The sequence below is a fragment of the Streptomyces sp. NRRL F-6676 genome (assembly GCF_000725625.1).
Classification (GTDB): Bacteria; Actinomycetota; Actinomycetes; order Streptomycetales; family Streptomycetaceae; genus Streptomyces.
This window is the reverse complement of the sequence record NZ_JOHS01000032.1, coordinates 1-57,149: the sequence shown is the minus strand read 5'-3', so window position 1 is coordinate 57,149 and position 57,149 is coordinate 1. Positions and strand designations below refer to the sequence as shown.

The window sequence follows — 57,149 nt, the reverse complement described above, 5'->3', positions numbered from 1 at the left end:
CGGACCCGGCGGCGCGCATCCCGCGCTGCTGACCGACTTCGGTGTGGCCAAACTCATCGACACCCCGCGCCGGACCCGCGCCACGAAGATCATCGGCACGCCGGACTACCTCGCCCCCGAGATCGTCGAGGGGCTGCCGCCCCGCGCGGCCGTCGACATCTACGCGCTGGCCACGGTCCTGTACGAGCTGCTCGCCGGGTTCACGCCGTTCGGCGGCGGGCATCCGGGCGCCGTGCTGCGGCGGCACGTCACGGAGACGGTGGCGCCGCTGCCCGGCATCCCCGACGAGCTGTGGCAGCTCCTGGTGCAGTGCCTGGCCAAGGCGCCGGCCTCCCGGCTGCGCGCCTCCGAGCTGGCGGCGCGGTTGCGGGAGCAGTTGCCGTCGCTGGAGGGGATGGGGCCGCTGGACGTCGACGAGCCGGGGGTGGGGCCGGAGGAGGACGACGAGGCCGGGGCCGCCACGCCGGGCGAGTCCGCAGGCGGGGAGCCGGGGGAGGCGCCGTCGGGTGAGCGGCGGGTGCGGCGGGGAGCCGTGCCGCTGGTACCCGGCGCGAAGCCGGACTCCAACCGGGACACGCACACGTCGATGCGGGTGCCGGGGCCGGAGGAGCTGGCGGGGGGTGCGCGGGGGACGGCACGGGTGCCGCGGGCGGCCGGGGCGCCGCGGCCGGGTTCGGCGCGGAACCGTGCGGTTGCGCGGCGGCGGCGGTTGACGCTGGGGGCGGTCGCGCTGGTGCTGGTCGCCGCGGCGGGCTTCGGGGCGTGGGCGGCCCTGTCGGACGACGACTCCGACGTCCACCCCCAGGACTCCAACAACTCGGCACCGGCGGTTCCGTAGTTTTCTCCGCCCCCGCCGCCCCTACCCTTCCCGTCCCCGGGGGCTGCGCCCCGGACCCCCAAAAGATTGCGCAGTTCCCCGCGCCCCTAAAAGCAGGGGGTGCCCCCTGGCTTTTAGGGGCGCGGGGAACTGCGCGACAGGCCACGACGCACCCGCAGCCGCCACCCGACCGAACCCCCCGAGCTCTCCCGCGCCTCACCGGGGGCTTCGGGGGCCGACCCCGCCCCTGCCCTCCCCGTCCGGCGGAGCCGTTACGCTGGGGAGCGTGGCAGTCGTCGATGTATCCGAAGAGCTCAAGTCCCTCTCCTCGACCATGGAGTCGATCGAGGCCGTCCTGGACCTCGACAAGTTGAGGGCAGACATCGCCGTGCTCGAGGAGCAGGCGGCCGCGCCGTCCCTCTGGGACAACCCGGACGAGGCGCAGAAGATCACCAGCAAGCTGTCCCACCTCCAGGCCGAGGTCCGCAAGGCCGAGGCCCTGCGCGGCCGGATCGACGACCTCGGCGTCCTCTTCCAGATGGCCGAGGAGGAGGACGACCCGGACACCCGCGCCGAGGCAGAGTCCGAGCTCACGGCAGTGAAGAAGGCGCTGGACGAGATGGAGGTCCGCACCCTCCTCTCCGGCGAGTACGACTCCCGCGAGGCCCTCGTCAACATCCGCGCCGAGGCCGGCGGCGTCGACGCCGCCGACTTCGCCGAGAAGCTCCAGCGCATGTACCTGCGCTGGGCCGAGCAGCGCGGCTACAAGACCGAGGTCTACGAGACGTCGTACGCGGAGGAGGCCGGCATCAAGTCGACCACCTTCGCCGTCCAGGCCCCGTACGCCTACGGCACCCTCTCCGTCGAGCAGGGCACCCACCGCCTCGTGCGCATCTCGCCCTACGACAACCAGGGCCGGCGCCAGACCAGCTTCGCGGGCGTGGAGATCCTCCCTGTCGTCGAGCAGACCGACCACGTCGAGATCGACGAGTCCGAGCTGCGCGTCGACGTCTACCGGTCCTCCGGCCCCGGCGGCCAGGGCGTCAACACGACCGACTCCGCGGTGCGCCTGACCCACCTCCCCACCGGGATCGTCGTCTCCTGCCAGAACGAGCGGTCGCAGATCCAGAACAAGGCGACCGCGATGAACGTCCTCCAGGCCAAGCTGCTCGAGCGGCGCCGCCAGGAGGAGCAGGCCAAGATGGACGCGCTCAAGGGCGACGGCGGCAACTCCTGGGGCAACCAGATGCGCTCGTACGTCCTGCACCCGTACCAGATGGTCAAGGACCTGCGCACCGAGTTCGAGGTCGGCAACCCCGAGTCCGTCTTCAATGGCGAGATCGACGGCTTCTTGGAGGCCGGAATTCGCTGGCGCAAGCAGCAGGAGAAGTAACGGGACGGGTTTCCGTCGCGGCCCGGCCGCCCCGGAAACGCCGTTTTGTCGACAAGGCAACTGCCGCCCCTGTGGCGACAGTTGCTTTTTGTCTGTGATCTCTTCGCGTGCTCTCCTGGCGAAAGCGGAGGTATGGGACATCGCGTGCGCAACGGCCTTGACGTTGCTTAAAAAAATCGGAAAGGTGTCGGGTGGCATGCGCATTATCGGGGCGCATGTGAACCGGGGGAGTTCCACATTCATGACCTGCCCCCGTCGATCACGGCCCCGTGGCGCTGTTCCACTGACGATCGGCTACTGGGGGTAGCAGTCATATGACGAAGAAGACACGGGTCCGCGTGGCGCGCATCGCCGCGGGTGCCGTGATTGCCGCGGGTGCGTCGCTGACGGCCGCGGGTGCGGCCTCCGCGCTCGAACTCACCGCGAGCGCGGACAGCAGCGGGATCAAGGCCCAGGTGAAGACGGGCGGTGAGGACGAGGGCACTTCCCTCGGCCTGACCGAGGGCACGAGCGCCGGCACGGAGGGCACCTCGACCGGTACTTCCACCGGCACTTCGGAGGGTTCCTCCGAGGGGACGTCCGAGGGCACCTCCGTCGGTACCTCTGAGGGCACCTCCGAGGGAACCTCGACCGGTACGTCCGAGGGCACCTCGACCGGCACTTCGGAGGGCACGTCCACCGGCACCTCGGAGGGCACGTCCACCGGTACGTCCGAGGGCACCTCGACCGGCACGTCCGAGGGCACGTCCACGGGCTCCTCCGAGGGCACCTCGACCGGCTCCTCCGAGGGCAATGGCAACGGCGGCAACGGCAACGGTGGCAACGGCAACGCCGGCGGTAACGGCAACGGCGGTAACGGCAACGGCGGTGGCTCCGGCAACGCCGGTGGCTCCGGCAACGCCGGTGGCTCCGGCAACGCCGGTGGCTCCGGCAACGGCGGTACCGAGGTCGACGGCGGCGGCAACAACCCCGTCGAGCAGAGCAAGGGTTCCTCCGCTCTGACCGACACCGGCACGGAGGCGTCGGACACCACTGCCCAGGGCGGCGACGACGGCGAGCTGGCCGAGACCGGTGCCGGTCAGACCGCGTTCCTGCTGATCGGCGCGGCCACGATGATCGCCGGCGGCATCGGCTTCCGGTTCCTGCCCCGCCTGGTCAACGGCCGGGGCGGCGCCGCGGCCTGACCGCCGTAGCCACGACAGGCACAGCGCGACCGCACGCAGATAGGCCCGGAGCAGCCGGCTCCGGGCCTTTCGCGTACCCCTGGGACAGGGAAAAAACCGTGGGACTACACCGTCTGGTGCGCCACCAGCGCCAGCGCCCCGATCAGCACGACGAGCAGGGCGATCAGCGTCATCGGGTTCAGATGGGCGAACGGGCTCTGCTGCTGGAGCCGCTCCCTGCTGGCCCGGCAGACGGGGCAGCGACCCTCGCTCACGGGCGCAGCGCAGTTCGCGCACACCAATCGGTCGTACGTCATGCGCCTCGGCCTCCTCGCACCGCCTTCACCCCGTACAACGTGCCGGACGCCCATTACGTTCCCGTCCCCGTTCCGTCCCCGCTCCGGTCCGGCGTCCGTCACCACTTCCCACTGTGCCAGGTTCCGCGGCGCCGCGCGGCGCCGCGGGGAAGCCGAGCGCCCCGCGGCTCCGCGGGCCCCGACAAAACGCACAACATTCGCGCATGCCCACCGACGACTGCACGCACACATCCGGTTCGCGTATGGTCACGCTCACCAACCCCGGCGACTTGTGGTGCATCCCGTGATCCGATTCGACAACGTCTCCAAGGTCTACCCCAAGCAGACCCGCCCCGCGCTCAGGGATGTCTCCCTGGAGGTGGAGAAGGGCGAGTTCGTGTTCCTCGTGGGATCGTCCGGCTCCGGAAAGTCCACGTTCCTGCGCCTCATCCTGCGCGAGGAGCGGTGCAGCCACGGCCAGGTGCACGTCCTGGGCAAGGACCTCGCCCGCGTCTCCAACTGGAAGGTGCCGGGGATCCGGCGCCAGTTGGGAACGGTGTTCCAGGACTTCCGGCTGCTGCCCAACAAGACCGTCGCCGAGAACGTCGCCTTCGCGCAGGAGGTGATCGGCAAGTCGAAGGGCGAGATCCGCAAGTCCGTGCCGCAGGTGCTCGACCTCGTCGGGCTCGGCGGCAAGGAGGACCGCAGACCGGGCGAGCTGTCCGGTGGTGAGCAGCAGCGCGTCGCCATCGCACGCGCCTTCGTCAACCGGCCCAAGCTGCTGATCTGCGACGAGCCCACGGGCAACCTCGACCCGCAGACCTCCGTCGGCATCATGAAGCTGCTCGACCGCATCAACCGGACGGGCACCACCGTGCTGATGGCGACCCACGACCAGAACATCGTGGACCAGATGCGCAAGCGCGTCATCGAGCTGGAGAAGGGCCGCCTCGTCCGTGACCAGGTGCGCGGCGTCTACGGCTACCAGCACTGACGACGAGGAACGAAAGGCTTAACCAGACGCCATGCGCGCCCAGTTCGTGCTCTCGGAGATCGGCGTCGGTCTCCGCCGCAACCTGACGATGACCTTCGCGGTCATCGTCTCGGTCGCCCTGTCCCTGGCCCTGTTCGGCGCGTCCCTCGTGCTGAGCGACCAGGTGTCCCAGATGAAGGGCTACTGGTACGACAAGGTCAACGTCTCGATCTTCCTCTGCAACAAGAGCGACGCCGACTCCGACCCCAACTGCGCCAAGGGCGCGGTGACATCGGAGCAGAAGGAACAGATCAAGACCGACCTGAACAAGATGTCGGTGGTCGAGAAGGTCACCTACGAGTCGCAGGACGAGGCGTACAAGCACTACAAGGAGCAGTTCAAGGACTCCCCGCTGATCAGCTCCCTCACCCCGGACCAGATGCAGGAGTCGTACCGCATCAAGCTGAAGGACCCGCAGAAGTACCAGGTGATCGCGACCGCCTTCGACGGGCGGGACGGCGTGCAGTCGGTGCAGGACCAGAAGGACACCCTGGACAACCTGTTCCAGCTGCTGAACCTGATGAACCGGGCGGCGCTCGGCGTGATGACGCTCATGCTGGTCGTCGCGCTGCTGCTGATCGTCAACACCGTGCGCGTCTCGGCGTTCAGCCGCCGCCGCGAGACCGGCATCATGCGGCTCGTGGGCGCCTCCGGCTTCTACATCCAGGCCCCGTTCATCATGGAGGCGGCCGTCGCCGGTCTCATCGGCGGTGGCGTGGCGTGTGTCTTCCTGGTCCTCGGCCGCTACTTCACCGTCGACCACGGCATGGCCCTGTCCGGCAAGCTGACGCTCATCAACTTCGTCGGCTGGGACTCGGTGCTGACGAAGCTTCCGCTCATCCTCGCGGCGAGCATCCTGATGCCGTCCCTGGCCGCGTTCTTCGCGTTGCGCAAGTATCTGAAGGTGTGACACACGCCAATGGGGCGGGCGGGTCAACCGCCCGCCCTGTCACATCGTGTCCCCTAGACTCACCGCCATGTCCGGCCGAGATCCGCTCTTCCCACCGTCCCGCCGCCGCACCGGCCGCGGGGCAGCGCTGACGCTGGTCTTCGCGAGCGTGGTGGTGGCCGGCGCAGTGACCGGCTCGTTCAACGAGAGCGCGGTCGCGAGCCGGGCCGCCGCCCGCCAGACATCCGTGGACGACTCCACCGGCTCGGCCGCCGCGACCCGGCAGCGGGAGGTCGCCCGGGCCGCCGCCCGCGCGATGGCCGACGGCACGTCCCCCATGGAGGCCGCCGAGCGGGCCGTCAGCCGCAGCGGCGACCGCTGGGGCGCCGTCTACTCGCAGGACGAGTACGAGGAGTTCCAGGAGGCCCTGGACGGCGAGTACACCGGCGTCGGGCTCTCCGCCGGGCGCGCGAGCGACGGCCGGATCGAGGTGACCCGGGTCCGCCCCGGCTCACCCGCGGCCGCCGCCGGGATCCGCGCCGGGGACCGGCTGCGCAGCGTCGACGGCGAGAAGGCCGACGACCGCCCCGTCACCGAGGTCGTCGCCCTGCTGCGCGGGGACGCCGAGGACGGCGACGGAGCGGACGCCGGCGCCGGCACCCGCGTCTCCGTCGGCCTCCAGCGCGGCACGCGCGCGTGGACGACGACGCTGCGCCGGGCCCGGCTGTCCACCGAGGACGTCACCTCCCGCCGGATCGCCGGCCGGACCACTCTCGTCCGGGTGACCGCCTTCACCAAGGGCTCCGGCGACCTGGTCCGCGCCGCCGTCGAGGGGGCGCCCAAGGGTGACGGGATCGTCCTGGACCTGCGCGGCAACTCCGGCGGCCTGGTCACCGAGGCCGTCTCCGCCGCCTCCGCGTTCCTCGACGGCGGCCTCGTCGCCACGTACGACGTCGAGGGCGAGCAGCGGGCGCTGCACGCCGCGCGCGGCGGCGACACCGGCAGACCCGTGGTCGTGCTCGTCGACGGCGGCACGATGAGCGCGGCCGAACTCCTCACCGGCGCCCTCCAGGACCGCGGCCGCGCGATCGTCGTCGGCACCCGCACCTTCGGCAAGGGCTCGGTGCAGATGCCGAGCCGGCTGCCCGACGGCTCCGTCGCCGAGCTGACCGTCGGCCACTACCGCACCCCGTCCGGCCGCGGTGTCGACGGCCACGGCATCACCCCGGACCTGGAGACGGACGGGGACGCCGCCCTGACCCGCGCGGAGCACGTCCTGTCCGGCCTGGGCAGCTCATGACCCGGCGTGAGCCGACCCCTTGGGGAACTCGGTAAACGACTTTCCCCCCACCCCCTCCGAGGTGCGAAAATGGCCAGCACTATGGCCAAGGGAATGTACGTACCGAAAGAGGCCCAGCCGAAGCAGGGCAAGGCGACCGCGAAGGCGCGGGACGGCGAGAAGGGCGGCAAGCGGCGGATCGTCGCGCAGAACAAGAAGGCACGCCACGACTACGCGATCATCGACGTCTTTGAGGCCGGCCTCGTGCTGAGCGGCACGGAGGTGAAGTCGCTGCGCCAGGGACGGGCCTCGCTGACCGACGGCTTCGTACAGATCGACGGGGACGAGGCGTGGCTGCACAACGCGCACATCCCCGAGTACAGCCAGGGGACGTGGACCAACCACTCCGTGCGCCGCAAGCGCAAGCTGCTGCTGCACCGCGAGGAGATCGACCGGCTGGAGGCGAAGTCCCAGGAGACGGGACACACGATCGTCCCGCTGGCCCTCTACTTCAAGGACGGCCGGGCGAAGGCGGAGATCGCGCTGGCGCGCGGCAAGAAGGAGTACGACAAGCGGCAGACCCTGCGCGAGCGCCAGGACCGCCGCGAGTCCGACCGCGCGATCGCGGCGGCGAAGCGGCGCGAGCGGGCACCGCAGGGCTGAGCGGCGACCCGTGTGCCCCTGGGGCACCCGGAATAAGCTGGCACTGGACCGCGTTGGTCACGTACGATGGGATCGCACCGCACAGCCGGTGCACGCGATTGAAAAATCAACATGGGGATGATCGGTTTCGACAGCGGCTGTCGAAGCAGGGGAAGCGTGTCGAGGAAGCGGCCATGATCTCGTAAACCACAGGCCGAAAAAAATAATCGCCAATACCAAGCGCGATTCCTCCCAGCAGGCCTTCGCCCTCGCTGCCTGATCTCAGGTAGCGATCGCGAGCCTCCTACACAGGGAGTGTCAGCCCGGGGCTGTTCCCGACCCGGATCCTGGCATCAGCTAGGGGACTAAACCTTGATCCCGGTCACGGGGTGAAGAGGGAAATCTAACAGTGACTGGGCCCGTCGGAGACTTGTTCGCGTGATCTCCGGGGCCGAGAAAATCGCAGCGAACTGCACACGGAGAAGCCCTGATTCCGCACCGTTGGACGCGGGTTCGATTCCCGCCATCTCCACCACCGAAGCCCGGGGGCACACCCCCGGCTCCCGGTACCCCATGTGGGCAAAGGCCCCGCCGCGTGAAGCGACGGGGCCTTCGCCATGCCTCCGCACGTCACGGCCGCGCCGGCCCCTTGTCCGCACGATGCGCCCGCTCGGCCTCCGTCTCGACCGCGCGCAGTTCGTTCATCGCGGCGCGGAACTCCGGGTCGGTCCGGTCGGCTGGCTGAGCGGGTTGCCGCGCGACTCAAACGTCAAGAGAAGCTCGACAGCAAGCCACTGGCGCTGTTCAGCTTCGTAGTTCATGGGGCTGCGCTACGTGCGGTCGTCGGCGACGAAGGGTTGATGCGGAGGCAGCTTGACCACCTTTTGGCTGTGAGCCGGCGGCGCGATGTCTCGCTTCAGGTACTGCTGTTCAAAGGGGCGCCGGCGGCAGCGCTCAGCGGACCCGTCGTGCTTGTGGAGACGGCTGACCACGAGCGGTATGCCTTCGCCGATGGACAGGAGACGGGAGCGCTGTACGGCAGCGGAGACAAACTCAGTACGCTCACGCAGCGGCATGGCATGATCCGCACGCAGGCGCTTGGCGTTGAGGAGTCTGCTCGGTTCATCGAGAAGTTGGCGGAGGAGCTATGAGCGCCGAACTGGCTCGGTTCAAGTCGAGTTACGGCGATTCGTCGGACAGCGCCTGCCTCGAAGTCGCCTACCCTTGGCGCGAGTCGAGTGGACGTGGATGGTGTGGGGGCAGGCGGTGGCCTCAAGGCATGCCCCTTGGGAGTCGCTGTTCGCGACTCCAAACTCGGGGCCCACAGCCCCCGCTTCGGCGTGCCGGCGGGTGCCTGGACCGCGTTCCTCAAGCACCTCTGACACGCGGACAGGGCCTTCGCCTCTTCTCGGAAGATAAGGGAAGGCCCTGCCCGGCCCGGCGAAGATGTCGGGGTGCGGATCCGGTGGCTACTCACATGATCGCGTCGACTGGAGCCAGGAACACGGAGGCGCCGAGCGGCAGGGCCATACCCTGAAGCAACCGAAGCAGGCGAAGCAGGCACCGCCGGAGCGTCGCAGCCGTTGCGGCAACCGGGTGCCGTCCACCCAGAAAACGATCGGGAGTTGGCCAGTGATCAGCCTGGCAGCAGCGGGGGGAGTGGCCCTGGTGGAACTGGGCATGGCTCTGACTCCGGGACCGAACATGATCCACCTCGCCTCTCGCGCGATCACCCAAGGCCGCAGGGCGGGCTTGGTCAGCCTCAGCGGGACCGCCGTGGGGTTCCTGTGCTACCTGCTGGCCGCTGCCGCGGGACTGTCCGCGTTGTTCGCGGCCGTGCCGCTGGCGTACACGGTGGTCAAGCTCGCCGGGGCCGCCTACCTGGCCTACTTGGCCTGGGGCATGCTCAGGCCCGGTGGCCGCTCGCCCTTCGCCCCGGCCCGGGACCTGCCTCCCGTGTCTGACGCCCGCCTGTTCTCGATGGGGCTTCTGACCAACCTGCTCAACCCCAAGATCGCTCTCCTGTACGCCGCTCTCCTGCCCCAGTTCATGGATTCGCAGGCGGGCCCGGGCTGGGCGCAGCTGCTCCAGCTCGGTGCGGTGCAGATCGTCGTGGGGGTCTCCGTGAATGCCGCGGTCATGCTGGCCGCAGTACGGATATCCGGGTTCCTGGCCGCTCGGCCACGTGTGATGGCGGCCCAGCGGTTCGCGTCGGGCGGCCTGCTCGGCGTCTTCGCACTGCGTACCGCCCTGTCCCGTACGCCTGCCTCGGCCTGAGCCATGCCGCCCGCGCGCCGGTAACCCCACTGGATCACCGAATCCGCCTCGCCGCGCGCCCACGGGTTCCTCAACCGCGTCACGGGCTCCGTACGGACGTGGACCGTCTGTCGGCGGTGCCGGGGTAGGGCGTGCGCATGCACTCGGGCAACGCGTGCACGACGGGCCTGCGCGGAAAACACCGATCCGGCCAGTTCGCGGCTTGTTCCAGTCTGAGTACGTCTACTCAGACTCCTTGATGCCGGATACGGGTGGGGACGGTGGTGACGGCACGCTAGCGTTCACTTCGTCCACACAACATCGCTGGAGAACAGGCATGTTCGGCCGGTGGTGGGTCCAGGAAGTCGGGGAGGGACCACACGCATGGCGTGGGAGGAGTGGGAGCAGCTCAAGGCTGCGGCGGCTGAACGGCAGTCCGCACACATGCAGCTCAATCAGTTGCCGGCCGACCGGGGTGCTACGAGCACGGGTCCGGCCTATGGGCCCCCGTCGGGCAGGTTGAGGTCGGACAAGGCTGCGTGGTCCAAGGCCGGGGAGGGGCTCGACGAGCTGCGGACCGACATGGGAAAGGCGTTGACGAAGCTAGAGGACGCCCAGACCGGCCTCGACAAGGGGCCCGCGTTTCTGACCGCCGCGGCGCAGCAGGGTGTGTACGACTCGTGGACGCGTCGAGTGAAGGACATCGACGCGTGGTGTGACGGGCTCGCCGGTGTGCTGGAGAAGACGGGCAACGACCAGCTGAGGACCGATGAGGCGATCAAGGCAGAGATTGCCGCGCTGAGTGTCGGCTCCCAGGCGGCGACTGCCGCTCAGGGCAACGGTCGGTGATCCGGCTTGGACCTGAAGGCGCTCAAGACGCTCAAGCCGGCCGAGTACGCGGAGGCCGCAGACGGATACCGTGCGGTGAGCGATGCAGCCGATGCAGCCGCGGAGCGCATTGGCAAGCAGATCACCAAAGCCATGGACGCGGCCAATGAAGGGAAGGCCGCTGATGCGGCGCAGAAGCAGCTGAAGAAGCTCGCGGAGAACTTCCACTACACCCAGGTCGAGTGCGGCCTGGTCAGCGGGTCACTCAATGGCTTCTCCGCCGAGATCGCCTCACCTCGGCGCCGGCTGATCGAAGCGTTGGACGATGCGGCGGCTCTGGGATACCCGGTCAGCCCGGCAGGAGACGTCACCTTTCCTGCAGGCGGCGAGAACAAAGCGACCGGAGACGAGATCCCCGGCGGCACGGCCGTCGGCAACAACGGCATGCTGGGCCCCGGCAACAGAGCCCTGTACGGCCCTGGCCCCAACGCACTGTACTCACCGGGCGCAGAAGCCGACGGCATCGACATCCACTACGGCAACCCGCACCACGCCAAGGCCCAGGACATCGCCGACCGCATCGCCCACGCCCTGCGCGAGGCCACGGACATCGACGAGCGGTACAGCGAGGCACTCGGCAAACTCAAGGCGGCGCCAGGGCTGAGCGTCAGCACGAAGACGTGGGCGGACGTGGCCTCCGACGTGGACGCTGTCAGCTCGGCCGCGCGCGAATACCTCCAGGACAGCGTCCCCTTCGACAAGTCCCCTGCCGACCGAAAAGAGTGGTGGGACACCCTCACCGACGAACAGCGCGAAGAATACAAGATCGCATTCCCTGAGACCATAGGAAGCCTGGACGGAATTCCGGCCGCAGTGCGCGATGAAGTGAACCGCGAGAATCTGCATGTACTCATCGCCAAACTCGAAGGGCAGCACGACGAAATTTCCAAGGCGCAACTGGAGGGCATGAAAGGAATTCAGGAGAAGCTGGCCGATCCCAGTCAACCACCCATGTTGCTGCTTGGCATCGGGGACGAAGGAAATGGTCGAGCAATCGTAAGCTACGGAAACCCGGACACTTCAAGGAACGTCTCCGCTTACGCTCCAGGACTAGGGATAGCGCTTGACGGCGACTTCGCGGACGACACGGTCCGGCGAGCATTTCAGACCGCAAAAGGTGCATACAAGTACGACCACTCCACCGCTTCCATAGTCTGGTTGGGTTATGACGCTCCCGGTTTCACCGAAGTGACGTCAACAACTCTCGCCGACAGGGGCGCTCCCGCATACCGAAGCTTCATGGAAGGCATACAGGCCACTAACGAGAACGCCGATCCGCACGTCACAGCCATTGGCCATTCCTATGGCTCCCTCTTGGTGGGAACGGCGGCGAGAGAGCAGGGCGGTATACCCGGAGTCGACGACATCGTACTCCTGGGCAGCCCCGGCACCGGTGCGCAGACCGCCGACGAACTCAACGTCGGGAAAGGTCATGTATTCGCCGCATCAGCCGGAAATGATCCAGTTTCCTGGCTCCCGGCCCCCAGCAGCCTTATCGGCCCCGCTCCTGCCATTGTCAACGCACTGGACGACGAACGATGGTTCGGCAGGGACCCCGTCAGCGACAGTTTTGGCGCCACGCGCATACAATCGGGCGACGGCCCACTGCCTCTTTGGCTCTCCGGTGAGGGCCCGACCCCGGCCCACTCGGGATACTTCGATTCCGACAGAAACCCGTCCGCTGCCAACAATATCGCCAAGATTGTCTCCGGCAGAGCAGATCTAGTCACGACAGAAGAGTCACGATGAAAAGGTTTCCCATCGGAGTGATCGGGATCTCACTCGCACTCCTCGCCGCCGCCGTCGGTTGCGGTGGTGGCCATGGGCGTTCGGAAGGCGCACGGAAGGATCCGAATGTGAACATGCAGGAGGCAGCGGACAAGGCTGACGCGCTTGTTTACGAAACCTTCTCGACGGTGAAGCCTCCCGTCGAGTGGACTCACGACGTGTCGGATCACGGCAGCTGTGGTGGAGAATCGACCGGGCTGGGGGACGTTACGCGCCGCGCGGTTGTCATGACAAAGGTTTCGAAGGAGAGGAGGGGCGCCCTGCTCGGCATCATCGAGCGTCATTGGAAGAAGAACGGACACAAGATTACCGACGTCAGCCCGAATATCGATTTCCCGGAAATCTACGCCGAGAGCGGTGACGGACTGCTCCGCATGAGCTTGGTGGTCGGCGGGGAGGGCCAGTTCTTCCTGGACGTCCAAACCTCCTGCGTCAAGGAGTCGAGCGTGGCCCCACCGGCGACGAAAGTGAACGGCCGCAGTTACTACGGTGAGGCGATTCCGAGGCCCAACATGGAAGACGCCTTCTGGTCGTCCAGTGAACCCCTCTCATCGACGTCTGCGAGTGGAGACCAGGCCGCCTTCTGAATGCCGACCTGCGCGCTCGGACCGACGACGAGCGGAAGTTCCCGTACTGCGCTGCGCGCCGAGTACGACCCAGGTGTGATGTGCGCTCATCCGGTGATACCGAGCTCGCGTAGGGCGTCGGTGGTGACGATCGCGCCGGTGATGTCGGCGATCAGGTCGAGGGCTGTGGTGAAGTGCACTGTCTCGTGCGGTTTGTGGCGTATCTCCCGCTGGGTGAGCATGACGTCCGGGTCGACCTGGTAGCCGCCGGGCAGGTGCAGTTGGAGGCCTTCGCTGTCGCGGGCGCCGCGCACGGTCTTGCCGTCAGCGGCCGGCTGTAGCACGGGCGGATCTCCGGCGATACCGGCCAGCGGGTCGCTGGTGTGGGCCTGGACGAAGACGCCGGCGGCGGCGTTCAGCCGGGCGAGCGCGCGGGTGAGGGTGGTGGTCACCGGCAGTTGGTCCGGGGTGCCGTCGGGGACTTCGAGGGCGGCGAGAGTGCCGGCGTCCTGGCCGCTTGCCCAGCGGATTACGCCGCGTACCGAGCGCGCCCCGCACAGCAGGGCACAGGCGACCAGGCCGAGCAGCATCGGCCAGGGATGGGTGACCAGGTGCGGCGTGCGTGGGTCGGGGACGGCACGGACCGCGTCCAGCGGTGAGGGGAGCATCTCAGGCGTGCACAACTCCTCAGCCTTGGGGCCGTTGCCCGACGAGTCGGCGCGATGTGGACAGGGTCGGGCAGGATGGCATACGGGCGCGGCCTTCACCATCATGCTGAGTGGTATCGACGTGATCATGGACGGTCGCGCCCTTCGACGTTCACCCGGCTCCCCAGTCCAAGATCGGAGCACGCATCGCACCTGGTCCCGGACGAGACAGAACGGGTGTCCTGCCGTATCTGCGAAGATTCGCCAACTTCCGGTTCGGGACCCCTCGTTGAGCAGCGTGGCGCCCAGAGCGAGAACGTCTTCCTGAGCCTGGTCCAGATCCTCGACCGCCAGGTCGAGGTGAAACTGTTGAGGGTGAGCGGAGTCCGGCCACTGTGGCGGCTGATAATCCTCCACGCGTTGGAAGGCCAGTACGAATGCGTTGTCGGCGTGCAGCGTCGCCCAGCCGTCGCCGAGCGACCACCGTGGATCCGGCCGGTTCACCACGCCGCCCAGAAGCGACTGGTAGAACCGGGACAGCACATCCACGTCGGCGCAGTCCAGCACTACGCACTGCAACTTGGCGACGACCATGCGAGGCAGCGTCTCACGACCTCGGGTCGCGATCTCCTGGCGGACCACACTGGTGGCGAACTCACTTCAGCTGATGTGGCGGCTGGCGCGGTCCTGGTGTGGTGCGGAGTTCGCACCAGACGGTTTTGCCGATGCCGCAGGGGCGGGGTTCTGTGCCCCAGTCGTCGGCGAGGGCGGCGACGAGGGGGAGGCCGCGGCCGGATTCGTCGTCCGGGGCGGGCTCCCGGAGGACTGGCAGTGTGTCGCTCGCGTCTGTCACGGAGAGGCGCAGCCGGTCCTCCGTCTCCACGCACCGGGCCCGGATTTCCCGGCCGGCCGGGGCCTTGGCGTGCCGGTAGGCGTTCGTCATTAGCTCGCTGAGCAGGAGTACGGCCGTCTCGGCGATGTCGTCGGGGATCTTCCAAAGCCTGGCCTGCTCGCGGAACAGTGTCCGGGCGCGGCCGACGCTGCGGGGGTGGCGGGGGAGTCGCCACTCGATGTCGTGGGGAAGTGCGGTGCTGCTGGGGGATTGAGGTGGGGTCGTCGCCACGGGGGTGGGTTCCTTGCGTGTGGTTTCCCGTCGTTCGGTGGGATCAGCGTGGCGGCCTGTGTTTACGCTCACGAGTAGCGATTCGGGTACGCAGCGTGGCTGTACCCGGGGTGGCGTGAGGGAGCGGGTGGTACGGGTGGCGACGGGGGAGTCTCAGCAGGCGCAGCAGAACTGGCGTTACTGCGGCGGTCAGATCAAGCTGTGGCGCGAGAGCGCGGGCGTGACGCGGCAGGGTCTGGCGGACGAGGCGGGCTAAGACTATGAGTACGTGAAGTCGATGAAGTGCGGCCGACGTCGGCCGCCGCTGCGGTTGCTGCAGATCGCGGGCCAGATGTGCCGGGCGGGCGGCAAGCTGACGGCCGCGCACGAGTTCATGAAGCCGGAACGGTTCCCGGAGCGTACGCAGCAGTACGTGCTGGTGGAGGCCGAGGCCATCACTCTGCATTCGTACGCGACCATGTTCATCCCTGGGCTGATGCAGACCAAGGAGTACGCCCACGAGCTGATCAGCAACAGTTGTCCTCCGTTGGACGGGAAGACGATCGAGGAGCGTGGCGAGGCCCGCCTGAAGCGGCAGGAAGCCTCGGTCAGGAAGCCCTTGGCGCACTTCAACTTTGTGATCCATGAGGCCGCTCTGCGATCGGTGGTCGGCGAACGTGCGCTCATGCGCAGGCAGCTGAGCCATCTGCTGGAGGTCGGAATGGCGCGCAACGTGTCCATCCAGGCGTTGCCGTTCGTCTGTGCTCCGCCTGTGGCACTGGGCGGCCCGCTCGTACTCATCGAGACCAAGGAGCATGAGCACTACGCCTACATTGAGGGGCAGGAAACGGGAGCTCTCTACGCGGATCCGGACAAGCTCAACGCCCTGACGCAACGCCATGGCATGATCCGTATGCAGGTGCTTAACCTCGAAGAGTCTGATCGGTTCATCAGGAAGGTGGCGGAGGAACTATGAGCCCCGAGCTCTCGTGGTTCAAGTCCAGCTACAGCGACGATCAGGGCGGCGAATGCCTCGAAGTCGCCTACCCCTGGCGCAAGTCGAGCCACAGCGACTCGTCTGGCAGCGCATGCCTCGAAGTCACCGCCTGCCCCCACACCGTTCAGGTCCGCGATTCCAAACTCGGGGCCCACAGCCCCCGCTTCGGCGTGCTCGAGAGCGCCTGGACCGCGTTCCTCGGGTATGTCTTGCACGACGGGGCTTGAGCCTCAACTCCCGCCGGTCCGTCCGGCTCTTGCTCAAGGCAATGCCGGGGCAGCCATCGTGGCCGGCACCTCCGGGCCAGGTCAACGAGGGACGTTGGCAGCGATGAAGCCGCAACTAGCCTGGCAGGCCTCGCTGGTTGTGGTGTTGCGAACGAGGAGGGCGACGCGCTCGCCCCCTGGGATGTTCTTTCCCATCCTTGTGGAAAGAGAAGAGAAGCGCGCGTTCAAGGCGGCGTTTATCTACGGGGGGCGGAATGTTCCGAAGTCGTTGGAGATTCCTGTTGGGGACCGCTGTGGTCGTCGGATTCTTTGCCGCATGTCGCGTCCTCCCTGGTCCGTTCAATATCGTTATACCTGTGTTGGTTGCTGTCAGGGTAGGTGGCGTCATCGGGGGCAGGCAGCGGAAAGGGTGAATCAGGGCGTTTTCGGTGACGGCGGCCCGCCAGGTCGGTTACAAAGCCGCAGGATCTCGGGGTGGTGCTGACCGTCGGGGCGGGCTCTTGCGCGTGACAGGTGTTGCTGTTCAAGGGAGCTTCGGCAGCAGCACTCAGTGGACCGAATGTGCTGGTGGAGACAGTCGATCACGAGTTGTACGCCATCGCCGATGGGCAGGAGGCGGGAACGCTGTACGGCAGTGGGAACAAACTCAGTACGCTCACGCAACACCATGGCATGATCCGTATGCAGGCGCTTAGTTAGTTAACGTTGAGGAATCGGCCCGGTTGGCCCGTCTGACGTTCGTGATTGGCTGGCGATCGCCGCATTTGGGGCGAAGGTGTTCCATGTGCTCAAAGGAGCCCTTCGATGCCTCTGGTCTCGCAGTGGGACGGTCTGACTCCCGTGTGAAAAGAGTGGATCAGTGAATGTCACGAGAACTGTCAAGCTCGGCAAATGGAGAGACCCTGCTGAGGAGGAAGGTGTCTATGGAGAAGCCGCCACGCCACTGGGGAATGTTGTACTGGTTCGGTCCGCGGCTGTGCGTTCCGACCCTGTCTCGGCAGCGGAACGGCACGAGCGCTGGACGCTCACGACTCCTGCCGGCCACATCATGGATATGCCTGATTTCGGAGCGCCGGGGGTTGTTTCTCGGAGGATTCTCAAGCGGGGCACCTTCGGATCGTTCAATGGCGGTCACTTCGAGATCGAGGTGACCTCTGCTCTGATCCGCTCGAGCAGGAATGTGGCAATGAAAGGGTTGAGTGTCGACTTCACCCCACACGGGCTCGGTGTGGAACTCTGTGAGGACGGAAGAAGGGTGGGGCTGAGGCGGTCAGGGATCTGGAGGCTGGAAGGTGCTTCCGTAGGTGCCACTCTCAGTGTTTGCCTTTTTGAATGGGCGGAGATGAGCTATTTTCTGCGCACTCCGCTCATCAGGGCGCTTTGAGGTGGCGTGTGGCGTGGAGGCTGCCGAGGAGGGTGAGCGCCTGGGCGCTGGGGGTGCCCGGGGCGGCGTGGTAGATCACCAGTTGCTGGCCCGGCGCACCGCGGACGTCGAAGGTCTGGTAGGTGAGGTCGAGGGGGCCGACGTCGGGGTGGAGAAGCTCCTTGCCGGCACGGGTCTTTCCGTGCACGGTGTGCGAGGACCACAGGGCGGCGAACTCCTCGCTCGCCTCGGTCAGGGAGCCGACGACGTCGTGCAGGCGCCGGTAGTCGGGGTCCAGGCCCGTGGCGTGGCGCAATCCGGCGACGACCGCCTCGGCGGCCCGTTGCCACTGGGTGAAGAAGCCGCGGGCGGCCGGGTCGACGAATGTCATGCGGGCCATGTTGTCCATGGCCTCGTACGGTGAGAACAGCGCGTCGGCCAGTGCGTTCGAGGCGAGGAAGTCGGTGGCCGGGTTCAGGACGAAGGCCGCGGCGTTCGAATGTGCGTCCAGTAGTTGGCGCAGCGCGGTACTCACCGTTTCCCTCGGCTGCGGCCGCTCACCGTCCGGGGCGGTGCCGGCCAGCCGGAACAGGTGCTCCCGCGCTTCGTCGTCCATCCGCAGCGCGCTGCTGATGGACTCGAGGATCTGCGGGGACGGGCTGCGCTCGCGGCCCTGTTCGAGGCGGGCGTAGTAGTCGCTGTTCATGCCGGCCAGGACGGCGACCTCCTCCCGCCGCAGCCCCGCCACCCGGCGGGCGCCGTAGGAGACGAGCCCGACGTCGTCGGGGCGCAGGCGGGCGCGGTGGGCGCGCAGGAAATCTCCGAGGTCGTTGCTGGTCATCCCTTCAGGCTAAGCCGCTCCCCCTCCGGGTGCCTGGGGGTGCCGTACCCAGGCACGACTCGTCCTGGCTCCCTTCCCCCGGGACGCCCAGGCTGGTGATCGGCAACCGGACACGAGAAGGAGCGCAAGCGCATGGTGAGGAATGAGCCGGGCCCGCCCGAAGAGGCCACCGAACGAAGGACCGGTGGCGTGGACGTGGACGTGGACGCGGTCGGGATGTGGGTGACGGCGGACGGACACATCCGGCAGGAGCTGCTGCCCGACGGTCGCTACGACGAGGCCCGCGGCAGCCGTCGCAGCGCCTACACCGGCCGCTACACGGTCACCGGCCACCACCTCGAGTACGTCGACGACACCGGGTTCACCGCCACAGGCGACATCCGCGACGGCGTGCTCTTCCACGAGCATCTCGTCCTGTACCGGGAGAGGGAGAGGGAGACCGAGACGGAGACCGGGACCGGGACTGAGAACGAAAGGGAGAACCACAAGGAGGAGCAGGCCTGATGCCCACCGCCAAGGTCTTCTTCATCACCGGCGTCAGCAGCGGTCTCGGCCGCGCCTTCGCCACGGGCGCCCTGGACGCCGGACACACCGTCGTCGGCACCGTCCGCAAGGACGCCGACGCGCGAGCGTTCACCGCTCTGCACCCCGAGCGTGCCCACGCCCGCCTTCTCGACGTCACCGACGACGAAGCGGTCCTCGCCGTGATCGGCGAGGTGGAGCAGTACGTGGGCCCCGTCGACGTGCTGATCGCGAACGCCGGGTACGGCCTGGAAGGCACCTTCGAGGAAACGTCCCTGGCCGATCTGCGCACTCAGTTCGACGTCAATGTCTTCGGCGCCGCCGCCACCGCGCACGCCGTTCTGCCGTTCATGCGCGCACGGCGCCGCGGACACATCCTGGCCGTCACCTCCATGGGCGGCCTGGCCTCCTTCCCCGGCGTCTCCGCCTACTGCGGCAGCAAGTACGCCCTGGAGGGCATCCTCGAAGCCATCGGCAAGGAGGTCTCCGGCTTCGGTATCCACGTCACCGCCGTCGAGCCGGGCTCCTTCCGCACCGACTGGGCGGGCCGCTCCATGGTCCGTGTGCCGCGTTCCATCCCCGACTACGACGAACTGTTCGAACCCATCCGCACCGCCCGGCGGACCGCCAGCGGCCGGCAGCTCGGCGACCCGGCCAAGGCGGCCGCCGCCCTCCTGCGCATCCTCGACGAACCGGACCCGCCGGCCCATCTCGTCCTCGGATCCGACGCCCTGCGCCTGGTACGGGCCGCACGCAAGGCGGTCGACCACGACCTCGACACCTGGGAAGACCTCACCCTCTCCACCGACCACACCTCCTGATCGTGACAAGCGGCCGATCGGTGCCGGGATGCCGGCCATTGCGAGCCGGCTATTGCAAGCAGTGCTGGACCTGGCTCAGCCGCGTACGGCGAGCACGAACATGTGCAACGTGAGCCACAGCCCGGCGCAGAGCATGCCCAGGCCGATGAGCGTCACCACGGCCATCACCGTCTGCTCGTAGCGGGACTGGTGGGCGACGGCGCGGCCGGGGTTGTTCGGGTCGTAGCTCAGTTCCAGTCGCTGTTCGCCCGGCGTGCCCCGGTAGTGGTGGGTTCCGCCGTCCAGGTCCGCGTAGCGGTAGATCCCCGCCTTGTCGGTGTAGTGGCTGAACTCGGCCAGCACCGTGATGCCGTGCCGGGGGAGGCGTAGCCCGTCGTACAGGCCGCGGCCCAGTAGCCCCACGATGAGCGTCCCCGTCACGACGAGAAGCTGTACGCACGGCATCAGGACGAGGTAGCCGGCGCCGCCGAGGGCTCCCGCCGTCACGTCGATCGCGGCGAAGAGGGCGATCGCGGCGTAGATGGCCAGGCGGGTGCGTGACCGGTGGCCGCCCGCGGCGGTGGCCGTCGTGACCAGGTCCGCGCCCTCGGGGCGGGGATCGTCCGGGCCACGCTCGGGCAGCCGGGCCCGGACAGCGGCGCGGAACGCGGCCACCGCGGCGGTCCCGGCGCCGTGCACCGTGTAGACCGTGGCGGGGCGGTCGGACCGCGCGGTGGTCAGGACGACCTCGACGGCGCGTTCCGTACCGCGCACGTCCTCGACGGCGTCGAGTGGGATCCGGACCACCCGCCCGCCGCCCTCCCACCGCACGTGATCCGAACCGCTCTCGAAACGGGCGGTGGCATCCCGCCCGCGCAGGACCAGCGAGGGCGCGGCTGAAGGTGTCGTCGTCACGCCCCCAAGACGGCCCCGCCGACCGAACGGTTGTAGCCCACAGTCGATTTCCGTCGCGGAGGTTGTACATTCCCGCGCCTCCGCGCACGCGTGGTCGGTGCCCGCATCGCACCACCCGCACGGGTGAGGGCCGCGGCCCTCAGCCCACCGCCGGCGCCGACGACCGGGCACCCGGCTCCGCCGACGGTCACTCCAGCTCCAGCGACAGGGACCCCGTTCCCGCCGCCGCCCGTACCACCCGCTCCCCGGCCGCCAGTGCCCACGGCGCCGTCGGGTCCGCGCAGGACGCGCGCAGCGTGTCGCCCTCGCGTACGACCGTGAACGGCACGCCGCCCGCCTCCACCGTCACCCGCGCCCCGTCCGCCAGTTCGTAGGCGTGCAGGGTGACGTCGTCCGCGTGGTCGTAGTCGGGGCGGTCCGCCACCGCGCCGACCGGGATCACCGACCCCGGGCGGGCCAGGAGCGGCACGCTCAGGAAGTCGTGCCGTTCCCGGACCCAGCGCGGGCCCGTGACCGTGCGGCCCGTCGTGTAGTGGGTCCAGGTGCCTTCGGGGACGTAGTACGAGACGTCGCCGGCGTCGTCGAAGACGGGGGCGACCAGCAGGTCGGGGCCCAGCATGTACTGGCGTTCGAGGTGCGCGCAGGCCGGGTCGTCGGGGAATTCCAGCACCATCGCGCGCATCATCGGCACCCCCTCCTCGTGCGCCGTGCGGGCGGCCTCGTGCAGGTACGGCATCAGGCGCAGCTTCTGCCGGGTGAAGTGGCGCAGGACGTCGACGGACTCCTCGTCGAACAGCCACGGCACCCGGTAGGAGGAGGAGCCGTGCAGGCGGCTGTGGGAGGAGAGGAGGCCGAAGGCGATCCACCGTTTGAACAGCGCGGGCGACGGCGTGCCCTCGAAGCCGCCGATGTCGTGGCTCCAGTAGCCGAAGCCGGTCAGGCCGAGGGAGAGTCCGCCGCGCAGCGATTCCGCCATCGACTCGTACGTGGACTCGCAGTCGCCGCCCCAGTGCACCGGGAACTGCTGGCTGCCGGCGGTGGCCGAGCGGGCGAAGACGACGGCCTCCTTCTCGCCGCGGTGCTTGCGCAGCACGTCGAAGACGGTCCGGTTGTAGAGGTGCGTGTAGTAGTTGTGCATGCGTTCCGGGTCGGAGCCGTCCGCCCACGCCACGTCCACCGGCACCCGCTCGCCGAAGTCGGTCTTGAAGCAGTCGACGCCCTGCGCGAGCAGCGCCTCCAGCTTGGCGGCGTACCACTCGCGGGCGGCGGGGCTGGTGAAGTCGACCAGGGCCATGCCCGGCTGCCACAGGTCCCACTGCCACACGCTGCCGTCGGGCCGTTTCAGCAGGTGGCCCAGGTCCCTGCCCTCCGCGAAGAGGGGGGAGCGCTGGGCGATGTAGGGGTTGATCCAGACGCAGATGCGCAGGCCCTTGTCCTTGAGCCGGCCCAGCATCGCCTCCGGGTCGGGGAAGACCCGGGGGTCCCACTCGAAGTCGCACCACTGGAACTCGCGCATCCAGAAGCAGTCGAAGTGGAAGACGGAGAGCGGGAGTTCGCGCTCCTTCATGCCGTCGATGAAGGAGGTGACGGTCGCCTCGTCGTAGGAGGTGGTGAAGGAGGTCGACAGCCACAGGCCGAAGGACCAGTCGGGCGGCAGCGCCGGGCGGCCGGTGAGGGCCGTGTACTTGCGCAGGATCTCCTTCGGGGTGGGGCCGTAGATGACGTAGTACGTCAGCTCCTGGCTCTCCGCGCTGAACTGGACCCGCGAGACCGCCTCCGAACCGACCTCGAAGGAGACCCGGCCGGGATGGTCGACGAAGACGCCGTAGCCGCCGTCGGTGAGGTAGAACGGGGCGTTCTTGTACGCCTGTTCGGTGGCGGTGCCGCCGTCCGCGTTCCACATGTCGACGACCTGGCCGTTCTTCACCAGCGGGCCGAACCGCTCGCCGAGGCCGTAGACGTGGGTGCCGACGCCCAGGCCCAGCTGTTCGCGCAGATAGTGGGCGCCGGTGGCGTCCCGCATGATGCCCATGCCCTTGGGGCCGCTGCTGGTGAGCACCCGGCCGTGGGCGAGGAAGTCCACGTGCCAGGGCGCGGTGCGGGCCACCTTGAGCGAGAGCGCGCCGGCGGTGAGCGTCGCGGAGTCGTCGTCGGAGGAGGTGTGGGCCACGAAGTCCTCGAAGTCCTCCCCGGCCAGCTCGAAGTCGGGGCCGTGCGACGGCGCGCCCTGGAAGTGGGTGAAGGTGACGCCGATGACGTCGGGCATCGGCGCGTGCGCGGTGATCGTCACGACCGGTCCCTTCAGCAGGTCGCCGCGGTGCCGGATGGGCTGGGTGGGTGCGTGGATCTCCAGCGTGCCGGGCCCGGCGGTCACATCGAGGACCTCGACCGGGTGGGCGGCGGTGACGCCTTCGCGCAACAGCCAGTAGCCGTCGGTGAACTTCACGCGGGGACCCCTTACTTGACGGCACCCACGGCGATGCCGCGGGTGAGGGTGCGTTGGAAGACGAGGAAGAAGACGAGGGCGGGGAGCACGCCGAGGAGGGCGGCCGCGTTGGTCATCGTCGCGTCCATCAGGTGCTGGCCCTGGAGGACGCCGAGCGCCACCGACACCGTCTGGTTGTCGTTGGAGATCAGCATGACCAGGGGGAGCAGGAACTCGTTCCAGGTCCAGATGAAGAAGAAGACCAGCAGCACGCCGAGGGTGGGCCGGCTCACCGGCACCACGATCCGCCACAGCACCTGCCAGGCGTTGGCCCCGTCGATGCGGGCCGCCTCGATGATCTCGCGGGGGAAGGTGCCGAGGACGGAGGAGAGCAGATACGTGCCGAACGCGGCCTGGATCACCGTGAAGACGATGATCACGCTGAGCCGGGTGTCGTACAGCCCGGCCTGCTTGCTCAGGTAGTACACCGGGTAGACCAGCGCCTCCTGCGGCAGCACGTTGGCCAGCACGAAGAACGCCAGCACCCAGGTGCGGCCGCGGATCCGGCCGATCCCGATGGCGTACGCGTTGAGGATGGAGAGGATCACGGCGAGGACGGCCACCGAGCCGCTGATCAGGACGGAGTTCCACAGCTTCTGGCCGTAGTCGACGCGGTCCCAGAAGTCCTTCAGCCCGTCGAGGTAGAAACCGTGAGGCAGGCTGAGCGGGCCGTTCTGCGCGTACTCGGTGGGCGACTTCAGCGCGTTGACGGTGACGATGAGGAAGGGCACGACCATGAAGAGCGCGCCGATGCACAGCGCTACCAGGACGGGGTAGCGGGCGACGACGGAGCGGGAGGTGCGACCTGGGGCACGCTTGCCCACGTGGGTGTCGACGGCGGTCATGCGGCGCCTCCTTCCTCGGCGTCCTCGGCGCGGGTCTGGAGTTTCAGCCCGACCAGGGACAGCAGCAGGATGATCACGGTGAGCACGGTGGAGATCGCCGCGCCGTAGCCCACCTGGGTCTTCTCGAAGAAGGTGGTGAAGGAGAAGTACGAGGGCACGTCGGTCGCGCCGCCCGGGCCGCCCTTGGTGAGCACGTAGACCGCGCCGAACACCTTGAGCGCGGCGATCGTGCACCAGGTCAGCACGACGTAGATCTCCGGACGGATCTGCGGCAGCGTGATGTGCCAGAAGCGGCGCCACCAGCCGGCGCCGTCCAGCTCGGCCGCCTCGTAGAGCTGCGGGTCGACGCGCTGGAGTCCGGCCATGAAGACGACGAGCGGGAAGCCGATCTGCACCCACACCATCACGCCCATCACGCTGTACAGCGCGATGTCCGGGTCGCCGAGCCAGTCCTGCTGCCAGGAGCCGAGCCCGACGGCCTTCAGCAGCTCGTTGAGCGAGCCGTTCTCGGGCGCGAGGATCCAGCTCCAGACGATGCCGGCGACGGCGATCGGCAGCACCTGCGGGAGATAGAAGCAGGCGCGCAGTACGGCCGCGATCTTCGGGCCGAAGTGCTTGCCGACGAAGTCGAACAGCGCGGCGGCGAGCACCAGTCCGACGACCGTCGGGACGGCGGCCATCGCGACCACCATGAACAGGCTGTGCCGGAACGACGCCCAGAACTCGGCGTCGTCCAGCAGCTCGCGGTAGTTGGCGAGCCCGGTCCACTTCGGGCTGCCCACCCCCGACCACTCGGTGAAGCTCACGCCGGTGTTCATCAGGAACGGTCCGACGATCACGACGGCGAAGGCAAGCACGCCGGGGAGGAGGAAGAGGGGGTACGGATTACGGGGGCGGCGGGGGCGCGGGGGGCCGGCGGGGGCGCGCTTGCCGAGGGCGCGCCCGCCGCGGTCGACGGTGAGCGTCATTTCTTCGGCGCGCCCTTGTCGTACGCGCTCTGGAGATTGCCGAGGAACGCGTCGGGCTTCTCGCTGCCGGTGATCAGCTTCTGCGTCTCGGAGACGAGCACGTCGTAGAAGCCGGCGACCGGCCAGTCGGGATAGAAGGCGAGGCCGTCACGGTCGGAGACGGTGGTGAAGTCGCCGATGAGGGCCTTGGCCCTGGGCTCGGTGATCGCGTCGCTGTCCGCGGCGACGGGGATGCCGCCGCTGTTGCCCAGCAGGTTCTGGATCTTCTTCGACATGGTGATGTCGATGAAGTCGTACGCCAGTTCCTTGTTCTTGGCACCCTTGGGGACCACCCACAGGTTGCCGCTGGAGCCGAGGGTCAGCTTGGAGCCGGGCCACAGGGCGGTGTCCCAGTCGAACTTGTTCTCCGACGCGAAGCGGCCGTACCACCAGCTGCCGCTGAAGAAGACCGGCGACTTGCCCTGGATGAAGGAGAGCCCGGCGTCCTCGGCCTTGGTGCTGCTGGACTTGTCGCTGATGTACCCCTTCTTCACCCAGTCGGCGAAGGTGTTGGCGGCGTACGTCCAGGCGGCGTCGTGGAAGTCGACCTTGCCCTTGTAGAGCTGGTAGCCGTCGACCCAGGAGCGGTCGGCCTTGGAGAGGGCGAGCTGGTAGAGGTACTGCTGGGCGGGGTACTCGGCGCCGCCGTTGGCGAGCGGGGTGACGCCCTTCTTGACGAAGGCGTCCAGCGCGGCGGTGAGGTCGTCGAAGGTCTTGGGCTCGGCGACGCCGTACTTCTTGAACAGGTCCTTGTTGAAGTAGACCATCGCGTACTCGGCGTAGTTGGGGACGCCGTACCAGTTGCCCGAGCCCATGACGCCGCTCGCGTCGTAGCGGGCGGTGGTGGCGACGCCGGTGCTCAGCTTCTTGTCCCAGCCGTGCTTCGTGACCTCGGAGGTGAGGTCGGTCAGCAGGCCCTGCTTGGAGAGCAGTCCGGCGGTGGCGTTGCCCTTGTTGTACTCCATGACGTCGGGGGCGTCGTTCGAGTTGAGGACCATGGGGGCGGTCTTCTGGATCTGTTCGAAGCCCTTCTCCTCGAACTCGACCTTCACGCCCGGGTGTTTCGCCTTGAACTCCTTGATCGCCTCGTTCCAGGCGATGCCCATGGCGCTGTCCGCGGTCTCGTAGTGCCAGAGCTTGAGCGTCTTGCCGTCCCCGGACCCGCCGTCCGAGTCGCCGCCGCAGGCGGTGAGCAGCAGGGCTCCGCTGAGCAACGCGGCCGCGGTCGCGACCAGACGCCTTCGTGCCGTCAACATCCCGTGCCTCCTGGGGTCCTGGGGGAGTCGGAAGTGGGGGGTGGAGTGGACTTCGTCGAACCGCTTCGACAATCTGTATCGAAGCGCTTCGACGGGACGGTAGGCGGGGGGAGGGGGTGCGTCAATGGGTCGCGCATGGATCTCTACTTTTTGAACGCGTTCAATATTTCGGCTACGCTCCGAGTCCCAGGCGGAGGAGGGGCAGCCGATGAAGATCGTGATTCCCGGCGGAACCGGACAGGTCGGCGGAATCCTGCGGCGCGCGTTCGGCGCCGCAGGACATGAGGTCGTGGTGCTCACGCGCCACCCCCGGGGTGAGGGCGAGATCGCGTGGGACGGCCGGACACCGGGGCCGTGGACGGCGGCGGTCGACGGCAGCGACGTCGTGATCAACCTGGCCGGGCGCAGCGTCAGCTGCCGCTACACCGAGGCCAATCTGCGGGACATGATGGACTCCCGGGTCGACTCGGCCCGGGTCGTCGGCGCCGCGATCGCGGCCGCCGCCCGGCCGCCCCGGCTCTGGATGCAGATGAGCACCGCCACGGTGTACGCCCACCGCTTCGACGCCCCCAACGACGAGGCCACCGGCGTCATCGGCGGCGCCGAGACGGGCGTGCCGGACTACTGGTCGTACAGCGTCGACATCGCGAAGAACTGGGAGCGGGCCCAGGAGGAGGCGGACACGCCGGCCACCCGCAGGGTCGCCCTGCGCGCGGCCATGGTGATGAGCCCGGACCCCGGCGGCGTTTTCGCCGTCCTGCTGGGCCTGGTCCGGCTCGGCCTCGGCGGCCCGGTGGCCGGCGGGGCGCAGTACGTCTCATGGATCCACGACGCCGACTTCGTGCGCGCGGTGGAGTTCCTGATCGACCGGGAGGACATCACGGGCCCGGTGAACCTGGCGGCCCCTGGCCCCCTGCCGCAGCGCGCGTTCATGCGGGCGCTGCGCTCGGCGTGGGGGATGCCGGTGGGGCTCCCGGCGACCAGGTGGATGGCGGAGCTCGGGGCGTTCGCGCTGCGTTCGGACACGGAGCTGCTGCTGAAGAGCCGCCGGGTGGTGCCGGGCCGGCTGACGGGGGCGGGCTTCGAGTTCCGGTACCCGGAGTGGGACGGGGCGGCTGGGGCGGCGGAGGAGTTGGTGGGGCGCGTGCGGGGGCGCGTTCCTGGCCGGGCGCGGGCGCGGGCGCGGGCGCGTGGGCGGGCGCGTGGGCGGGACGAGGGAGGGACGGGTGCGTCGGCACGGCGGTGAATCCGGGGGAGGTTACACAGCCTCATTCCAGTGGGACATCTCCCGGACCCTCACCGTCGATGCCATCGATGCCATCGACACGTTGAGCGGTAGGAGTTTCCACCTTTCCTGACTCGGGGCGGCGGCCCCGGCTCGGTGCCCTTTCGGTGCCGGCCCTGCCCCGGCTCGATGCCGTCCCGAGCAGCAGTGCCAGGGCCGCCGCCACCGCCGGTACCGCGTAGCCCGCCTGCGGGGAGAGGTGTTCCACCACCGAGCCGCCCGTCGCCGAGCCGGTGGCTATGCCCGTCAGCAGGGCCGTCACCGCGAGGCTCATGCCCTCGTTCAGGCGGCCCTCGGGGGAGCGGCGCTGGACGAGGGTCATCGCCGTCACCATCGTGGGGGCCGTGCCCGTGCCCGCGAAGAGAAGCGCGAGGGCCAGCAGGACGAGGGAGCCGGTCGTCCAGGCGGACAGGCCCGGCAGCGTCATCAGACCGGTCATCGCCAGCAGGCACCACGGCAGCCGGCGTTCCGCCGAGCCCTTGCCGCCCGCCCGCAGCGCCCCGTACGCCAGCCCCGCCGCGCACGACCCGGCCGCCTGGAGCGCGAGGATCACCCCGGCCGCCGAACGGTGGCCCCGGGCGTCGGCGTACGCGATCGTGACGACCTCCATCGCCCCGAACACCGCGCCCGTCGCGACCAGGGTGAGCAGCAGCGCCGGCATCCCGGCGCTGCGCAGGGGCGAACGGCCGCGGGCCTCTGCCCTGGTGGGCGGCGGTTCCGTCGCGCGCTGGGTGGCGAAGACCAGGACGCCCGTGGCCAGCAGGACGGCAGCGGTCAGCGTGCCCGCCTCCGGGAACAGCGAGCCGCACAGGAAGGCCGCGAGCACCGGGCCGAGCATGAAGCACAGCTCGTCCGCGGCCTGTTCGAAGGAGTTCGCGGTGTGCACGGCGGCGGGGTCGTCCCGGAACAGGTGCTGCCAGCGGGCGCGGGACATGCCGCCGGTGTTGGGCGTGGTGGCGGTGGCGGCGTAGGAGGCGAACAGGGTCCAGTCGGGCGCGTCGAAGTGGACGCAGAGCAGCAGGGCGAGGCTGCCGAGCGCGGCGGTCAGCGCGGCGGGCACGGCGATCCGGGCCTGGCCGTACCGGTCCACGAGCCGCGCGGTCCAGGGCCCGGCCACCGCCGTCGCCGCGAGCCCCGTGGCGGTGACGGCGCCGGCCAGGGCGTACGACCCCCTGGCCCCGGCGATCATGATCACCGCACTGACGCCGAACATCCCGGAGGGCAGCCGGGCCAAGAGGTTGCCGAGGGTGAAGGCACGGGTGCCGGGGCGGGCGAAGAGCGCGCGGTAGGGAGAGAGGAGGGCGGGGGCCGGGACGGAGGGGCTCGTTGTGGCTGTGGCTGTGCCTGTGGCTGTGGCTGTGGCTGTGGCTGCGGTTGCGGTTGCGGTTGCGGTTGCGGGTTCGGGCGCGGTTGCGGGGGCTGCCGCGGGTTCCGCTCGGGTGGGTGGCGTGTCCCGTGCTTCCGGGTTCGGGGTCGGCATGCGTCTACCGTCGCGGCGGCGCTGACCTGGGGTCCAACACCTGACGCGACGCCATTGACGCATCTCCGTTGTAAGTTCGCCCGATGCCAGCCACGCCGCCCGGTTCCGCCGGCCTCTCCCGTACCCCCGGTCCGCCCGGCTCCTACGCCCCCACCCTCGACCCCCGCCTCCTGCGTGCCTTCGTCGCCGTCGCCGAGGAACTGCACTTCACGCGGGCCGCCGCCCGGCTGTACGTCGCCCAGCAGGCGCTCAGCCGGGACATCCGGCGGCTGGAGCGCGAGCTGGGCGTCGAGCTGTTCGCCCGCACCACCCGGCAGGTCTCCCTCACCGCCGACGGCACCCGGCTGCTGCCGTACGCCCGCCGGGTGCTGGACGCCCAGCGCGCGCTGCTCGCCGCGTTCGGGCGGGGCGAGCCCGAGCGGCCGCTGCTCGTCGACGTCAACAGCCCGGGGCTGTTCGGGCTCCGGGTGCTGGAGCGGGCGCGGCGGCTCGTCCCGGAGCTGGAGCTGATGGCCCGCTTCGAGTCCGGGCTGACCTGGGCCGCCGCCGAGATCCTGGCCGGCCGCGTCGACGCCTCCTTCGGCCGGTTCGCCGGGCTCGACCCCGCCGTCCGCGACCGGCTGCACCACCAGCCGGTCCGGTACGAGCGGATGGCGGTGATCCTCCCCGAGGACCACCCGCTCGCGGGCCGCACGGAGGTGCCGCTGCGCGCGCTGGCGGGCGAGACCGTGTACGCGGGCGCGGGCAATCCGCGCACCTTGGAGTGGACCGACCTCGCGCGTCGCCTGTTCGAGGGACGGGGAATCGAACTCGCGCCCCCCGCGCCCCTCGCCATCGGCGCCGAGGAGTTCCAGCGGATCATGGCGAAGACCCGGAACCCCATCCTCGCCGTAGAGGACTTTCCGGCCATGCCTCATACGGTCATACGACCTCTGGTTGACCCCGTTCCACTGTCTCCCGTGTCACTCGTGTGGCGAAAAGGCCTGTTTCACCCGGGTTTGGATGCACTCAGGCGTTCTGTTACCGAACTCGCGAGCGAGGAAGGATGGCTCCGGCGACCGGAAGAGGGATGGATTCCGGACACCGATGCACTCGTCATGGTGACCTCTCTCTGAGATGGATCTCCACGACATGGGCACATGCGCTACATTCAGTGCCCCGGGCGCAATGTGATAAAGGGGGCGCTCGGACCGGGTGGGGGCCCGGTCCGACGACAGTACGTAGGCCCGGACGCGTACGCCCGCCTGAATGTGTGATGCCCCTGGGGGGATGTACGTGCGCGTGGAGAACTGGCGGAATAACGCCCAACCGAACGGGCGGGAAACCCGTACCGAACAGGACGGAGCGGCCGGGGAACCGAACGGACCGGCCGAGCGATCCGCCGGGCCGGAACCGGACGGGACCGGCGAGGCCGGTGACGCCTCCGGCGATCGGGGCCCGGTCGTCTGGCCGGAAGCGGGTGGTCGTACGGCCGCGTGGCCGGCCGCCCGGCCGGAGGGCGGACCGGGGGCCGGGCTGCCGGGACGGCCCCGACCGCCGGGTCCGTCGGGGGAGCCCGCCGGTGCGGAGTCCACCCCCGTGGCGGGGTCGTGGTTCGACAAGGGGACCGGCGCGCGGGTCGGTGCCGGTGCGGCCCGTGGGCGGGCCGGTCGGGACGGTGTCCTTGGCCGCCCCCGGTTCGACAGAGGGGCCGGCGCCGCTTCGGACACCACGCCGGGCTCCCCGCAGGGAACCGCGTCCGCCGGTGCGGATCTGCTCGCGCCGTTCGACACGGCGCGGCCGTCGGTGCGGTCCGGGTCCGTCGGAGTCGGCGCGTCCTCCGCGTCCCCCGAAGCCGGGACCCTGCCCGAAAACGCCGAGTTCTTCGCCTCCGCACCGGTGGCACGTGTGACGTCTGACATGGACACGTTTGGGGCTGCCGAGCCGGGGACCGCCGTCCTCCCCGGCCCCGTGGCCGGCACGGGCGCCCCGGGCACCCCCTCCGCGCCCGCCGGTCCCGGCCCCCGCCCCACCTGGGAACGCACCGGCGAGCCCGGCCGCAACCACGACCCGCACGAGGTGACCGTGCAGCTCGACGGCATCGGCCGCCGGCTGGACGGCAGCCGCACGACCCCGCCCGGTGCGGCCGCCGGGCCCCTGGGAGCGTCCGACAGCAGGGACTCCGACGGCCCCGTCTTCGTCGACGAGTCCGGCCGCCGCAGCCGCCGCTTCCGCCGCGTCGGCATCGCCGTCGGCATCGCCTGCGGTCTCTACGCCCTCGTGATCGTCGCCACCCTGCTGTCCGGCAACTCCGCCGCGCCCTGGGTCCCGGTGCCGATCCCCGGCGCGGGCGACGGCGCCCCGGCGAGCAAGGTCGAGGACTCGACCGGGCCCACGGACTCCGCCGACCCGTCCGCGGCCACCGGCGGCGTCCTCCCCGGCGTCAGCGCCGACCCCGGCGCCCCGAGCGCCGGCGCCACCCCGTCCGCCGGCGGCTCCGCCGCGCCCGCTGCCTCCGCCGGCAGCAGCAAGAAGCCGGGCGCCTCCACCAGCAAGAAGCCCAAGCCGTCGGCGTCCACCACGAAGAAGTCGTCCGGCGGCACCAAGACCGACCCGGGCACCGGCGGCGACTCCGGCACCGTCGTGGACCCGCCCGCCTCGTCGTCCCCGGACGCCTCGCCCGACACCTCCCCGGCTCCCTCCCCGTCCGGCGGAACCGGCGACGCCGGCGGCAGCGGCACCACCACCAACAACGCCGCCGACGGGCCTGCCGCCCAGACCCCCGTCGCGGCCGGCGGCCCGTCCGCCGCCGCACCCGCCAAGTCCCCGGAGAACACCCTCTGATGGCACGCCGCTCCAACCGCCGCCGTTCTTCGGGGGGCGGCGCGCACTCGCAGCCCGCCTCCGGAAACATCAACGCCCGCCGCGTCCGGCTGCCGATGCGCTTCCTGCTGCCGGCCGCGCTGCTGCTCGCCATGACGGCGATGCTGCTGCTGCGCGGCTATGTGCACAGCGAGATCCTCGCCGACTACCGCGTCCGCCCCGAGGCCGCCACCGACCAGGTGCCGGACAAGATCCTCGACGGCGGCCCGGTCATCGACACCCGCAACGGCAGGACGACGACGCTGAGCGTGCCCCGGCACAGGCTCGTCCTCACCTTCGACGACGGTCCCGACCCCACCTGGACACCGCAGGTGCTCGACGTCCTCAAGAAGCACCACGCGCACGCGGTCTTCTTCATCACCGGCACCATGGCCTCGCAGTACCCGGACCTGGTCAGGCGCATCGTCGACGAGGGCCACGAGATCGGGCTGCACACCTTCAACCACCCCGACCTCTCCTACAAGTCCCACAGCGGCATCGACTGGCAGCTCTCCCAGAACCAGCTCGCCCTGGAGGGCGCCGCCGGCATCCGCACCTCGCTGTTCCGGCCGCCGTACTCCTCCTTCGCCGACGCCATGGACAACAAGTCCTGGCCGGTGACGAAGTACATCGGCTCGCGCGGCTACCTCACCGTCGTCAACAACACCGACAGCGAGGACTGGCAGAAGCCGGGCGTCGACCAGATCATCAAGAACGCCACCCCGAAGCACGGCAACGGCGCCATCGTCCTGATGCACGACTCCGGCGGCGACCGGCACCAGACCGTGCAGGCACTCGACCGGTTCCTGCCCGAACTCCAGGCGCAGGGCTACCGGTTCGAGAACCTCACCGACGCGCTCGGCGCGCCCAGCGCGCACACCCCCGTCAGCGGCACCGAGCTGTGGAAGGGCCGGGCGTGGGTCTTCCTCGTCCAGGCCTCCGACGGCATCACCGGCGCGATGGTCGTCTGCCTCGCCGTCATCGGCTTCCTGGTCTTCGCCCGCTTCGGGCTGATGCTGCTGCTCTCCGGATGGCACGCCCGCCGGGTGCGCCGCAAGGACTTCCGCTGGGGCCCCGACGGACCGATCACCGAACCGGTCACCGTCCTCGTCCCCGCGTACAACGAGGCCAAGTGCATCGAGAACACGGTGCGTTCGCTCGTCGCCAGTGACCACCCCATCGAGGTGCTGGTCGTCGACGACGGCTCCAGCGACGGCACCGCCCGCATCGTCGAGGACCTCGACCTGCCCGGCGTACGGGTGGTGCGGCAGCTCAACGCGGGCAAGCCGGCCGCGCTCAACCGGGGCCTGGCCAACGCCCGTCACGACATCATCGTGATGATGGACGGCGACACGGTGTTCGAACCGTCCACCGTGCGCGAACTGGTGCAGCCGTTCGCCGACCCGAAGGTCGGCGCGGTCGCGGGCAACGCGAAGGTCGGCAACAGGGACTCGATGATCGGGGCCTGGCAGCACATCGAGTACGTGATGGGCTTCAACCTCGACCGCCGGATGTACGACATCCTCGGCTGCATGCCGACGATCCCCGGCGCGGTCGGGGCGTTCCGGCGCAGCGCGCTGGAGCGGGTGGGCGGCATGAGCGACGACACGCTCGCCGAGGACACCGACGTCACCATGGCGCTGCACCGCGACGGCTGGCGCGTGGTCTACGCGGAGAACGCGCGCGCCTGGACCGAGGCCCCGGAGTCCGTGCAGCAGCTGTGGTCGCAGCGCTACCGCTGGTCGTACGGCACGATGCAGGCGATCTGGAAGCACCGCAGGGCGCTCGTCGAAGGGGGCGCGTCCGGCCGCTTCGGCCGCGTCGGACTGCCGTTCGTCTCCCTGTTCATGGTGGTGGCGCCGCTGCTCGCCCCGCTGATCGACATCTTCCTGCTGTACGGGGTGATCTTCGGCCCCACGCAGAAGACGATCGTCGCCTGGCTGGGCGTCATGGCGATCCAGGGGATCTGCGCCGCGTACGCCTTCCGGCTGGACCGCGAGAAGATGTGGCACCTCGTCTCGCTCCCGCTCCAGCAGATCCTCTACCGGCAGCTGATGTACGTGGTCCTGCTCCGCTCCTGGACCACGGCGCTCACCGGCGGCCGGCTCCGCTGGCAGAAGCTGCGGCGCACGGGCGTCGTGGAGGCGCCGGGGGTCATCCCGCAGCAGCGCACGGGTCAACGAAGCGGCAGCGGCAGCGGCAGTGTCAGCGGTGTCGGTGGCGGCAGTGGTAGTGGCAGTGGCAGCGGGAGCGATCGGAGGCCCGTCGGATGACGGCGCACGAGGGTATGGGCACGTCCGGCGAGGGATCGTACGGCGCGGGACCGTACGGGGAGGGGTCCTACGGGGAGGGCGCGGGGGGCTGGGGGCCGACAGGCTCTGCGGCATCCGGCGGCTCGGCCACCGGCCCGGTCCACGGCGACCCCGCCACCGGCCCGGACTCCTGGACGCGCGCCTCGGCCGCCGAACGGCAGGCGTGGGCGACCGCCCCGCTCGCGGGCGCGGACCCGTACGACCCGGCGACGGACCCGGCACTGGCCACGGACCCCTTCCCGGTACCGGCCCCGCCGACCGCCTCGCTGACGGACGGCTTCCCGATCCAGCGATCGGCGGCGACGGCGGCGGACCGGGCGGGAGCCGCCCCGGCGACGCCCGCCACCGAGGACGCACCCGGGGCTGCCGCCACCGAGGACGCACGGAAGGGCGCCGCTGCCGGAGCGAAGAAACCCGGCCGTGACCGCTACCTGGACCTCCTGCGCTCGCTCGCCCTGGTCCGCGTCGTCGCGTTCCACATCTTCGGCTGGGCGTGGCTGACGATCCTGTTCCCCTCCATGGGGGTCATGTTCGCCCTCGCGGGCTCGCTGATGGCCCGCTCGCTCAAGCGCCCGCCGCTCAGCGTGATCCGGGGCCGGCTGCGCCGGCTGCTGCCCCCGATGTGGCTGTTCGGGGCGGTCCTGCTGACGATGATGATCGTCGGCGGCGGCTGGAACCCGACGAAGGACCCCGACCTCGGCTCCGGCTTCGCCGGACTGGTGAAGCTGCTCGAGTACATCGTCCCGGTCGGCGCCCCGCCGTACCCGGCCGAACTCGGCGCCGACTCCACCGGCATCCTCGGCGCCACCTGGCCGGACGACGCGGCCGGCCCCCTGTGGTACCTGCGCGCCTACCTCTGGTTCGTGGTCGCCTCCCCGCTGCTGCTGTGGGCGTTCCGCCGCTTCCCGTGGCCGACGCTGCTCGCGCCGCTGGGCCTGACGGTGCTGATCGACGCGGGCATCGTCAGCATCCCCGGCGAGACCGGCAACGCGGTGACGGACTTCGCGGTCTACGGCAGTTGCTGGGTGCTCGGCTTCGCGCACCACGACGGCATGCTGAAGAAGATCCCGCGCTACGCCGTCGTCTCGGGCTCCGCCTTCGTGATGGCCTTCGCCCTGTGGTGGGCCTCGGGGCACCTCGGTGACGAGGGCTGGAACCTGGACGAGATGCCGTTCGTCCAGGCGGCCTGGTCGCTCGGGTTCGTGGCCATCCTGCTCCAGTACTCCCCGTCGTGGCAGGAGCTGCCGGGCAGGCTGGCGAAGTGGGACAAGCTGGTGACCCTGTCGAACAACCGCGCGGTCACGATCTATCTCTGGCACAACCTGCTGATCGCGTTCACGTTCCCGATCATCGACCAGTTCTACAACCTGCCGTTCACGCAGTCCGAGGGCGCGGTGTCCTTTCTCGACTCGACCTACGAGTACTGGCCGTTCGTCCTGGTCTGGCCCATGCTCGCGGTGGCGATCGTCGCCTTCGGCTGGGTGGAGGACCTGGCGGCCAAGCGACGGCCGAGGCTGTGGCCGAACGGGGCGAGGCGGGGGCGGGCCAGGGCGGGGTCGGGCCAGCACGGGCGCTGATGCGGCGGCCGCCGCTCCGGGGCGGCAGATCCGTGTCGTCCTGTGGCGGACGGCAGACCCGTGTCGTCCTGTGGTGGGCGGCAGGTCCGTGCCGCGAGCGGTCGTCGGCAGATCGCGGCGCGTTCCGGCCGGGCGAGCCGCGCCGACCTGCCGCGATGCCCGGACCGTATCGGCCCGTGCGGAACAGGCTTTGGACGCCGTGGGCCGTCCGCTCCGATGCTGGAAGAAGTCCTGCGAAGTGCGAAGGACGACGGAACGAAGCGGCGAGAGGGCGGCGGTCAGGGTGTCGGAGAAGACGGGAACCGGAACGGACACCGGGTCGGCCGGTTCGGCCGGTGACGGCGGCGGCATCTGGATCCTGGGTGCGACCGGCCGCGTCGGCCGGACGGTCGCCTCGCTGCTGGCGGCGCGCGGCCTCGCGACGGTCCTGGTGGGACGCGACGCGGGCCGCCTGCGCGAGCTGGCCGCGGAGCTGGGCGGGAACCCGCGCACCGTGGTGGCGCCGACGATGGAGGAGACGACGGCGGCACTGGCGCGCAACGCGCCCACCGTAGTCGTCAACACGATCGGCCCGTTCACGGGGACCGCGGTGCCGGTGATCCGGGCCTGCCCGCCCGGCACCCACTACCTCGACCTCTCCAACGAGCTCACGTCGATCCGCCAGGTCCTGGACCTGCACGACGATGCGGTGGCGAAGGGCAGCACGCTGGTCCCGGGCGCGGGTTTCGGCGTGTGCGCCACCGAGAGCGCCGTACGGAAGGTGTGCGAGGACATGCCGCCGGCGGAGCGGGTGCGGGTGGACGCGGTGCCGTCGGTCCGCACCGAGCCCGGCCTGCTCGGGGAGGCGTTGGCGGCCAGCCTGGTCAACGGCGTCACGGTCGGCGGTCACCGCTACGAGCGGGGCCGTCTCGTCCGTGCCCGGATCGGCTCCGGAGTCGAGCGCTTCACCCTGCCGGACGGCTCCGCGGCCCGGGCCATGGCACTGCCGGCCGGTGACCTGGAGGCCGCCCACCATGCGAGCGGGGCCCCGTATGTGACGGCCGGCAACGCGGAGTTCCCGAGCGCCCTGGTGGTCCGCGCGCTGCTGCCCGTCATGGCGGTGGTGCTGGCCCGCCCGGCGATCGGCAACGCGGCGAAGCGGCGGCTCGCCCGGGTCCGCGCCAGCGAACGCGCGGCCCCCCGCCCCCACTCCTACGCCCGCGCCCGCGCGACCTGGTCCGACGGCACCAGCCACGAGGTGTGGCTGCGCACGGGCGACGCCATGGAGTTCACGACGTCGGTCGCGGCGGAGGTCGCCGCGCGCCTGGCCCGAGGCGAGGCCACCCCGGGCGCGCACACCCCGGCCACACTGTTCGGACCGGGGCTGGCGGAGGCGGCGGGGGCGGAGTTCCTGGAAAGCGGCGCTGTGCGCGGGAGTGCCTGAGCTGCCGTCGGGCACCGGGAGTACCCGCCCGGCGCTGTCGGCCCGGCGCCGCTGCCCGATGCCGCTACCGGGAGTCCGCGACCCGGCCGAGGACCTGGTGCTCTTCGGTCAGCAGGCACTCGGTGTGCTCCATGTCCAGGAACTTCCCCTCGTCCGGCCGGACGAGGGCCAGGTACTCGGCATCGCCGAAGACCCGTTCGAGCGCCTGCTGGTCGTCGAACCACAATTCGGTGAGGCCGTCGATGTCTTCCCGGACCGGCAGACCGGGTATGTCCGGTGTCACGGTGTGCTGCTGGACGTAGCGGCGGACGTTGTCCCTCACCACTTCGAGCGACTCGAACAACGGCGCGTGCCGGTCGCGGTGGTACTCCACGAACTCGTCGTGGGTGAGGTCGCCGCGGCGTCGTAGCACGAGGGTCAGTTTGATCACGTCGATGTCTCCTCGGTGGTGCGGACTTGGTGGGGTGTGGTTCCGGACCAGGCCCGGAAGGCCCGGTAGAACGAGCGCGGCTCGTCGTAGCCGAGGAGCAGCGCGATCTCGGTGACGGAGACCTCCCGCTGCTGGAGGTAGTGACGGGCCAGCGCGTGTCTGGTCCGGTCGAGCACCGCCTGGAAACTCGTGTGCTCTTCGGCGAGCCGTCGTTGCAGCGTCCTGGTGCTGAGCGCCAGCCGCCGGGCGACGTCCGCTGCCGCGTGGTTGCCGGAGGGCAGCAGTTCGACCAGGACGGCACGCACACGGTGGGCGGTCGACTCCGCCTGGTCCAGGTCGGCGAGCCGGCGGCGCAGGTCGGGTTCGAAAACCTGCCACATCCGCGCGTCGGAGGTCAGGAACGGCGTCGTGGCGTCGGCTTCGGTGAACGTCACCGCCGCCCTCGCGCCGGGTTCGACGGGAACGCCCAGGTACTCGCGCCACGCCTCCATCGCGTCGGGGTGGGGTGGCTCCGGCGTCGTGACCCGTGACGGGACGATCCGCTTCCGGGTGCCGAGTCGCGCGAGCGCGAGCCAGAAGGCGACTTCGTACGTGACCAGGCCGCTGGGCGGCGGGGGACGCACCGGCCAGCGCATGGTGAGGGTCAGCCGGCCGCCGCCGTCCAGTGTGACCAGTTGTGGGCCCAGCAGGCGCTTGTAGAGCGCGATGCGCTCCGCCGCCCGGTACAGGTCGGGGCCGCACAGAGCCGCGAAGACGAGTGGCTGGAACGTCTCCACGCGCAGGTGTGCGGCCAGCCGCACGGCGAGCGCGGGATCACCCGAGACCTCCTCCATCGCGGTCCAGCACCGGTAGAACTGCGCGGGAGTGAGGGCCGTCCGCCCTCGGAGCAGCAGATCCTCCGGCAGTCCCGCCAGTCGCAGGACAGCACCGGTCTCGACACCGAGGTCGGCGAACATCGCCGCCGTGCCGGAGCCCAGGTGGAACCTGTCCGCGGTCATGCGTGACCGGCCGACTCGGCGAGAGCACCGGCTACGTCGACATCGACGCCGGTGAGGCGCCGGGAGACCTGCCACAACCGGCTGATGGCCCGGTCGGCGCCGGGCCGGATCAGCCGGCGGGCGACGGGCGGGCCGGTGACCACCCAGAGCGGGCCGTAGAGGGTGCCCCCTTCGGCGTGCGGATCGGTCGCGGCGCGGAGCTGGCTCAGCACCCCGCGTTCGGTGTCCATGCCGACCGCGCGTGTCACGGAGTGGAGGACACGGCCGCGTGTCCCGGCCGCGCCCGCCGCCCGCGTCGTGTCGAACAGATCGGAGTCGGTGAACCCGGGGTGCGCGGTCAGCGCCCTGGCGGAGAGGCCCGCGGCACGGAACCGGCGGTCGAGACCCTGGGCGAAATGGCGGTTGGCGAGCTTGGACGTGTCGTAGGCACGCCAGGGCGTGTAGGGCCGCCCGAGGTACGGTCCGCCGGGGGCCACCGCGCGGCCGAAGTGCTGTGCGCTGCTGGTCAGGGTCACCACACGGGCCCCCGGGGTGCGCACCAGAGCGGGGAGCAGCCCGGCGGTGAGCACCCAGTGCCCCAGGTGGTTGACGGCGAACTGGGTTTCGAGTCCGTCGGCCGTCACGCTTTCGGGCACCGCCATCACGCCCGCGTTGTTGATCAGCAGGTCGATACGGGGATGCCTCGTCCGTATGTCCGCGGCGGCGCTCCGCGCGGACTCCAGGGATCCCAGATCCAGCGGCACGACCTCGACCGAGGCCCCCGGATGCGCCGCCCGGATCCGCTGACATGCCCGGTCCGCCTTGGGCCGGTCCCGCGCCGCCATGACGAGGTGAGCGCCAGCTGCGGCGAGCGCGGTGGCGGTCGCCAGCCCGAGCCCCCCGTTCGCGCCGGTGACCACTGCTACGCGCCCGCGTTGGGCCGGGATGTCCTTGGTCGACCACATGGTGCTCGCTCCTCACGGTCAGCGCTCTGCGACAACCGTAAGGAGTCACGATGCACCGGGTAGTGACATAAGGCGCCAAGACGGTCTCCGATCGCGCCACGCTGCCCACCGCGCCGAGTCCGGCGTCGTGCCGGGGCGTGCCGTGCACCGTTGGTCCTCTCAGGTCTTCTCTCGCCAGGCGGTGAATGACGTCACGCGGCCGCGCCGGGAACAGTCGCGGCCGGCCGTTTCCGGGGCAGTTCGGCGTGCCGCACCGCGCGAGACGCCAGCGGGAGGACCGCGCCCAGACCGGCGAAGACGCCGCAACCGACGAACACCGGGGCGGTCCCCCAGGCCCCGACGGCGGCGCCGACCAGGGGATAGCTGAGGGGTGCGAGACCGACCATGGTGAGCATGACGACGGAGGTGACCCGGCCGAGGTAGGCCGGGTCCGCGGCGGTCTGGATGAGGGCGTTGTCCAGACTGCCGAAGACACCCGCGCTCAGTCCGACGACGGCGGCCAGCACGGCGGCGAGCCACAGGGTGGGCACCAGGGCGAGGGCCGCCGCGCCCGTGCAGCCCACGAGCAGCGTCCCGGCGAGCACCAGACCGGCCCGGGGAAGCCGGCCGGCGACGGCGAGCAGCGAGGCGCCGGCCGTGGCCCCCGCGCTGAAGCTGCCGACGATCCAGCCGTAGCCGGAAGGGCCCCAGCCACGTTCGGCGTTGAGGAGCACCATGCCGACGTTGAGCGTGCTGGTGAGCCCGAGTTCGCAGATCGCGCCGGCCACGACGAGCGGGCCGATGAGCCGGTGGCGACGGATGTAGCGCAGGCCGTCGAGCAGGTCCTGCCGCGCGGTGCCGGGGGTCGGCTTCTCGGCGTCGCGCGATCCGAGGGACCGTGTTCGTGTCGTCAGCAGGAGCGGCAGGGACAGGGCGATGAACGCCCCGGCGACGGCGAAGGCGGCGGCGGGACCGCCGAGCCCCATGGCCAGGCCGCCGACCGGCGGGCCCGCGATCTGGCCGAGGCGCATCGACAGGGAGCGCATGCCGGTGACCCGGGCCAGTTGATCGGGGGTCGTGAGGAGCGGGGGGAGGGCTCCGACGGCGGGAACGAACAGCGCGTCCACGGCGCCGAAGACGAGCGCCACCGCGACGAGCAGCCACAGGGCCGGTGCCGTCAGCGCGACGACCGCGGCGACCACCAGCATGAGGAGGCAGCGCAGCGCGTCACTGCCGAGGATGACCCGGCGGGGATCCAACCGGTCGGCCACCACGCCCCCGCCGAGCATGAGCAGCGCGCGGGGGAGCGCGCCCGACGCCATGACGAGGCCGACCTCGGCCGGCCCGGCGGCCTTCTGGGCGGACCAGCCCAGGGCGACGAAGTACACGCTGTCGCCGACGAGGGAAGCGGTGTAGGCGGCGAGCCAGCGCAGCACGTTGCCGTCCCGGTGGGCCGCCGGTGCCGTGATGTGCGTGGGCGGGACTGTCTCCGGAACGGCCATGACGGGCTCTCCAGTGAGTCGAGGGGGACCGTGGACGCCGGTCAGGGCCGGAAGGGGAAGCCGTAAAGGTGCACGGACACGTGCTCGCGGTCCTCGGTGCCACCGTCCGCCTTGGCGGCCCTGCCGCGCTCCCGCCAGCGCCGGGCCAGCGCCTCGAGTTCGCCGTTCATCTCGGCGAGTTCGTCCGGAGTGAGGTCGAGCAGCCACTCCGAGGCGAAGGCCGCGTCGGTCCACTCCTTTCCCCAGGCGGACTTCTGGTCGAGATACGTGCGGTACTGGGCGACCTGGGTGTCGAAGATTCCCCGGGTCACCGCGCCGACGGCGGCGGCGCCCTCCGGAGTCCCGGCGAAGTCGGAGTCACGAAACCCCCAGCCCTCCTCCGACGCCACCCGCCACCACCGCTCGCGTCCGTCGTCGTTCTCACCGTCGGCCTGGGCCACGAAGCCGTGCTCGGCCAGCTTGCGCAGGTGGTAACTGACCAGCGACGGCGTCCCGTCGACATGCTCGGCGAGCTGCGAGGCGGTCGCACTGCCCGCGGCGTACAGCAGCCGGTAGAGCTGCATCCGCAACGGATTCATGAACGCCCGCAACCGCGCCAGGTCGGTGATCTGCTCGGGCTGCTGCTTGGGTGGCATGCGCCCACGGTAGGAGTGAAGCGGAAACTTCGCAATAAGTGCTTCAGAGTTGTGTGGCCGGGCGGCCCTGCCTGCCCGCGGGGTTCAGCTCGCCACTGGCACGGTGCAAGGCCGGGCGGGCGGGCCGTGGTCGTGGGGCTGCGGGTTCTGTACGGGGGCCGGTGATGTGCCGGGGCGGCCTCTCATGCCGTTCCCGCTCCGAGTGAGCGCATCGTTCCGTCGTGGTCACGTGCTGCCACAGCGGTGAAATGCGGGGTTCCTAGCGTCGGGAGCCCGCACCGCACCGTGGAGGCACGATGAGCAGAGCGAGTGGCCCCGCCGGCCGTTGGATCGAGCGTTGGGAGCCCGAGGACGAAGGGTTCTGGGAGCGGGGTGGAGAGCGGATCGCCAACCGCAATCTGTTCTTCTCCGTGGTGTCCGAGCACATCGGGTTCTCCGTGTGGACCCTGTGGTCCGTGCTCGTGCTGTTCATGGGGCCCGAGTACGGCCTCACCCCCGCCGACAAGTTCCTGCTGACCTCGGTCGTCACGCTGGTCGGCGCGGTCGTCCGCGTCCCCTACACCTTCGCCGTCGCGGTGTTCGGGGGGCGGAACTGGACCGTGATCTCCGCGAGTCTGCTGCTCGTGCCGACCACCGCCGCGTTCGTCGTCATGGAGCCCGGCACCTCCTTCTCCACCTTCCTCCTCGTCGCCCTCCTCGCCGGCATCGGCGGCGGCAACTTCGCCTCCTCCATGACCAACATCAACGCGTTCTTCCCGCTGCGGAAGAAGGGGTGGGCGCTCGGGCTCAACGCGGGCGGCGGCAACATCGGCGTGCCCGTGATCCAGCTCGTCGCGCTCGCCCTCATCGGGGCGGGCGGCGGTCCCCGGCTGCTGCTCGGGATCTACATCCCGCTGATCCTGCTCGCCGCCGTGCTCGCCGCGCTGCGCATGGACAACCTCGCCTCCGTGAAGAACGACACCGGCGCCGCCAAGGACGCCGTGCGGGACGTCCACACCTGGATCATGTCCTTCCTCTACGTCGGCACCTTCGGCTCGTTCATCGGCTACAGCTTCGCCTTCGGGATGGTGTTGCAGAACCAGTTCGGGCGCACCCCGCTCCAGGCCGCCTACCTCACCTTCATCGGCCCGCTCCTCGGCTCCCTCATCCGCCCCCTCGGCGGCCGGCTCGCCGACCGCTACGGCGGCGCCCGCATCACCCTGTGGAACTACGTCGGCATGGCCGCCGCCACCGCGGGCCTCCTCGCGGCCGGTCTCGCCGGGTCGCTGCCCCTGTTCGTGACGGTGTTCGTCGTGCTGTTCGTGCTCAGCGGGCTCGGCAACGGCTCGACGTTCAAGATGATCCCCGGCATCTTCCAGGCCAAAGCCCTGGCCGAGGGGCTCACGGGCGAAGCGGCCGCGGCGTACGGGCGCCGGCTCTCCGGCGCGGCGATGGGCCTCATCGGCGCGGTGGGCGCGCTCGGCGGCGTCGGCATCAACCTCGCCTTCCGCCAGTCCTTCCTCTCCTACGGCTCCGGCACCGGCGCCTTCGCCGCCTTCCTCGCCTTCTACGCCGCCTGCTTCGCCCTCACCTGGGCCGTATACCTTCGCCGCCCGGCCGGCCGGCCCCGTACGAGCGCCGCCGCGGAGACGAAGGCGCAGCTCAGCTACGTTGAGGTGTGAGACGTGACTTGACGTGCTCCCTGCCCTGAAGCCCAGGGATTCCGGCCTGGGTCGTCCGAGCCTTCCGGGAGCTTCCTGCTTCACCGCGCTGTGCGGGCACGTGTGCCCGTCTTACCGGCGCTCCACAGGCGTTTGGCATCTCCGCCCGTCCGGCGGCGACGATTCGGCGTCCTTCCAAGAGGATGTTGCGGGCTGCGTTGTGGTCGCGGTCGTGCACCGTGCCGCACTGCCCGCACGCCCACTCACGGACGTGGAGAGGCTTCGGGCCGTCCCGGAATCCGCAGGCCGAGCAGACCTGTGAGGAGGGGAAGGCCCGGCCCACCTTGGCGAAAGTGCGGCCGTGCAGAGCCGCCTTGTATTCCAGCATCCGTACGAACGCGGACCATCCCGCGTCGTGCACGGACTTGGCGAGCCGGGTGCGCCCGAGAGCGGACACCGCGAGGTCTTCCACGTACACCGCTTGGTTGTCGCGGATGATCTGTGTGGAAGCCTTGTGGTGGAAGTCCCGGCGCCGGTCCGCCACACGTGCGTGCTGGCGTGCGACCTTGATACGGGCCTTGGCCCGGTTCTTCGACCCCTTCTGCTTGCGGGACAGCTCCCGATGGAGGCGCTTGAGTTTCTTCTCCGCCCGGCGCAGGAAACGCGGGCTGTCGATCTTCCGCCCGTCGGACAGGACCGCGAAGGCGGACAGGCCGAGGTCGATACCGGTTTCCGTCTCCGCCTCGGGGAGGAAGCCCAATTCGGTGTCGACGACGAAGCTGAGGAAGTACCGGCCGCAGCTGTCCTTGGTGACGGTGAGAGAAGTCGGGGCTGCCGGAAGCCGGCGCGACCACGTGACCTTGAGGTTGCCGGCCTTGGCCACGTACACGGTGCCGTCGCCCTGGAGGGAGAAGGCGTTGGTGTTGAGACGGATCGACTGCCGGGTGTCCTTCTTCGACTTGTGGCGGGGCGGCCCGACGTTGCGGCCCTGCCGCTTGCCCTTGACCGAGTCGAAGAAGTTCTTGTAGGCGGTGTCGAGGTCCCGGAGGGACTGTTGCAGGACGACGGCCGACACGTCGGCGAGCCAGGCGCGTTCCTCCGTGCGCTTGGCCTGGGTGATGCGAAGCCGGGACAACTCGGCCGACTTCACATACGGCAGCCCCGCCGCGTGCGCTTCCTTGCGGTCGCGCAGGCAGTCGTTCCACACCACGCGGGCACATCCGAACGCCTTTGCCAGCGCGCGGCGCTGGTAGGCGTCCGGGTAGGCCCGGTAGTTGTAGCGGAGCTGCATGACCAGGACCCTACCGCGCGACCTGTAACTCAGCGGAGTGGGATGATCACAGGAATGGCGGGCAGGTGCCGGCGCGGAGTCTTCAACGACGAGATGCTGACACGCTGCGAAGAAATCATGCGCAAGGTGTGCGAGGACGTCGAGGCAGAGCTGAAGAGGTTCGACGGCGAACGCGATCACGTACACCTCCTGGTGCACTACCCGCCGAAGGTCGCCGTCTCCAAGCTGGTCAACAGCCTCAAGGGCGCCTCCGCCCGCCGGATCCGGCTGGGGGCACATCCCGGCCGAAGGCTGGGGGAGAGTTCACCGGAAGGATCAACCGCGCCCTCATGCACAGGCACCTGTGGTCGCCCTCCTACTTCTCCGTGTCGCACGGTGGGGCGCCGTTGGCCATTGTCCGCCAGTACATCGAGTTGTAGAAACGTCCACTCTAAAATGCACGTCAGAGCAGTCTTGAGACGCATTCATCCCCGGTGTGGATACGGGGTTCTCTGCAAGGAACCTGGTAACACAAGCGACATGGGGCCGAACCGGGACCGTCACGCGGCGTTGGCACGCTCGTAAGACGGGCAGGCAGGGACGGACGGGTCGCACCGGCGGAGCGCGGGGCCGAGCGCGGGGCCGAGCGCGGGGCCGAGCGTGGGGACGAGCACGGGACGAGGGCCATGGACGACGACGGACAGCAGTCACCGGAACAGGGGCAGGAACAGGGGCAGGGGCCGCCGGGGGAGGGCCCGGGGGCCGGCCACACGTACGGGCCGCTCGCCGGGTTCACCGTCGGGGTGACCGCCGCGCGCCGGGCCGAGGAACTGGGCGTGCTGCTCGAACGACGCGGCGCCGCCGTCCAGCACGCCCCCGCCCTGCGCATCGTGCCGCTCTCCGACGACGGCGAACTCCTCGCCGCCACCAAGGAGTTGCTGCGCCAGACGCCCGACGTGGTGGTCGCCACCACGGCCATCGGCTTCCGCGGCTGGATCGAGGCCGCCGACGGCTGGGGGCTCGGCGAGGAACTCCTCGCCCGGCTCCGCGACGGCGACGTCGAACTCCTCGCCCGCGGCCCCAAGGTCAAGGGCGCGGTACGGGCCGCCGGGCTCACCGAACGGTGGTCGCCGTCGTCGGAGTCGATGGCCGAGGTGCTCGACCGGCTCCTCGACCAGGGCGTCGACGGCCGCCGCATCGCCGTCCAGCTGCACGGCGAGCCGCTGCCCGGCTTCGTCGAGGCGCTGCGGGAGAGCGGGGCCGAGGTGGTCGGGGTGCCGGTGTACCGGTGGATGCCGCCGGAGGACCTCGGGCCGCTCGACCGGCTCCTCGACGCGACGGTCGCCCGCGGGCTCGACGCCCTGACGTTCACCAGCGCGCCCGCCGCCGCCTCCCTCTTCTCCCGCGCGGAACAGCGGGGAATGCTCGACGACGTGCTCGCCGCGCTGGGGCACGACGTGCTGGCGGCGTGCGTCGGGCCGGTGACGGCTGTGCCGTTGCAGGCGCGCGGGGTGCCGACGGTGCAGCCCGAGCGGTTCCGGCTCGGCCCGCTCGTACAGCTCCTCTGCCGTGAACTGCCGGGGCGCGCCCGGACCCTGCCGGTCGCCGGGCACCGGGTGGAGATCCGGGGCCATGCGGTGGTGGTGGACGGGGAGCTGCGGGCGGTGCCGCCGGCGGGGATGTCGCTGCTGCGGGCGCTGGCGCAGCGGCCGGGATGGGTCGTCCCCCGGGCCGTGCTCCTCCGTGCGCTTCCCGGCACGGGGCGGGACGAGCACGCCGTCGAGACGGCGATGACCCGCCTGCGGGCGGCGTTGGCCGTACCGGGGCTGATCCAGACGGTGGTGAAGCGGGGGTACCGGCTGGCGGTGGACGCGGCGGGTGACTGCGAGCCGGGCTGACCGTCACGGCGGGGGCGAAAAGCCCTCGGGCCCGGCCCCGGGGGGTTCCCGCCGTGCCCGCAGGCGGGCACTGTAGAGGGACCGGTTCCCCCCAAGGCGGTGACCCCGCATGCTCCCGTCCACAACCGGCGCCACCGCCGGTACCCCCCGCTTCGACGCCGGCCGCCCCTGCCTCGCCCTCCTCGCCACCACCCATCCCACCGAACACCTCCTCACCCCCACCGCCCTCCGCACCTGGATCACCACCACCCCCCTCGTCCCACCCGGCACCGAGCTCTCCCACGTCGATTCCACCTGGCTCCCCCCGTTCCGCGAACTCCGCGACCACGCGGCCCGGTTGACCGAAGAGACCCTCAGCCCCCGCACCACGCCCGCCGACGCCGTCACCGAAGCCCTCGCGCACCTCAACGCCCGCGCCCGCCAGGCGGCACCCCCCGCCCCCCGCGCGCTCCGCGCCGCCGACGGCACCCTCGTCCGCACCCTCCAGGCACCGCCCACCTGCGCCGCGCTGCTCGCCGCGCTCGCCTGGGACGCCGTGGACCTGCTCACCGACCCCGCCGCCCGGGCGCGGCTGCGCCGGTGCGAGGGCGACCACTGCCCCCTCGTCTACCTGGACACCTCCCGCGGCCGGCGCCGCCGCTGGTGTTCGAGCGAACTGTGCGGCAACCGCGAACGCGTCGCCCGCCACCGCCGCCGCGCGGCCCTGGCGCGCACCTGAACCCGGAATGCGGAAACCCGGAATACGAACCCGAATCCGCACGAGCGCGCACGAGCGGCCACGAGCCCGTACGAGACCGCACGACCCGGACATGCCGTTTCGACATTTTCTCCACACGGGTCAAGCCGAATTTTCACGCCGGGATCTCCGTGTATCACGAAGTGATTAAGACGCCCTTGTGACCTGCGTCTCCCGGCGGTCGCGGCCGAATGTCCCGTAGCGGGTGAAATGGATGCCCACCGGCGTGACCTCCCACACCTGTCGTCACAAAATCGTGCTGTCTCGTTGAACACAACGACACCCGCCCACGTACCCGGATGTGAGCGACCGACTGGGGGAACCCCCGGACATCGGAGGTGGGCGTGCGCAAGGATTCCGCCGTGGCTGATGAACGAAGGCCAAGGGCCCGACATCGCATGACTCCGTCCGCGTCGAACTCCTCGGCCGAACCGGACGAGGAGCTGATGCGTGCGTTGTACCGGGAACACGCGGGACCGTTGCTCGCCTATGTGCTGCGTCTGGTCGCGGGCGACCGGCAGCGTGCCGAGGACGTCGTGCAGGAAACGCTCATCCGTGCCTGGAAGAACGCCGGTCAGCTGAATCGAGCGACCGGTTCGGTACGCCCCTGGCTGGTGACGGTCGCCCGGCGCATCGTCATCGACGGCCACCGCAGCCGGCAGGCCCGGCCGCAGGAGGTGGACCCGTCGCCGCTGGAGGTCATCCCCGCGGAGGACGAGATCGACAAGGCGTTGTGGCTGATGACACTCTCGGACGCGCTGGACGACCTGACCCCTGCTCACAGGGAGGTCCTGGTTGAAACGTACTTCAAAGGGCGTACGGTCAATGAGGCGGCCGAAACGCTCGGGATACCCAGCGGCACGGTGCGCTCACGGGTGTTCTACGCCCTGCGGTCGATGAAGCTGGCTCTCGAGGAGCGCGGGGTGACGGCATGAGCAACGTCTACGGGGGATATGGAACCGGTTCCCCCGGCTCCGTGCACGGTCCACGCGGCGGCTCCGGGGACGACAACGTCCACGAGACCGTCGGCGCCTACGCCCTCGGCATCCTCGACGACGCCGAGGCCACGGCCTTCGAGGCCCATCTCGCCACCTGCGAGTGGTGCGGGCAGCAGCTCGACAGCCTCGCCGGGATGGAACCGATGCTGGCCGCGCTCGCGGACCTGCCCGGTGCCGGGACGCCCGCGATCGGCGAGTCCCTCTCCGCGAAACCCAGCCCGCGCCTGGTCGAACGGCTGGTCGACGAGGTGTCGGAGAAGCGCGCCCTCAAGCGGCGCCGCGGCTTCTACCTGGTGGCCGCCGCGGCCGCGCTCATCATCGGCGGTCCGCTCGCCGTGATGGCGGTCAACGGCGGTGACGACGGGGGCGGTTCGACCACCCAGGCGTCGGCGCCGGCCGCGGCGAAGGCGGCGTTCGAGAGCATCGACGACAAGGTGTCCCACACGGACGCGGGGACGGCCGTCAGCGCGGTCGTCGCCATGCAGCAGAAGGACTGGGGCACCGACGCGGTGCTGGAGCTGAAGAACGTCAAGGGGCCGCAGAAGTGCTCGCTGATCGCCGTCGGCAAGAACGGTGAGCGGGAGACGGTGAGTTCGTGGTCGGTGCCGAACTGGGGGTACGGCATCGAGAACGCGAAGTCCGACGAGGCGAAGAAGCCGTTGTACGTGCGCGGGGGCGCGGCCTTCAAACCGAACGACATCGACCACTTCGAGGTCATGACGTTCGACGGCAAGCGGTTGGTCGAGGTGAACGCGTAGCCCTTGGACCTCGTTGGGTGCGTTGTCGGCTGACCGCCGGTGGGGCTTCTCGCGCAGTTCCCCGCGCCCCTTGAGGGGCGCGGGGAACTGCGCAATCGTTTAGCGGGGGTCCGGGGGCGGAGCCCCCGGGGACGATGGGGGTCCCCCCTGCTCGAGCGAAGCCGAGAGCTTGGGGGAGGGTAGGGGCGGCGGGGGCGAAAAACCTTCCGGGCGCCCCGCGCGTAGCCGCACGTGTCCCCCTTCGCGTACGGTGGACGGCTGCTCAGCACGTCAGAAGGGGAGCCGGTGGCCGCTCAGGTTCAACCGCCGCACATCAAGCCCGCCGCAGGCGACTCCGCGCGCGACCAGGAGATCCTCGTCGAGCAGCGGCACCTCGACCGCGTCTACCACCGCCTCGAGGAGAAGATCCACGAGGCCGAGTTCCTGATGCACGACGCGGCCCGCCGCGGCCAGGTCGGCACGCCCGGCGCCCTCGCCGAGCGCGACGCCCTGGTCTTCCGCGCCGGCATCCATCTCAACCGCCTCAACAACGAGTTCGAGGACTTCCTCTTCGGCCGCGTCGACCTCCTCCTCGGCAAGGACGGCAAGAAGGGCCCCGACGGCGCGCCCGCCGCGGCCCCCTTCTACCGTGCGACCCCGGTCGACCCCGGCCGGGTCGTGCGCCGCCGGGTCATCCGGTCCAAGGGACGCCGCGTCCTCGGCGTCGAGGACGACCTGATGCGGCCCGAGCTGACCGCGTACCTCGACGGCCGCGAGCTGCCCGTGATCGGCGACGGCGCCCTGATGGCCGCGCTCGGCCGGGCCCGTACGCACTCCATGCGGGACATCGTCTCCTCCATCCAGGCCGAGCAGGACCTGGTGATCCGCGCCCCCGCCGCCTCCGTCACGTACGTCGAGGGCGGGCCCGGCACCGGCAAGACGGCCGTCGCGCTGCACCGGGCGGCCTACCTGCTCTACCAGGACCGGCGCCGGTACGCGGGCGGCATCCTGATCGTCTCGCCGACGCCGCTGCTCGTCGCGTACACCGAGGGCGTGCTGCCCTCGCTCGGCGAGGAGGGCCAGGTCGCGATCCGCGCCCTCGGTTCCCTCGTCGACGGCGCCGAGGCGGGGCTCTACGACTCCCCGGCCACCGCCCGCGTCAAGGGTTCCCTGCGCATGCTGAAGGTGCTGCGCAAGGCGGCCCGCGGCGCCCTGGAGGGGCGCGGCGCGCCCACCCGCCTGCGCGTCGTCGCCTTCGGCCGCCGCCTCGAACTGGAGGCGGAGGAGCTCGCGGAGATCCGCCGTACCGCGCTCGGCGGCACCGCCCCCGTCAACCTGCTGCGCCCGCGCGCCCGCAAGCTGCTGCTGGACGCGCTGTGGGCGAAGTCCGGCGCCGGGTCCCGGCACACCGACCCCGAACTCGCCGCCGAGCTGCGCTCCTCCTTCGACGAGGACGTCTCCACCGAGGACCCCTTCACCGACTTCCTCGACGCCTGGTGGCCCGAACTGACCCCGCGCGGCGTGCTGGACGCGATGGCCGACGAACGGCGGCTCGGCCGCTGGGCCCGGCGCGTCCTCAACCCCGGCGAGGTCCGCCGGATCGCGAAGTCCCTGCGCCGCGACGGCTTCTCCGTGCACGACGTGGCCCTGCTCGACGAACTCCAGGCGATCCTCGGCGTCCCCGCCCGCCCCCGCAGGCGGCGCGAGGCGGATCCGCTGGACCAGCTCACCGGCCTGGAGGAACTGATGCCGGTGCGCGAGGAGTCCCAGCGCGAGCGCGCCGAACGGCTGGCGCAGGAGCGCACCGAGTACGCGCACGTCATCGTGGACGAGGCACAGGACGTCACCCCCATGCAGTGGCGGATGCTGGGCCGCCGCGGCCGGCACGCCACCTGGACCGTCGTCGGCGACCCCGCCCAGTCCTCCTGGTCCGACCCGGACGAGGCCGCCGCCGCCCGCGACGAGGCCCTCGGCTCCCGGCCCCGCCGCCGCTTCACCCTCACCGTCAACTACCGCAACCCCGCCGAGATCGCCGACCTGGCCGCCCGCGTCCTGGCCCTGGCCATGCCGGGCTCGACGGCCCCCTCGGCGGTCCGCTCCACCGGCCTCGCACCCCGGTTCGCCGCCGTGGGGGAGTCGCTCGCGCGGACCGTGCGGGAGGAGACGGCCGCGCTCCTCGATCGGGTCGACGGCACGGTCGGCGTCGTCGTCGCCATGCGGCGGCGCGAGGAGGCGGCCCGCTGGCTGGCCGGGCTCGGCGACCGCGTGGTCGCGCTCGGCAGCCTGGAGGCCAAGGGCCTGGAGTACGACGCCACGGTCGTCGTCTCGCCCGCGGAGATCGCCGACGAGTCACCCGCCGGGCTGCGCGTGCTCTACGTGGCGCTGACCCGGGCGACCCAGCAGCTCACCGTCGTCTCCGGCGACCGGGACGAGCCGGACGCGCACGGGGTACCGGACCTGCTGCGGGACTAGACCTCCAGGGAAGGCACGCCTCCAGGGAAGGCACGCCTACGGGGAAGTCGCGCCTATGGGGAAGGCACGCCTCCAGGGAAGGCACGCCTACGGGGAAGTCGCGCCTATGGGGAAGCCACGCCTATGGGGAAGGCACGTCTCAGGGAAGACACGAGAGAAGGGCCCGTACCGGCTGTGCGCCGGTACGGGCCCTTCTCCTACGTCTGTGACACCGGCCCGCCATGCTCGCCTCGCGGCAAGTGGTCGCTCGAAGCGACTAAGGTTGGGCCCGGGGGCTTGGATCGAGCCGGTGCCACATCCAAGGTAACAAACGATCCCCGTAGGGCAATTCCCCTCCCGCGACTTCCTTGCCGAAACCCGAATCTCGCGGCGATTTCCCGGACCCGCGGGCTCCGGCCGCGAGGTTTCCGGCGAACGTGTCCACGAACACAACGTTCGCAATCGGGGGCGGCTACCACGTACTCCGCGGTAGGTGCGACGATCGGACGGCACACCGCGCGCAATACCACGCGCACACGCGGCCGCGCGAGACCCCGTCCGTGGGGTCCGCATGTCCGCACCCCACAGCACTACGCCTTTTGTACGGTGAAAGCAGAGGAAGTCGGCCATGGCAACGGCGCCCAGCGTCTCCTACTCGATGACCATCCGGCTGGAGGTGCCCGCGAGCGGAACGGCCGTCTCGCAGCTCACCCACGCGGTGGAGTCCTCCGGAGGCTCGGTGACCGGCCTCGACGTGACCGCCTCCGGTCACGAGAAGCTCCGTATCGACGTCACCATCGCGGCCAGCTCCACCGCGCACGCCGACCAGATCGTGCAGCAGCTGCGCGGCATCGAGGGCGTCACGCTGGGCAAGGTCTCGGACCGTACGTTCCTGATGCACCTCGGCGGCAAGATCGAGATGGCGTCGAAGCATCCCATCCGCAACCGTGACGACCTCTCCATGATCTACACCCCCGGTGTGGCCCGGGTCTGCATGGCGATCGCGCAGAACCCCGAGGACGCCCGCCGGTTGACCATCAAGCGCAACTCCGTCGCCGTCGTGACCGACGGCTCGGCGGTGCTGGGCCTCGGCAACATCGGCCCCAAGGCCGCGCTGCCGGTGATGGAGGGCAAGGCCGCCCTGTTCAAGCGGTTCGCGGGCATCGACGCCTGGCCGCTCTGCCTGGACACCCAGGACACGGATGCGATCGTGGAGATCGTCAAGGCGATCGCCCCGGGCTTCGCGGGCATCAACCTGGAGGACATCTCCGCGCCGCGCTGCTTCGAGATCGAGGCGCGGCTGCGCGAGGCCCTGGACATCCCCGTCTTCCACGACGACCAGCACGGCACCGCGATCGTGGTGCTGGCCAGCCTGACCAACGCGCTGCGCGTGGTCGGCAAGGCGATCGAGAACGTGCGGGTCGTCATGTCGGGCGCGGGCGCGGCCGGTACGGCCATCCTGAAGCTGCTGCTGGCGGCCGGGGTGAAGAACGCGGTCGTCGCCGACATCCACGGCGTCGTGCACGCCGGGCGCGAGGACCTGGTGGACGCCGCGCCCGACTCGGCGCTGCGCTGGATCGCGGACAACACCAACCCCGAGAACCTCACCGGCACGCTGAAGGAGGCCGTGCGCGAGGCCGACGTCTTCATCGGCGTCTCCGCGCCCAACGTCCTGGACGGCGACGACGTGGCCGCGATGGCCGAGGGCGCGATCGTGTTCGCGCTCGCGAACCCGGACCCCGAGGTGGACCCGGCCGTCGCACGTCAGACGGCCGCGGTGGTCGCCACCGGCCGCTCGGACTTCCCGAACCAGATCAACAACGTGCTGGTCTTCCCGGGCGTCTTCCGCGGCCTGCTGGACGCGCAGTCCCGCACCGTCAACACCGAGATGATGCTGGCCGCGGCGACGGCCCTGGCGGACGTGGTGAGCGAGGACGAGCTCAACGCGAACTACATCATCCCGTCCGTCTTCAACGACAAGGTCGCCGGCGCGGTGGCCGGCGCGGTCCGCGACGCGGCGAAGGCGGCGGGCGTCACGGCGTGACGTCCCTGGCGGCCCACGGCGTGACGTTCCGGGGTGTCCGGTAGGTTCTGTGCCCCCGCTGTGACGATGGACACGGCGGGGGCGTACCCGGCGCGTCGCGGGGCAGAGGGGCTGCGAGCGCCGCCTAGGGTCTGTCCGGCCGGTACCGGTGGCCGCTTTTCGTGTGACACGCGGGAGTGTTCTCACCATTCCTGCGGGTGCCGGATTGGCTTTACCGCCGCAGGTAGGGGCAGGATGCCTCCCTGGGCGCGAGGGTTCGGACGACGGACCCGGGTCCGGGGACTCACCGGGGACCCTGGCAGCATCGGCTTCGCCGTGCCCGACATGCGGCCTGGCCGCGTGGCACGCCTCCATGGCAAGAAGAACACGGGAGTAAGAACATGAACCGCAGTGAGCTGGTGGCCGCGCTGGCCGACCGCGCCGAGGTGACCCGCAAGGACGCCGACGCCGTTCTGGCCGCCTTCGCCGAGACGGTCGGCGAGATCGTCGCCAAGGGCGACGAGAAGGTCACCATCCCCGGCTTCCTGACCTTCGAGCGCACGCACCGTGCCGCTCGCACCGCGCGCAACCCGCAGACCGGTGACCCGATCCAGATCCCGGCCGGCTACAGCGTGAAGGTGTCGGCGGGCAGCAAGCTCAAGGAAGCCGCGAAGGGCAACTGACGTTGCCGGCCCTGTCGTGCGTCGGGGGACGGCGCGCGGCACCGTGACACACGCCGTTGGGGCGGCCCCGGGACTCCGGGGCCGCCCCAACGGCGTACCTGCCAGGGGCTCCGCCCCTACGACCCCGGCGGGCGCCGGCGCCCGAGGGCGCGAGCCCGGCAGGCTACGCCAGGGTCGCCGTCGGGAGTTCGGCCTTGGCGCCCAGGGCCGCGAGTTTCTCCATGAAGTTCTCGTAGCCGCGGTTGATCAGGTCGATCCCGTGGACCCGGGACGTCCCCTGCGCCGCCAGCGCGGCGATCAGATACGAGAAGCCGCCCCGCAGGTCGGGGATGACCAGATCCGCACCCTGTAGCTTCGTCGGGCCCGAGACGACCGCCGAGTGCAGGAAGTTGCGCTGCCCGAACCGGCAGTGCGAGCCCCCGAGGCACTCGCGGTACAGCTGTATGTGCGCCCCCATCTGGTTCAGCGCGGAGGTGAACCCGAGCCGGGACTCGTACACCGTCTCGTGGATGATCGACAGCCCCGTCGCCTGCGTCAGCGCGACGACCAGCGGCTGCTGCCAGTCCGTCTGGAAGCCGGGGTGCACGTCCGTCTCCAGGGCGATGGACTTCAGCTGCCCGCCCGGGTGCCAGAACCGGATGCCCTCGTCGTCGATCTCGAACGCCCCGCCCACCTTGCGGTAGGTGTTGAGGAACGTCATCATCGACCGCTGCTGCGCCCCGTGGACGTAGATGTTCCCCTCGGTGGCGAGCGCGGCGGACGCCCAGGACGCGGCCTCCAGCCGGTCCGGCAGCGCCCGGTGGGTGTAGCCGCCGAGCGTGTCGACACCGGTGATGCGGATCGTCCGGTCGGTGTCCATCGCGATGATCGCGCCCATTTTCTGCAACACGCAGATCAGGTCCTCGATCTCCGGCTCGACCGCCGCGTTGGACAGCTCGGTGACGCCCTCCGCGAGCACGGCCGTCAGCAGCACCTGCTCGGTGGCGCCCACCGAGGGGTACGGCAGCGCGATCTTCGTACCGCGCAGCCGCTGCGGCGCCTCCAGGTACTGCCCGTCCGCCCGCTTCTCGATCTTCGCCCCGAACTGTCGCAGCACGTCGAAGTGGAAGTCGATGGGCCGGCCGCCGATGTCGCAGCCGCCGAGACCCGGGATGAACGCGTGGCCGAGCCGGTGCAGCAGCGGGCCGCAGAACAGGATCGGGATGCGGGAGGAGCCCGCGTGGGCATCGATGTCGGCGACGTTCGCGCTCTCGACCCGCGTCGGGTCGAGCACCAGTTCGCCGGGCTCCTCGCCGGGGCGCACCGTCACGCCGTGCAGTTGCAGCAGTCCGCGCACCACCCGCACGTCGCGGATGTCGGGGACGTTGCGCAGCCGGCTCGGCGCGCTGCCCAGCAGGGCCGCCACCATGGCCTTCGGTACGAGGTTCTTCGCACCGCGGACACGGATCTCGCCCTCCAGCGGGGTTCCGCCGTGGACAAGCAGGACGTCGTCATTGCCGTTGACGGTCATGTATCTCGCGTTCCGGTGAGGGGGGCAGGGCCGAAGAGGCAAGGGTAATGGCCGGGCACCCCCCTGGAGTAAGCCCAGGGACCACCCAGGGAGGTCATAGCTTTGCCACAACACGAGCCGTACCCGCGCGGGCACGTGGGGTGACCGGCGGGCGGCCGGGAGGCGGCCGGCGGATGGCCGGAACCGTACCTGCCCCCGCCGTGCGCCCGGTGCCGCTTCCCTGCGCCCCGGCCGGCCCTCACCCGCGTACCGGGATTGCCTCCCCACGCGGGGGGAAGATGCGGGATCATGTCTGGCATGACCGAGGTGTCCTCGCTCACGGGGCGGCTGCTCGTGGCCACGCCCGCCCTGTCGGATCCGAACTTCGAGCGCGCGGTGGTGCTCCTCCTCGACCACGACGAGGAGGGCTCGCTCGGCGTCGTCCTCAACCGCCCGACCCCGGTCGACGTGGGCGACATCCTCGAGGGCTGGGCCGACCTCGCCGGTGACCCCGGGGTCGTCTTCCAGGGCGGGCCCGTCTCCCTCGACTCGGCGCTCGGCGTCGCGGTCATCCCCGGCGGCGGCTCCGGCGAGCGGACCCCGCTGGGCTGGCGGCGGGTGCACGGCGCGATCGGGCTCGTCGACCTGGAGGCCCCGCCGGAGCTGCTGGCCTCGGCGCTCGGCTCGCTGCGGATCTTCGCCGGGTACGCGGGCTGGGGGCCGGGCCAGCTCGAGGACGAACTGTCGGACGGCGCCTGGTACGTCGTCGAGTCCGAGCCCGGGGACGTCTCCTCGCCGTCGCCGGAGACGCTGTGGCGCGAGGTGCTGCGCCGGCAGCGCAGCGAGCTGGCGATGGTGGCCACGTATCCGGACGACCCGTCGCTCAACTGAACCCGGCACGTTTCAGTACCCTTGGCCCCATGAGCACTCTCGAGCCCGAGCGCGGGACCGGTACGGGGACCCTCGTCGAGCCGACGCCGCAGGTGTCGCACGGCGACGGCGATCACGAGCGCTTCGCGCACTACGTCCAGAAGGACAAGATCATGGCGAGCGCCCTCGACGGCACGCCCGTCGTGGCGCTCTGCGGCAAGGTGTGGGTCCCGGGCCGTGACCCGAAGAAGTACCCGGTGTGCCCCATGTGCAAGGAGATCTACGAGTCCATGGAAAACGGCGGCGGCGACGAAGGCGGCAAGAAGTAACTGCCGCGGGCACCGACGGGCTCCAGGGGGCAAAGCCCCCTGGGGCCGCCCTGTAATGGGCCCGGGAACGAAGCCTCCCCACCCTGCAACGGGCCCGGGGACGAAGCCTCCCCGCCCTGCAACGGGCCCGGGGGCAGAGCCCCTCACGTCTGTCGGGGTGCAGGGGCGGAGCCCCGCGGGGTGCAGGGGGCAGAGCCCCTCACGTCTGTCGGGGTGCAGGGGCGGAGCCCCGCGGGGGTGCAGGGGGCGCAGCCCCCGCCGGGGTCGAAGGGGCGGAGCCCCTGGGGATGGGAAGGGTAAGGGCGGCGGGGGCGAAAACCCTTCCGGTGAGGCCACCGCCCCGCACCCCTGGAGGCGTCCGTATGACCCACCCCGAACCCGCACCCCCCGCCCTCGTCCCCGCCCCCCGTCACATCATCCCCACACCCGCCACCCGCACCCCCACCCTCGACGCCCACACCACCCTCGACGCGCCCCCCGGCACCACCGCCACCGCCCACTGGCTCCGCACCACCCTCGGCACGGCCCTCGGCCTGCCCCTCCCCCCCCCCCCCCCCCCCCCCCCCCCCCCCCCCCCCCCCCCCCCCCCCCCCCCCCCCCCC

51 protein-coding genes, 1 other RNA gene and 2 pseudogenes (1 of these 54 running past the window's edge) are annotated in these 57,149 nt (G+C 70.5%); 36 read left to right on the top strand and 18 right to left on the bottom strand.

Features of this window, described 5'->3' with window-relative positions; all coding sequences use genetic code 11:
* The 3 genes from IO29_RS20315 to IO29_RS20305 all read left to right on the top strand — a co-directional run.
* Nucleotides 1-838, top strand: the 3' portion of a protein-coding gene (locus IO29_RS20315; protein WP_030380513.1) for a serine/threonine-protein kinase. It extends 431 nt beyond the left edge of the window; only the last 838 of its 1,269 coding nucleotides appear in the window; its start codon lies off the left edge, out of view; it ends in the stop codon at nt 836-838.
* Nucleotides 839-1,103: 265 nt separating this feature from the next.
* Nucleotides 1,104-2,210 (top strand): peptide chain release factor 2, encoded by a 1,107-nt coding sequence (gene prfB / locus IO29_RS20310; protein WP_030380512.1) that lies wholly within the window; start codon nt 1,104-1,106, stop codon nt 2,208-2,210.
* 314 nt (nt 2,211-2,524) lie between these two features.
* Complete coding sequence (locus IO29_RS20305) at nt 2,525-3,394, top strand: hypothetical protein (protein WP_030380511.1); 870 nt, start codon at nt 2,525-2,527, stop codon at nt 3,392-3,394.
* 104 nt (nt 3,395-3,498) lie between these two features.
* Here the strand turns inward: IO29_RS20305 and IO29_RS20300 are convergent, their stop codons facing one another.
* Nucleotides 3,499-3,690: a hypothetical protein gene (locus IO29_RS20300; protein ID WP_030380510.1), complete on the bottom strand. Its 192-nt coding sequence runs from the start codon at nt 3,688-3,690 to the stop codon at nt 3,499-3,501.
* Between the two features lie 283 nt (nt 3,691-3,973).
* Between IO29_RS20300 and ftsE the strand changes: the two genes are divergently transcribed.
* The 11 genes from ftsE (at nt 3,974) to IO29_RS20255 (ending at nt 13,031) form a co-directional block, all read left to right on the top strand.
* On the top strand, nt 3,974-4,663 hold the full coding sequence (gene ftsE / locus IO29_RS20295) for a cell division ATP-binding protein FtsE (protein WP_030380509.1): 690 nt from the start codon (nt 3,974-3,976) through the stop codon (nt 4,661-4,663).
* Between the two features lie 31 nt (nt 4,664-4,694).
* On the top strand, nt 4,695-5,612 hold the full coding sequence (ftsX, locus tag IO29_RS20290; RefSeq protein WP_030380508.1) for a permease-like cell division protein FtsX: 918 nt from the start codon (nt 4,695-4,697) through the stop codon (nt 5,610-5,612).
* Between the two features lie 67 nt (nt 5,613-5,679).
* Nucleotides 5,680-6,891: a S41 family peptidase gene (locus tag IO29_RS20285; protein ID WP_030380507.1), complete on the top strand. Its 1,212-nt coding sequence runs from the start codon at nt 5,680-5,682 to the stop codon at nt 6,889-6,891.
* Nucleotides 6,892-6,984: 93 nt separating this feature from the next.
* Nucleotides 6,985-7,533: an SsrA-binding protein SmpB gene (gene smpB / locus IO29_RS20280; RefSeq protein ID WP_030380506.1), complete on the top strand. Its 549-nt coding sequence runs from the start codon at nt 6,985-6,987 to the stop codon at nt 7,531-7,533.
* 113 nt (nt 7,534-7,646) lie between these two features.
* Nucleotides 7,647-8,047: a transfer-messenger RNA gene (ssrA, locus tag IO29_RS36015) on the top strand.
* Nucleotides 8,048-8,129: 82 nt separating this feature from the next.
* Entirely contained in the window at nt 8,130-8,663 is a 534-nt protein-coding gene (locus IO29_RS39555) for a Scr1 family TA system antitoxin-like transcriptional regulator (RefSeq protein ID WP_234307551.1), read from the top strand.
* 87 nt (nt 8,664-8,750) lie between these two features.
* On the top strand, nt 8,751-8,894 hold the full coding sequence (locus IO29_RS39550; RefSeq protein WP_324608168.1) for a DUF397 domain-containing protein: 144 nt from the start codon (nt 8,751-8,753) through the stop codon (nt 8,892-8,894).
* A gap of 250 nt (nt 8,895-9,144) precedes the next feature.
* The gene (locus IO29_RS20270; RefSeq protein WP_030380504.1) at nt 9,145-9,789 is read left to right on the top strand and encodes a LysE family translocator; all 645 of its coding nucleotides are present in this window, start codon (nt 9,145-9,147) and stop codon (nt 9,787-9,789) included.
* Nucleotides 9,790-10,152: 363 nt separating this feature from the next.
* On the top strand, nt 10,153-10,617 hold the full coding sequence (locus IO29_RS20265) for a hypothetical protein (RefSeq protein WP_030380503.1): 465 nt from the start codon (nt 10,153-10,155) through the stop codon (nt 10,615-10,617).
* Nucleotides 10,618-10,623: 6 nt separating this feature from the next.
* Nucleotides 10,624-12,405: an alpha/beta hydrolase gene (locus IO29_RS20260; protein WP_030380502.1), complete on the top strand. Its 1,782-nt coding sequence runs from the start codon at nt 10,624-10,626 to the stop codon at nt 12,403-12,405.
* Nucleotides 12,406-12,512: 107 nt separating this feature from the next.
* A complete protein-coding gene (locus IO29_RS20255; protein WP_030380501.1) occupies nt 12,513-13,031 on the top strand; it encodes a hypothetical protein in 519 nt (172 codons plus the stop codon).
* Between the two features lie 86 nt (nt 13,032-13,117).
* Here the strand turns inward: IO29_RS20255 and IO29_RS39545 are convergent, their stop codons facing one another.
* From IO29_RS39545 to IO29_RS20245, 3 genes and pseudogenes are all read right to left on the bottom strand, one after another.
* A complete protein-coding gene (locus IO29_RS39545; RefSeq protein ID WP_030380500.1) occupies nt 13,118-13,678 on the bottom strand; it encodes a transposase family protein in 561 nt (186 codons plus the stop codon).
* A gap of 195 nt (nt 13,679-13,873) precedes the next feature.
* A pseudogene (locus IO29_RS39540) lies at nt 13,874-14,251 on the bottom strand (VOC family protein); the annotation flags it as partial.
* A gap of 61 nt (nt 14,252-14,312) precedes the next feature.
* Nucleotides 14,313-14,780, bottom strand: coding sequence for an ATP-binding protein (locus IO29_RS20245; RefSeq protein ID WP_106969846.1), 468 nt, complete (start codon nt 14,778-14,780; stop codon nt 14,313-14,315).
* 115 nt (nt 14,781-14,895) lie between these two features.
* On the opposite strand from IO29_RS20245, the gene IO29_RS39535 reads away from it, so the two are divergent.
* Genes IO29_RS39535 through IO29_RS20235 form a run of 3 tightly spaced genes read left to right on the top strand, consistent with a single transcriptional unit; the run spans nt 14,896 to nt 15,983 of the window.
* Complete coding sequence (locus tag IO29_RS39535) at nt 14,896-15,036, top strand: hypothetical protein (protein ID WP_234307550.1); 141 nt, start codon at nt 14,896-14,898, stop codon at nt 15,034-15,036.
* A gap of 21 nt (nt 15,037-15,057) precedes the next feature.
* Nucleotides 15,058-15,735 carry a DUF5753 domain-containing protein gene (locus tag IO29_RS20240; RefSeq protein WP_234307556.1) on the top strand — a complete coding sequence of 226 codons (678 nt, stop codon included), beginning with the start codon at nt 15,058-15,060 and terminating at the stop codon, nt 15,733-15,735.
* Complete coding sequence (locus IO29_RS20235) at nt 15,732-15,983, top strand: DUF397 domain-containing protein (RefSeq protein ID WP_030380498.1); 252 nt, start codon at nt 15,732-15,734, stop codon at nt 15,981-15,983. The genes IO29_RS20240 and IO29_RS20235 overlap by 4 nt, the downstream gene beginning before the upstream one ends.
* A gap of 1,370 nt (nt 15,984-17,353) precedes the next feature.
* Here IO29_RS20235 and IO29_RS20230 read toward each other — a convergent pair.
* Nucleotides 17,354-18,187, bottom strand: a complete 834-nt coding sequence (locus IO29_RS20230; protein ID WP_030380497.1) for a helix-turn-helix transcriptional regulator — start codon at nt 18,185-18,187, stop codon at nt 17,354-17,356.
* A gap of 216 nt (nt 18,188-18,403) precedes the next feature.
* Between IO29_RS20230 and IO29_RS20225 the strand changes: the two genes are divergently transcribed.
* A complete protein-coding gene (locus tag IO29_RS20225; protein ID WP_051707744.1) occupies nt 18,404-18,691 on the top strand; it encodes an Atu4866 domain-containing protein in 288 nt (95 codons plus the stop codon).
* A complete protein-coding gene (locus IO29_RS20220; protein WP_030380495.1) occupies nt 18,691-19,530 on the top strand; it encodes an oxidoreductase in 840 nt (279 codons plus the stop codon). Before IO29_RS20225 ends, IO29_RS20220 begins: the two co-directional genes overlap by 1 nt.
* Nucleotides 19,531-19,605: 75 nt before the next feature.
* On the opposite strand, the gene IO29_RS20215 is transcribed toward IO29_RS20220, so the two are convergent.
* The 5 genes from IO29_RS20215 to IO29_RS20195 all read right to left on the bottom strand — a co-directional run bounded on the left by IO29_RS20215 (nt 19,606) and on the right by IO29_RS20195 (nt 26,017).
* The gene (locus IO29_RS20215; RefSeq protein ID WP_030380494.1) at nt 19,606-20,424 is read right to left on the bottom strand and encodes a hypothetical protein; all 819 of its coding nucleotides are present in this window, start codon (nt 20,422-20,424) and stop codon (nt 19,606-19,608) included.
* 187 nt (nt 20,425-20,611) lie between these two features.
* The gene (gene yicI / locus IO29_RS20210) at nt 20,612-22,870 is read right to left on the bottom strand and encodes an alpha-xylosidase (RefSeq protein WP_030380493.1); all 2,259 of its coding nucleotides are present in this window, start codon (nt 22,868-22,870) and stop codon (nt 20,612-20,614) included.
* Nucleotides 22,871-22,881: 11 nt separating this feature from the next.
* Complete coding sequence (locus IO29_RS20205; RefSeq protein WP_051707741.1) at nt 22,882-23,754, bottom strand: carbohydrate ABC transporter permease; 873 nt, start codon at nt 23,752-23,754, stop codon at nt 22,882-22,884.
* Nucleotides 23,751-24,722, bottom strand: coding sequence for a carbohydrate ABC transporter permease (locus IO29_RS20200; RefSeq protein WP_030993978.1), 972 nt, complete (start codon nt 24,720-24,722; stop codon nt 23,751-23,753). The genes IO29_RS20205 and IO29_RS20200 overlap by 4 nt, the downstream gene beginning before the upstream one ends.
* A complete protein-coding gene (locus IO29_RS20195) occupies nt 24,719-26,017 on the bottom strand; it encodes an extracellular solute-binding protein (RefSeq protein ID WP_030380490.1) in 1,299 nt (432 codons plus the stop codon). Before IO29_RS20195 ends, IO29_RS20200 begins: the two co-directional genes overlap by 4 nt.
* A gap of 208 nt (nt 26,018-26,225) precedes the next feature.
* Here IO29_RS20195 and IO29_RS20190 point away from each other — a divergent pair, with 208 nt between their 5' ends.
* Nucleotides 26,226-27,263 (top strand): TIGR01777 family oxidoreductase, encoded by a 1,038-nt coding sequence (locus IO29_RS20190; protein WP_030380489.1) that lies wholly within the window; start codon nt 26,226-26,228, stop codon nt 27,261-27,263.
* 22 nt (nt 27,264-27,285) lie between these two features.
* Here IO29_RS20190 and IO29_RS20185 read toward each other — a convergent pair whose 3' ends face one another.
* Entirely contained in the window at nt 27,286-28,782 is a 1,497-nt protein-coding gene (locus IO29_RS20185; protein WP_051707739.1) for an MFS transporter, read from the bottom strand.
* 83 nt (nt 28,783-28,865) lie between these two features.
* On the opposite strand from IO29_RS20185, the gene IO29_RS20180 reads away from it, so the two are divergent.
* From IO29_RS20180 to IO29_RS20160, 5 genes are all read left to right on the top strand, one after another.
* Nucleotides 28,866-29,897, top strand: a complete 1,032-nt coding sequence (locus IO29_RS20180) for a LysR family transcriptional regulator (RefSeq protein WP_051707737.1) — start codon at nt 28,866-28,868, stop codon at nt 29,895-29,897.
* Nucleotides 29,898-30,681: 784 nt separating this feature from the next.
* Nucleotides 30,682-31,605: a hypothetical protein gene (locus tag IO29_RS38580; protein WP_158709352.1), complete on the top strand. Its 924-nt coding sequence runs from the start codon at nt 30,682-30,684 to the stop codon at nt 31,603-31,605.
* The gene (locus IO29_RS20170) at nt 31,605-33,896 is read left to right on the top strand and encodes a bifunctional polysaccharide deacetylase/glycosyltransferase family 2 protein (RefSeq protein WP_030380485.1); all 2,292 of its coding nucleotides are present in this window, start codon (nt 31,605-31,607) and stop codon (nt 33,894-33,896) included. Before IO29_RS38580 ends, IO29_RS20170 begins: the two co-directional genes overlap by 1 nt.
* Before the next feature lie 260 nt (nt 33,897-34,156).
* Complete coding sequence (locus IO29_RS20165) at nt 34,157-35,512, top strand: acyltransferase family protein (RefSeq protein ID WP_420705387.1); 1,356 nt, start codon at nt 34,157-34,159, stop codon at nt 35,510-35,512.
* A gap of 283 nt (nt 35,513-35,795) precedes the next feature.
* Entirely contained in the window at nt 35,796-36,935 is a 1,140-nt protein-coding gene (locus tag IO29_RS20160) for a saccharopine dehydrogenase NADP-binding domain-containing protein (protein ID WP_078618330.1), read from the top strand.
* A 64-nt stretch (nt 36,936-36,999) separates the two neighbouring features.
* Here IO29_RS20160 and IO29_RS20155 read toward each other — a convergent pair whose 3' ends face one another.
* The 5 genes from IO29_RS20155 to IO29_RS20135 all read right to left on the bottom strand — a co-directional run bounded on the left by IO29_RS20155 (nt 37,000) and on the right by IO29_RS20135 (nt 41,423).
* Nucleotides 37,000-37,365 carry an EthD domain-containing protein gene (locus tag IO29_RS20155; RefSeq protein WP_030380482.1) on the bottom strand — a complete coding sequence of 122 codons (366 nt, stop codon included), beginning with the start codon at nt 37,363-37,365 and terminating at the stop codon, nt 37,000-37,002.
* On the bottom strand, nt 37,362-38,363 hold the full coding sequence (locus IO29_RS20150) for an AraC family transcriptional regulator (protein WP_030380481.1): 1,002 nt from the start codon (nt 38,361-38,363) through the stop codon (nt 37,362-37,364). Before IO29_RS20150 ends, IO29_RS20155 begins: the two co-directional genes overlap by 4 nt.
* Complete coding sequence (locus IO29_RS20145) at nt 38,360-39,307, bottom strand: oxidoreductase (protein ID WP_030380480.1); 948 nt, start codon at nt 39,305-39,307, stop codon at nt 38,360-38,362. Before IO29_RS20145 ends, IO29_RS20150 begins: the two co-directional genes overlap by 4 nt.
* A 191-nt stretch (nt 39,308-39,498) precedes the next feature.
* A complete protein-coding gene (locus IO29_RS20140; protein WP_030380479.1) occupies nt 39,499-40,788 on the bottom strand; it encodes an MFS transporter in 1,290 nt (429 codons plus the stop codon).
* Between the two features lie 41 nt (nt 40,789-40,829).
* Nucleotides 40,830-41,423: a winged helix-turn-helix domain-containing protein gene (locus IO29_RS20135; protein WP_030380478.1), complete on the bottom strand. Its 594-nt coding sequence runs from the start codon at nt 41,421-41,423 to the stop codon at nt 40,830-40,832.
* Nucleotides 41,424-41,719: 296 nt separating this feature from the next.
* Here IO29_RS20135 and IO29_RS20130 point away from each other — a divergent pair, with 296 nt between their 5' ends.
* The gene (locus IO29_RS20130) at nt 41,720-43,084 is read left to right on the top strand and encodes a NarK family nitrate/nitrite MFS transporter (RefSeq protein WP_030380477.1); all 1,365 of its coding nucleotides are present in this window, start codon (nt 41,720-41,722) and stop codon (nt 43,082-43,084) included.
* Here the strand turns inward: IO29_RS20130 and IO29_RS20125 are convergent.
* Nucleotides 43,065-44,354 carry an RNA-guided endonuclease InsQ/TnpB family protein gene (locus IO29_RS20125; RefSeq protein WP_033225947.1) on the bottom strand — a complete coding sequence of 430 codons (1,290 nt, stop codon included), beginning with the start codon at nt 44,352-44,354 and terminating at the stop codon, nt 43,065-43,067. The two genes, IO29_RS20130 and IO29_RS20125, sit on opposite strands and share 20 nt — an antisense overlap.
* 63 nt (nt 44,355-44,417) lie before the next feature.
* Here IO29_RS20125 and tnpA point away from each other — a divergent pair.
* From tnpA to IO29_RS20085, 8 genes and pseudogenes are all read left to right on the top strand, one after another.
* Nucleotides 44,418-44,773 (top strand): annotated as a pseudogene (tnpA, locus tag IO29_RS20120) (IS200/IS605 family transposase); the annotation flags it as partial.
* 246 nt (nt 44,774-45,019) lie between these two features.
* A complete protein-coding gene (locus IO29_RS20115; protein WP_030380475.1) occupies nt 45,020-46,231 on the top strand; it encodes a uroporphyrinogen-III synthase in 1,212 nt (403 codons plus the stop codon).
* Nucleotides 46,232-46,340: 109 nt separating this feature from the next.
* Entirely contained in the window at nt 46,341-46,949 is a 609-nt protein-coding gene (locus IO29_RS20110; RefSeq protein WP_030380474.1) for a CGNR zinc finger domain-containing protein, read from the top strand.
* A 356-nt stretch (nt 46,950-47,305) separates the two neighbouring features.
* Nucleotides 47,306-47,902, top strand: a complete 597-nt coding sequence (locus tag IO29_RS20105; RefSeq protein ID WP_030380473.1) for a sigma-70 family RNA polymerase sigma factor — start codon at nt 47,306-47,308, stop codon at nt 47,900-47,902.
* On the top strand, nt 47,899-48,723 hold the full coding sequence (locus IO29_RS20100; RefSeq protein ID WP_030380472.1) for an anti-sigma factor family protein: 825 nt from the start codon (nt 47,899-47,901) through the stop codon (nt 48,721-48,723). Before IO29_RS20105 ends, IO29_RS20100 begins: the two co-directional genes overlap by 4 nt.
* A gap of 285 nt (nt 48,724-49,008) precedes the next feature.
* Nucleotides 49,009-51,174 carry a HelD family protein gene (locus IO29_RS20095; protein ID WP_037840570.1) on the top strand — a complete coding sequence of 722 codons (2,166 nt, stop codon included), beginning with the start codon at nt 49,009-49,011 and terminating at the stop codon, nt 51,172-51,174.
* A gap of 607 nt (nt 51,175-51,781) precedes the next feature.
* Nucleotides 51,782-53,197, top strand: coding sequence for an NAD-dependent malic enzyme (locus tag IO29_RS20090; RefSeq protein WP_030380470.1), 1,416 nt, complete (start codon nt 51,782-51,784; stop codon nt 53,195-53,197).
* Nucleotides 53,198-53,577: 380 nt separating this feature from the next.
* Nucleotides 53,578-53,859, top strand: coding sequence for an HU family DNA-binding protein (locus tag IO29_RS20085; protein WP_006139383.1), 282 nt, complete (start codon nt 53,578-53,580; stop codon nt 53,857-53,859).
* Nucleotides 53,860-54,022: 163 nt separating this feature from the next.
* Here IO29_RS20085 and murA read toward each other — a convergent pair whose 3' ends face one another.
* Nucleotides 54,023-55,369, bottom strand: coding sequence for a UDP-N-acetylglucosamine 1-carboxyvinyltransferase (gene murA / locus IO29_RS20080; RefSeq protein ID WP_030380469.1), 1,347 nt, complete (start codon nt 55,367-55,369; stop codon nt 54,023-54,025).
* A 297-nt stretch (nt 55,370-55,666) separates the two neighbouring features.
* Here murA and IO29_RS20075 point away from each other — a divergent pair, with 297 nt between their 5' ends.
* On the top strand, nt 55,667-56,239 hold the full coding sequence (locus IO29_RS20075; RefSeq protein ID WP_030380468.1) for a YqgE/AlgH family protein: 573 nt from the start codon (nt 55,667-55,669) through the stop codon (nt 56,237-56,239).
* Nucleotides 56,240-56,268: 29 nt separating this feature from the next.
* Complete coding sequence (locus IO29_RS20070) at nt 56,269-56,547, top strand: DUF3039 domain-containing protein (protein WP_030380467.1); 279 nt, start codon at nt 56,269-56,271, stop codon at nt 56,545-56,547.
* The last annotated feature ends 602 nt before the right edge of the window (nt 56,548-57,149 follow it).

Coding starts and splice junctions, on each gene's coding strand:
- IO29_RS20305 (WP_030380511.1), top strand. CDS start 2,525: ATGACGAAGAAGACACGGGTCCGCGTGGCGCGCATCGCCGCGGGTGCC.
- IO29_RS20300 (WP_030380510.1), bottom strand. CDS start 3,690: ATGACGTACGACCGATTGGTGTGCGCGAACTGCGCTGCGCCCGTGAGC.
- ftsX (WP_030380508.1), top strand. CDS start 4,695: ATGCGCGCCCAGTTCGTGCTCTCGGAGATCGGCGTCGGTCTCCGCCGC.
- IO29_RS20285 (WP_030380507.1), top strand. CDS start 5,680: ATGTCCGGCCGAGATCCGCTCTTCCCACCGTCCCGCCGCCGCACCGGC.
- smpB (WP_030380506.1), top strand. CDS start 6,985: ATGTACGTACCGAAAGAGGCCCAGCCGAAGCAGGGCAAGGCGACCGCG.
- IO29_RS39555 (WP_234307551.1), top strand. CDS start 8,130: ATGCCTCCGCACGTCACGGCCGCGCCGGCCCCTTGTCCGCACGATGCG.
- IO29_RS20265 (WP_030380503.1), top strand. CDS start 10,153: ATGGCGTGGGAGGAGTGGGAGCAGCTCAAGGCTGCGGCGGCTGAACGG.
- IO29_RS39545 (WP_030380500.1), bottom strand. CDS start 13,678: ATGCTCCCCTCACCGCTGGACGCGGTCCGTGCCGTCCCCGACCCACGC.
- IO29_RS20240 (WP_234307556.1), top strand. CDS start 15,058: ATGAAGTGCGGCCGACGTCGGCCGCCGCTGCGGTTGCTGCAGATCGCG.
- IO29_RS20235 (WP_030380498.1), top strand. CDS start 15,732: ATGAGCCCCGAGCTCTCGTGGTTCAAGTCCAGCTACAGCGACGATCAG.
- IO29_RS20230 (WP_030380497.1), bottom strand. CDS start 18,187: ATGACCAGCAACGACCTCGGAGATTTCCTGCGCGCCCACCGCGCCCGC.
- IO29_RS20225 (WP_051707744.1), top strand. CDS start 18,404: ATGTGGGTGACGGCGGACGGACACATCCGGCAGGAGCTGCTGCCCGAC.
- IO29_RS20220 (WP_030380495.1), top strand. CDS start 18,691: ATGCCCACCGCCAAGGTCTTCTTCATCACCGGCGTCAGCAGCGGTCTC.
- IO29_RS20205 (WP_051707741.1), bottom strand. CDS start 23,754: ATGACCGCCGTCGACACCCACGTGGGCAAGCGTGCCCCAGGTCGCACC.
- IO29_RS20200 (WP_030993978.1), bottom strand. CDS start 24,722: ATGACGCTCACCGTCGACCGCGGCGGGCGCGCCCTCGGCAAGCGCGCC.
- IO29_RS20195 (WP_030380490.1), bottom strand. CDS start 26,017: ATGTTGACGGCACGAAGGCGTCTGGTCGCGACCGCGGCCGCGTTGCTC.
- IO29_RS20190 (WP_030380489.1), top strand. CDS start 26,226: ATGAAGATCGTGATTCCCGGCGGAACCGGACAGGTCGGCGGAATCCTG.
- IO29_RS20185 (WP_051707739.1), bottom strand. CDS start 28,782: ATGCCGACCCCGAACCCGGAAGCACGGGACACGCCACCCACCCGAGCG.
- IO29_RS20180 (WP_051707737.1), top strand. CDS start 28,866: ATGCCAGCCACGCCGCCCGGTTCCGCCGGCCTCTCCCGTACCCCCGGT.
- IO29_RS38580 (WP_158709352.1), top strand. CDS start 30,682: ATGGACACGTTTGGGGCTGCCGAGCCGGGGACCGCCGTCCTCCCCGGC.
- IO29_RS20170 (WP_030380485.1), top strand. CDS start 31,605: ATGGCACGCCGCTCCAACCGCCGCCGTTCTTCGGGGGGCGGCGCGCAC.
- IO29_RS20150 (WP_030380481.1), bottom strand. CDS start 38,363: ATGACCGCGGACAGGTTCCACCTGGGCTCCGGCACGGCGGCGATGTTC.
- IO29_RS20145 (WP_030380480.1), bottom strand. CDS start 39,307: ATGTGGTCGACCAAGGACATCCCGGCCCAACGCGGGCGCGTAGCAGTG.
- IO29_RS20140 (WP_030380479.1), bottom strand. CDS start 40,788: ATGGCCGTTCCGGAGACAGTCCCGCCCACGCACATCACGGCACCGGCG.
- IO29_RS20135 (WP_030380478.1), bottom strand. CDS start 41,423: ATGCCACCCAAGCAGCAGCCCGAGCAGATCACCGACCTGGCGCGGTTG.
- IO29_RS20130 (WP_030380477.1), top strand. CDS start 41,720: ATGAGCAGAGCGAGTGGCCCCGCCGGCCGTTGGATCGAGCGTTGGGAG.
- IO29_RS20125 (WP_033225947.1), bottom strand. CDS start 44,354: ATGCAGCTCCGCTACAACTACCGGGCCTACCCGGACGCCTACCAGCGC.
- IO29_RS20115 (WP_030380475.1), top strand. CDS start 45,020: ATGGACGACGACGGACAGCAGTCACCGGAACAGGGGCAGGAACAGGGG.
- IO29_RS20110 (WP_030380474.1), top strand. CDS start 46,341: ATGCTCCCGTCCACAACCGGCGCCACCGCCGGTACCCCCCGCTTCGAC.
- IO29_RS20100 (WP_030380472.1), top strand. CDS start 47,899: ATGAGCAACGTCTACGGGGGATATGGAACCGGTTCCCCCGGCTCCGTG.
- IO29_RS20090 (WP_030380470.1), top strand. CDS start 51,782: ATGGCAACGGCGCCCAGCGTCTCCTACTCGATGACCATCCGGCTGGAG.
- IO29_RS20085 (WP_006139383.1), top strand. CDS start 53,578: ATGAACCGCAGTGAGCTGGTGGCCGCGCTGGCCGACCGCGCCGAGGTG.
- murA (WP_030380469.1), bottom strand. CDS start 55,369: ATGACCGTCAACGGCAATGACGACGTCCTGCTTGTCCACGGCGGAACC.
- IO29_RS20075 (WP_030380468.1), top strand. CDS start 55,667: ATGACCGAGGTGTCCTCGCTCACGGGGCGGCTGCTCGTGGCCACGCCC.
- IO29_RS20070 (WP_030380467.1), top strand. CDS start 56,269: ATGAGCACTCTCGAGCCCGAGCGCGGGACCGGTACGGGGACCCTCGTC.